The organism is Aquimarina sp. (assembly GCF_977115655.1).
This window is the reverse complement of sequence record NZ_CDSBKO010000048.1, coordinates 1-45015: the sequence shown is the minus strand read 5'-3', so window position 1 is coordinate 45015 and position 45015 is coordinate 1. Positions and strand designations below refer to the sequence as shown.

35 protein-coding genes are annotated in these 45015 nt (G+C 32.5%); 23 read left to right on the top strand and 12 right to left on the bottom strand.

The genetic code is table 11. The annotated features are described in order from the left end of the window. Positions 1 to 531: 531 nt before the first annotated feature. From ACZIYX_RS17745 to ACZIYX_RS17735, 3 genes are all read left to right on the top strand, one after another. Positions 532 to 1629, top strand: coding sequence for a leucine-rich repeat domain-containing protein (locus ACZIYX_RS17745; protein ID WP_462683596.1), 1098 nt, complete (start codon positions 532 to 534; stop codon positions 1627 to 1629). A 238-nt stretch (positions 1630 to 1867) separates the two neighbouring features. Beyond that, a complete protein-coding gene (locus tag ACZIYX_RS17740) occupies positions 1868 to 3007 on the top strand; it encodes a glycoside hydrolase family 10 protein (RefSeq protein WP_462683595.1) in 1140 nt (379 codons plus the stop codon). Positions 3008 to 3016: 9 nt separating this feature from the next. Beyond that, complete coding sequence (locus ACZIYX_RS17735) at positions 3017 to 4189, top strand: heparan-alpha-glucosaminide N-acetyltransferase domain-containing protein (RefSeq protein ID WP_462683594.1); 1173 nt, start codon at positions 3017 to 3019, stop codon at positions 4187 to 4189. Positions 4190 to 4201: 12 nt separating this feature from the next. Here ACZIYX_RS17735 and ACZIYX_RS17730 read toward each other — a convergent pair whose 3' ends face one another. The 5 genes from ACZIYX_RS17730 to tilS all read right to left on the bottom strand — a co-directional run bounded on the left by ACZIYX_RS17730 (position 4202) and on the right by tilS (position 12225). Beyond that, on the bottom strand, positions 4202 to 4948 hold the full coding sequence (locus tag ACZIYX_RS17730; RefSeq protein WP_462683593.1) for a carbohydrate-binding family 9-like protein: 747 nt from the start codon (positions 4946 to 4948) through the stop codon (positions 4202 to 4204). A 133-nt stretch (positions 4949 to 5081) separates the two neighbouring features. Further along, complete coding sequence (locus ACZIYX_RS17725; protein ID WP_462683592.1) at positions 5082 to 6944, bottom strand: DUF885 domain-containing protein; 1863 nt, start codon at positions 6942 to 6944, stop codon at positions 5082 to 5084. 19 nt (positions 6945 to 6963) lie between these two features. Then, positions 6964 to 8817: a CocE/NonD family hydrolase gene (locus tag ACZIYX_RS17720; protein ID WP_462683591.1), complete on the bottom strand. Its 1854-nt coding sequence runs from the start codon at positions 8815 to 8817 to the stop codon at positions 6964 to 6966. 112 nt (positions 8818 to 8929) lie between these two features. Then, the gene (locus tag ACZIYX_RS17715; RefSeq protein WP_462683590.1) at positions 8930 to 10909 is read right to left on the bottom strand and encodes a protein-disulfide reductase DsbD family protein; all 1980 of its coding nucleotides are present in this window, start codon (positions 10907 to 10909) and stop codon (positions 8930 to 8932) included. Then, positions 10909 to 12225: a tRNA lysidine(34) synthetase TilS gene (tilS, locus tag ACZIYX_RS17710; protein ID WP_462683589.1), complete on the bottom strand. Its 1317-nt coding sequence runs from the start codon at positions 12223 to 12225 to the stop codon at positions 10909 to 10911. Before tilS ends, ACZIYX_RS17715 begins: the two co-directional genes overlap by 1 nt. 157 nt (positions 12226 to 12382) lie before the next feature. Here tilS and ACZIYX_RS17705 point away from each other — a divergent pair, with 157 nt between their 5' ends. Then, entirely contained in the window at positions 12383 to 13084 is a 702-nt protein-coding gene (locus tag ACZIYX_RS17705) for a hypothetical protein (RefSeq protein ID WP_462683588.1), read from the top strand. A 232-nt stretch (positions 13085 to 13316) separates the two neighbouring features. Here ACZIYX_RS17705 and ACZIYX_RS17700 read toward each other — a convergent pair whose 3' ends face one another. Beyond that, positions 13317 to 13847 (bottom strand): DUF4494 domain-containing protein, encoded by a 531-nt coding sequence (locus tag ACZIYX_RS17700; protein ID WP_462683587.1) that lies wholly within the window; start codon positions 13845 to 13847, stop codon positions 13317 to 13319. Between the two features lie 479 nt (positions 13848 to 14326). Between ACZIYX_RS17700 and ACZIYX_RS17695 the strand changes: the two genes are divergently transcribed. Continuing rightward, positions 14327 to 17335 (top strand): basic secretory protein-like protein, encoded by a 3009-nt coding sequence (locus tag ACZIYX_RS17695; RefSeq protein ID WP_462683586.1) that lies wholly within the window; start codon positions 14327 to 14329, stop codon positions 17333 to 17335. Between the two features lie 91 nt (positions 17336 to 17426). Here ACZIYX_RS17695 and ACZIYX_RS17690 read toward each other — a convergent pair whose 3' ends face one another. Beyond that, positions 17427 to 17888 (bottom strand): Lrp/AsnC family transcriptional regulator, encoded by a 462-nt coding sequence (locus tag ACZIYX_RS17690; RefSeq protein WP_462683585.1) that lies wholly within the window; start codon positions 17886 to 17888, stop codon positions 17427 to 17429. 490 nt (positions 17889 to 18378) lie between these two features. Here ACZIYX_RS17690 and ACZIYX_RS17685 point away from each other — a divergent pair, with 490 nt between their 5' ends. The 7 genes from ACZIYX_RS17685 (at position 18379) to ACZIYX_RS17655 (ending at position 32441) form a co-directional block, all read left to right on the top strand. After that, positions 18379 to 21531 (top strand): SusC/RagA family TonB-linked outer membrane protein, encoded by a 3153-nt coding sequence (locus ACZIYX_RS17685; RefSeq protein WP_462683584.1) that lies wholly within the window; start codon positions 18379 to 18381, stop codon positions 21529 to 21531. An 80-nt stretch (positions 21532 to 21611) separates the two neighbouring features. Then, positions 21612 to 23285 (top strand): RagB/SusD family nutrient uptake outer membrane protein, encoded by a 1674-nt coding sequence (locus tag ACZIYX_RS17680; protein WP_462683583.1) that lies wholly within the window; start codon positions 21612 to 21614, stop codon positions 23283 to 23285. Between the two features lie 129 nt (positions 23286 to 23414). Beyond that, positions 23415 to 26393 carry a GH92 family glycosyl hydrolase gene (locus ACZIYX_RS17675; protein WP_462683582.1) on the top strand — a complete coding sequence of 993 codons (2979 nt, stop codon included), beginning with the start codon at positions 23415 to 23417 and terminating at the stop codon, positions 26391 to 26393. A gap of 87 nt (positions 26394 to 26480) precedes the next feature. Then, the gene (locus ACZIYX_RS17670) at positions 26481 to 27389 is read left to right on the top strand and encodes an ROK family protein (RefSeq protein WP_462683581.1); all 909 of its coding nucleotides are present in this window, start codon (positions 26481 to 26483) and stop codon (positions 27387 to 27389) included. A 189-nt stretch (positions 27390 to 27578) separates the two neighbouring features. Further along, positions 27579 to 28877, top strand: a complete 1299-nt coding sequence (locus tag ACZIYX_RS17665; protein ID WP_462683580.1) for a sugar MFS transporter — start codon at positions 27579 to 27581, stop codon at positions 28875 to 28877. Between the two features lie 83 nt (positions 28878 to 28960). Beyond that, positions 28961 to 31303, top strand: a complete 2343-nt coding sequence (locus tag ACZIYX_RS17660; protein WP_462683579.1) for a GH92 family glycosyl hydrolase — start codon at positions 28961 to 28963, stop codon at positions 31301 to 31303. 229 nt (positions 31304 to 31532) lie between these two features. Beyond that, positions 31533 to 32441: an ROK family protein gene (locus ACZIYX_RS17655; RefSeq protein WP_462683578.1), complete on the top strand. Its 909-nt coding sequence runs from the start codon at positions 31533 to 31535 to the stop codon at positions 32439 to 32441. A gap of 151 nt (positions 32442 to 32592) precedes the next feature. Here the strand turns inward: ACZIYX_RS17655 and ACZIYX_RS17650 are convergent, their stop codons facing one another. The 4 genes from ACZIYX_RS17650 to ACZIYX_RS17635 all read right to left on the bottom strand — a co-directional run bounded on the left by ACZIYX_RS17650 (position 32593) and on the right by ACZIYX_RS17635 (position 34709). Further along, complete coding sequence (locus tag ACZIYX_RS17650) at positions 32593 to 32988, bottom strand: rhodanese-like domain-containing protein (RefSeq protein WP_462683577.1); 396 nt, start codon at positions 32986 to 32988, stop codon at positions 32593 to 32595. 8 nt (positions 32989 to 32996) lie between these two features. Next, the gene (locus ACZIYX_RS17645; protein WP_462683576.1) at positions 32997 to 33311 is read right to left on the bottom strand and encodes a rhodanese-like domain-containing protein; all 315 of its coding nucleotides are present in this window, start codon (positions 33309 to 33311) and stop codon (positions 32997 to 32999) included. Positions 33312 to 33519: 208 nt separating this feature from the next. Further along, entirely contained in the window at positions 33520 to 34146 is a 627-nt protein-coding gene (locus ACZIYX_RS17640; protein ID WP_462683575.1) for a thioredoxin family protein, read from the bottom strand. 41 nt (positions 34147 to 34187) lie between these two features. Continuing rightward, positions 34188 to 34709 carry a TlpA family protein disulfide reductase gene (locus ACZIYX_RS17635; RefSeq protein WP_462683574.1) on the bottom strand — a complete coding sequence of 174 codons (522 nt, stop codon included), beginning with the start codon at positions 34707 to 34709 and terminating at the stop codon, positions 34188 to 34190. 215 nt (positions 34710 to 34924) lie between these two features. Here ACZIYX_RS17635 and ACZIYX_RS17630 point away from each other — a divergent pair, with 215 nt between their 5' ends. The 11 genes from ACZIYX_RS17630 to trpA all read left to right on the top strand — a co-directional run bounded on the left by ACZIYX_RS17630 (position 34925) and on the right by trpA (position 44567). Next, the gene (locus ACZIYX_RS17630; protein WP_462683573.1) at positions 34925 to 35413 is read left to right on the top strand and encodes a MarR family winged helix-turn-helix transcriptional regulator; all 489 of its coding nucleotides are present in this window, start codon (positions 34925 to 34927) and stop codon (positions 35411 to 35413) included. Between the two features lie 32 nt (positions 35414 to 35445). Next, positions 35446 to 36012 carry a YceI family protein gene (locus ACZIYX_RS17625; RefSeq protein WP_462683572.1) on the top strand — a complete coding sequence of 189 codons (567 nt, stop codon included), beginning with the start codon at positions 35446 to 35448 and terminating at the stop codon, positions 36010 to 36012. A gap of 227 nt (positions 36013 to 36239) precedes the next feature. Beyond that, complete coding sequence (locus ACZIYX_RS17620; protein WP_462683571.1) at positions 36240 to 37637, top strand: anthranilate synthase component I family protein; 1398 nt, start codon at positions 36240 to 36242, stop codon at positions 37635 to 37637. A 7-nt stretch (positions 37638 to 37644) separates the two neighbouring features. After that, positions 37645 to 38217 (top strand): anthranilate synthase component II, encoded by a 573-nt coding sequence (locus ACZIYX_RS17615; RefSeq protein WP_462683570.1) that lies wholly within the window; start codon positions 37645 to 37647, stop codon positions 38215 to 38217. 47 nt (positions 38218 to 38264) lie between these two features. Next, positions 38265 to 39260, top strand: a complete 996-nt coding sequence (gene trpD / locus ACZIYX_RS17610) for an anthranilate phosphoribosyltransferase (RefSeq protein ID WP_462683569.1) — start codon at positions 38265 to 38267, stop codon at positions 39258 to 39260. Between the two features lie 23 nt (positions 39261 to 39283). Further along, entirely contained in the window at positions 39284 to 39805 is a 522-nt protein-coding gene (locus ACZIYX_RS17605) for a hypothetical protein (protein ID WP_462683568.1), read from the top strand. Positions 39806 to 39901: 96 nt separating this feature from the next. Continuing rightward, on the top strand, positions 39902 to 40684 hold the full coding sequence (gene trpC / locus ACZIYX_RS17600; RefSeq protein ID WP_462683567.1) for an indole-3-glycerol phosphate synthase TrpC: 783 nt from the start codon (positions 39902 to 39904) through the stop codon (positions 40682 to 40684). 4 nt (positions 40685 to 40688) lie between these two features. Continuing rightward, positions 40689 to 41822: an SDR family oxidoreductase gene (locus ACZIYX_RS17595; protein WP_462683566.1), complete on the top strand. Its 1134-nt coding sequence runs from the start codon at positions 40689 to 40691 to the stop codon at positions 41820 to 41822. A 40-nt stretch (positions 41823 to 41862) separates the two neighbouring features. After that, the gene (locus ACZIYX_RS17590; protein WP_462683565.1) at positions 41863 to 42528 is read left to right on the top strand and encodes a phosphoribosylanthranilate isomerase; all 666 of its coding nucleotides are present in this window, start codon (positions 41863 to 41865) and stop codon (positions 42526 to 42528) included. A 57-nt stretch (positions 42529 to 42585) separates the two neighbouring features. Further along, complete coding sequence (gene trpB / locus ACZIYX_RS17585) at positions 42586 to 43767, top strand: tryptophan synthase subunit beta (RefSeq protein WP_462683564.1); 1182 nt, start codon at positions 42586 to 42588, stop codon at positions 43765 to 43767. Positions 43768 to 43799: 32 nt separating this feature from the next. Next, positions 43800 to 44567, top strand: coding sequence for a tryptophan synthase subunit alpha (trpA, locus tag ACZIYX_RS17580; protein WP_462683563.1), 768 nt, complete (start codon positions 43800 to 43802; stop codon positions 44565 to 44567). 116 nt (positions 44568 to 44683) lie between these two features. Here the strand turns inward: trpA and ACZIYX_RS17575 are convergent, their stop codons facing one another. Next, positions 44684 to 44854: a hypothetical protein gene (locus tag ACZIYX_RS17575; protein WP_462683562.1), complete on the bottom strand. Its 171-nt coding sequence runs from the start codon at positions 44852 to 44854 to the stop codon at positions 44684 to 44686. Positions 44855 to 45015: the final 161 nt, after the last annotated feature.

Genomic DNA, 45015 nt, shown 5'->3' with positions numbered 1-45015 from the left:
TAAAACGTCTATAGCTGAAATGGGGTTCGATTTTGATAAACTATGGGTAGCATCTACAATAATTGATTTGGATTTATGAAATTAGCAAGACGTAAGATTAAATTTACTCTTAGATAGTTAATTTCTAGCAATCAGGCATTAAGTGGTTACTAGAGTTTTATTAATCAAAATAAGGGCTCAAAAAAGCCTAAGCAATTCGCTGAAGTGGTGCGAAGAGATAATTAATATCAACAGATAAATAATACTTTTTCAAAGATACTCTATTAAAACCCGTTCTGGGTATAATACCAAAATAATAGTTACCTATAAAAACACAAAACATAGATTTTTTTACTTATAAATCATTTTAATTTTATATTTTGGATTTTGTGGTTTTTATGGTAAGTTTTATAAAAATAAATTTGTGATATTAACAGAAAAGATTCTAAATAATATATAGAAGTGATTTAAACTTTTTTCAATTCGCTATAAAAATGCTCTTTTTCGCTAGAATCAAAAAAGTTTAAACCACTTCATAGTGATGCAAATAAAATGAAAAATATATATATCCTTTTTATTTTAACTTTATTCACGCTTCTTCTTAATGCCCAAAATAAAATTTACTATTCTCTTAAAGATGCCTTAAAAGAACCTAATCAAGTTTACACTTTAGTATTATCCAATAAAAATTTTGAAGAAATCCCTAAAGCTATTTTTAAATTTAAAAACTTAACTTCTTTAAATTTAAGTAGTAATAAAATAAAAGAACTCCCAAAAGATATAGATAGATTAGAAAAATTAGAAGTATTAAATCTTACTAGTAATGAATTATCCTACCTCCCTAATTCGATAGGGAATTTAACAAAATTAAACACTCTTATCCTTTATTATAATAACCTTACTAAAATCCCAAGTTCTATTAAAAACCTTACCAATATCACTTATTTAGATCTAAAAAACAATCAGTTAACCAGTTTAACAGATATGATTGGGCATCTTAAACATTTAAAGCACCTGGATATTAGTAAAAATAAATTAGCGAACCTTCCTAATTCTGTAGGCAAACTGGAAAAACTGGAAGAACTTTATCTGTATGAGAATAAAATAGAGAAACTCCCAAATTCAATCGGTGAGTTAAAGAATATAAATAAGCTTTCACTCTCTTCTAATAAGCTAAAAACGATTCCTAAAAGTATTGGAAAACTTTATAAATTAGAATATCTATCTCTTGCTGCTAACCATCTTAATTTTTTACCAGAATCTATAGGGGATTTAGTAAAATTAAAAACCCTTCTTTTAAACGGAAACCAACTTAATAACCTTCCCAAAACTATAGGAGGTTTAGAAAAAATTGAGTTATTGAGTTTATATAAGAATAAGCTTGATTCTTTACCTAGTACAATAGGAGAACTGAAAAATTTAAGAAAACTCTCTGTAGGAGTAAACAATTTAAAATATCTTCCTGAAACTATTAATAAACTATCTGCTCTATATTCCCTGAGTATTGAGGATAACAATCTTACCAAAATTAAGGAGCAAGTATATAATTTACAAAACTTAAGACAACTTGATGTTCAAAATAACCCAATGAGTGAATTAGAACTTAAGAACATTCAGTTAGCATTACCTTATTGTAAAATATCTAAATAGAATCTTCTAATAGTATATTTATGAAAATAATTGAATTGGATTCTATATTAGATATTTCTAAAGTTTCGTCACTCGTATAAAAATATGTCCTCATAAAAGAAGTAATAAAACATCCACACACATAACACCGATATCAAAAAACACGCTGTATTTAGGAAAAAATATGTTGTTTGCAGAAAAAAAATGGAAGTATTATTTTTTTTTAGTATTTCTGATATATTCTATCAAAATTTATAAAATGAAAAAAGCTCTTTCTATTCTTATATTTATTTTTTTAGTAACTGCCTGTAAAAACGAAGTAAAAAACAAAGCAGCCGTTACTTCTTATAAAATTCCTCTTTATGCCTGGGTACAATTGCCAGAAAATGCTACCGATGAAGAACTAAAAAAGGAATACCAAGATTTAAAAAATAAAGGAATAGATGGTTTAATGTATTCTGCTGGTCACGATCCTGTTGTCTATAAAAGGGTAGGCAAAATTGTAAAACAAATAGGAATGGAATTTCATGCTTGGATTCCTACCATGGTACAAAATAACAACCCAAAATTAAAACCAGAGTGGTATGCTGTAAACCGAAAAGGAGAATCTGCCTATGACAAGCCCGCCTATGTACCCCATTATCAGTTTCTGTGCCCTAACAAAGAAGAAGTATATCATTTTCTGGAAGATGTATATGGCAGTATTGCCGGCATAGAAGAAATAGACGGAATCCATTTAGATTATATCCGCTTTCCGGATGTAATATTAGCCAAAGGACTATGGGATAAATACGGATTAGTAATGGATAAAGAATATCCTCAGTTTGATTATTGTTATTGTGATAAATGTACTACCGACTTTAAATCGGCATCTGGTATTGATATTAAAGAAATGGAAGATCCATCGTACGTAGAAGAATGGAAACAATTTCGCTATGATTTAATAACCAATATAGTAAATAAGTTGGCAGATGTAGTACACCATAAAAATAAAGTAATTAATGCTGCTGTTTTTCCCGGACCAAACTCTATAGCAAAAAAATTAGTCCGGCAAGAGTGGAACAAATGGAATTTGGATGCGTTTTACCCTATGAATTATAATGATTTTTACTTAGAAGACACTAAATGGATTGGAGAACTTACTAAAGAAGAAGTATCCTCTGTATCTAATAAGAAACCTGTATACAGTGGATTGTTTATTTGCCCAAAACCAGATACTAAAGCTAAAGAAGCAGATCCGGAAAATCATGGATTGTTACCCGAAGAGTTAGAAAATGCAATTAAAGAATCTATGAAAAATGGTGCTACAGGCATTTGCTTATTTACACCTAACAGGATGACAGATGCTCATTGGAAAGTTTTACAAAACGTAATTCATACTGATTTTACTAAAAACTAAGTTGTATATATGAGAATAGCATCTATAGATATATTTAGAGCCTTAACTATGCTTTTGATGATTTGGGTAAACGATTTTTGGACACTTACAAATATTCCTAAATGGCTTACCCATGCAAAAGCTAATGAAGATTACATGGGGTTTTCAGATATTATATTCCCTTTATTCCTCTTTATTGTTGGGCTTAGCATTCCTTATGCTATCAAAAACAGGGTTTTAAAAAATGAAAAAACAGAACGTATAGCAAAACATATAATTATACGTGCTTTATCCTTGTTGCTTATAGGTTTCTTTATGGTTAATTATGAGTCTATTCATGAAGAAAGTATGCTTATCGGCAAATATACCTGGTGCTTGCTTATGGCTTTTGCTGTTGTATTAATTTGGATGCATTGGAAAAAAACTCCGATTTCTAAAAAATGGCATATCTATTTTCAAATTTTTGGTTTTGCAATACTCCTATTTTTGGCTGTTATATACAAAGGTGGTTCTTTAGGAGAAACCTGGATGAAACCGCATTGGTGGGGGATTTTGGGACTAATTGGTTGGGGATATGGTATAAATGCATTAATGTACCTTTACAGTAAAGGTAGTTTACCTATAATGATTATACTGTGGTTTACTTTTAATATTTTATGTGTTGTTAATTCAATATATGGTATTACTTCTGAAAATGAATTTATTCGTGCCTTTTCTCCTGTTTATACAGGTACCATTCCTGCTTTTACTACTGCGGGTATTATCGTTATACTATTGTTTCAAAAACTATCTAATAGTGCTATAAAATGGCGATATATTACCCTAATAGCTCTAGGTATAGTACAAATCATTTATGGATTAGCTACCAGACCGTATTGGGGTATTTCAAAAATACAGGGAACCCCTTCATGGCTTGCTATATGCACAGGTATAGGTATTTTTTTGTTTGTTGTACTATACTATATTGCAGATGTAAAAAAGCAAGTACACTGGGCAAAAATAATTGCTCCGGCAGGTACTGCAACACTAACTTGTTATATGGTTCCTTATTTTATATATCCTATACGTAATATGATTGATATTAGACTACCTGATTATTTAAACACTTCTATAATAGGGTTGCTCGTATCTTTTGTATTTGCATTACTGGTAGTTATTTTTACTGGTTGGTTACAGCAAAAAAGATTTTCCTTAAAATTGTAGATAGTGTAGTTGTTACTCCAATATCAAATAACCAAAATGCTCCGGGGCATGAAATTGAGGTTTTGCTGTATTTGGGCTGCTCCAACAAGCAAAAGTTGCATTTTCTGCATTAGCACTCCATTCTTTATTTGTATGGTCTATATTAGAAATAATCCTAAACATATTTAACCTAAAAACAGTTTCTGCTTTTTTGTTTGGGTATTGTAACAAAGTAATTGGTAATTTTAAATATCCTTTCCAAATTTTATTTTTAGTATCTTTTTCTACAGTATGTTCTACCCCCGATGCAGGTATATCTATAAGTTCTAGTGCATACGAGTTATCGCTCTTATATTTATTGGTTACCTTACCCAAAAACAAAGCATTATTAGGATTTAACTGAATTTCTAAATAGTTCTCTTTTGCCCTTTCTCCATTACTTATAAAAAGCTCAAATACTTCCTGATGAAAAAGGTATGTATTATCTTGTGTATAATAATTTTGGTCTATCCTTGGGTTATTTCTGCATTCCAATTTTATTTCTAAAAAATCTTTGTCATATTTCATCTCTACCAGAGTTTCTTCTTCTATCGGCTTTCCTCCTACCGAGTGATAAAAATGTAAGCTTGGTAATGCTGTGAAATTCTCTTTATTAATTTTAAAAACAGGAACCTCCATACTTTGGTACTTGGATTCTATTTGTTTTTTATCGCTACTATCTTTTATACAAGATAAAGATATAAGGACTGCAAACACAAGCAATGTTACTATCTTTTTCATGGTATATTCTTTTTTTGCAGAAAATATGTATAACAATATACGATGTATCATTTTGGATACAAAAATATTAAAAACAAAAACCTCACAGGTCTTATATGAACCTGTGAGGTTTTTGTTTTTAATATTTAATAGCCTATTGTTTCATAGCTTTATCTAAGCCTTTACTTGCTACCCACTCTCCTACTAATTCTTCTAAAACAGTAAGTGGTACCGCCCCATTAGTTAATACTACATCATGAAACTCTCTAATATCAAATTTATCTCCAAGTTTTTTCTTTGCATTTTCCCGTAGTTCCAAAATTTTGTTCATCCCTATCTTATATGCAGTTGCCTGACCTGGCATTACAATATGACGTTCTACCATTTTTATAGCGTCACTTTCTGCATTTGGGGTATTATCTTTATAATATTTTATACCTTCTTCTCTTGTCCATTTTTTATAATGGATGCCTGTATCTACTACTAATCGGCAAGCTCTCCATAACTCCATAGCTAGTCTTCCAAAGTCAGAATATGGGTCGCTATACATTCCTATTTCTTTTGGCAATAGTTCTGTGTACAATCCCCATCCTTCTGAGTATGCTGTATATCCTCCAAATTTTCTAAATTTAGGAACATCTTCCAATTCCTGAGCAATGGATATTTGCATGTGGTGTCCTGGTATACCTTCGTGATATGCCAATGCTTCCATCTGGTATTTTGGCATTGCTTTCATATCGTATAAGTTTGCATAATACGTTCCTGGTCTGGAACCATCTGGGGTTCCATTTTGATAAAATGCTTTTCCTGCGCTTTTTTCCCTAAAAGGCTCTACTGCCTTTACAATGATATCTGCTTTGGGTTTTGTAATAAAAAGTGTATTTAATTTGGATTTCATGGTATTAATCAATCCTACTGCTTGTTTAAGATACGCTTGCTTTCCTTCTTCGTCATTTGTAAAATAAAACTTTTCATCTTCTTTCATATAAGCAAAAAAGTCTTGTAACGTACCTTCGTATTTAACTTGTTTCATGATATCACGCATCTCATTATGAATACGTTCTACCTCTTTTAACCCAAGTTCATGTATCTGCTCGGCAGTCATATCTGTGGTAGTGGTTCGCCGTAGTGCTATATTATAAAATGTGTCTCCCTTAGGGAATTTCCATGCACCATCCTCTGTAGTCGCTCTTTTTTGTTGGTCTTCTAACAGAGTAATAAGATTTTCATAGGCTGGCATCACATTTTTCATCAAAGCCTTCTCTGATTTGGAGATCAAATCTTTTCGTTCCTCCTCTGTTAGTTCTATTTTTTCTATTTTACTTTTAAAATCTGCAAATAACGTGCTCTCTTTATTCGATTTATCAAACGGATGTCCTATTATAATATTACGACTATCACTTAAAACCTTTGCAAAAACAAATTTAGGGGGGATAATACCATTCTTTTCTCTCATCTTTATATTCTCTATAGCTTGGGCAAACAAGGCGTTCATTCCGTTTAGCCTAGATATGTACGCCTCTGCATCGCTTTTGTTTTCAATTCTATGCATGTTGATCATAAAAGCAGGAATTTCTGCCTGCATCCCATGCATTTGATTCACGGGATAGTTATAGTATCTATAGTCATAATATTTTATTTCATCTTCCAGTTTCTGTTTCATTAGTTTATAGCTAAGGGATGCTGCTTCATTTAATTTAGAAACATCTACAGAATCTTTTAAGTATGTTAGTCGCTCTTTTGTTCGCTCTAAATCTTCAACTTCTCTTTTAGGTGAAATATCATCCCATTTGCCATAATCTTTGGTTTTTATTCCTAGATACGTTTGCGTTTTAGGAGATCTGGCTACTTCTTCTTCAAATTGAGATTCAAACCAATCATTTAATTTTTTAGAATGTTCTTCTACCCCTTCTGTAACAGAAGCAGGATTATTATTAGGCTCTTTTGCTTCTTTTTTGCAACTAATTAGCATAAGAAGTAATAATATGGGCAATATGTTTGTTTTTAATTTATTCATAATATTGATTTTGTGTTATTTAGTTGTTTAAAACAGAAAACTCTATCGCAGAATCATGATATACTTTATGTGTTTGTTTTGTAAAATCAGACGCATCTGCCTTAAAAATGTTAGGCACATATTTTTGTGGGTTTAAATCTATAAGAGGGAACCATGTACTTTGCACCTGAATCTGGATTTTATGCCCTTTTTGAAAAGTATGATGTATATCCTGCAATTTTATATTTACCTCTGTTTTTTGGTTGGCAATAAAAGGCTCTGGTTTACTAAAATCATTTCTAAAACGACCTCTCATTACTTCGCTACGTACCATCATGTGGTAATTTGCCATTTTTAAATACGCTTGTGTTTCTTCTGTATCCTTGGCATCATTTGGATATACATCTATTAATTTTACCACCCAATCTGCATCTGTACCTGTGGTTGCAACTTTTAACTTTGCCAAAACCTCTCCGGACAGGGTCATATCTTCTTTAAGTATTGGTGTTTCAAAAACTAATACATCCGGGCGACGTGCTGCAAATCTTTGGTCATCTGTCATATATTTTCGAGGGGTAAATACCATTTTAATATCTTCAGAATATGGTACCGGTTTTTTGGGATCGCTTATAAATTCTGAAAAACCTTCGTCGCTTTTGTCTGATAATGCTTCGTTTTGAGAAAGATATACTGTTTTTTTCTGTATATTTTTTGGTGGCCAGGTTTCATAGGAATTCCATTCTTTTTTTCCTGTATCGAAAATTTGAATTTCTGGCAATCCTGTTTTTCCGTTTGCTTCTCCTTTCAAAAAATGATTAAAAAATGGGGTTTCTATGTTTTTTTGATAGTTTAAAGAAATATCGTCTCCAAAGTATACATTGCCTATTGCCTGCCGTTTTTTGGTTCTTGCCCAATCCCCATGACTCCAGGGACCAAATACCATAATATTATAGTTTTTACTTTTGTTTTCGATATTCTCATAGGTTTCAAAAGGGCCATACAAGTCTTCAGCATCAAATAAGCCTCCTACTACCATAACAGCAGGTTTAATATCTTTTAAGTGTTGAATAATCCCTCTTTTTTTCCAGAAATCATCATAGTTTGGGTGTTCTTTTAATTGTGTCCAAAATACATTATCTTCTTTATAATAGGTATCCAGATTGGCTAAAGGGCCTGCATCCAAAAAAAACTGGTATTGATCCTCACTTGGCAATTCTGCAAATTTATACCAAGGCTCTGAAACCGGTTTTGTTTTTTCATGACCAAATAAAGAGGTTATTCTCCAATAACTTAATAGATATGCACCATTGTGATGAAAATCATCAAAAAAGAAATCTCCTATACATGCTTGTGGGGATACTGCTTTTAAAGCAGGGTGTGCATCTAACAAGGAATAAGTTGCATAAAATCCAGGATAAGAAATACCCCATATCCCTACTTTACCATTGTTGTTTGCTACATTTTTTACCAGCCAATCTATAGTATCATAGGTATCGCTAGCCTCGTCAAACTGTTTACCTGTTTTGTTTGGAATATAGGCTCGCATATTATCATATACTCCTTCGCTCATCCAACGCCCGCGAACATCTTGATAAACAATAACGTTTCCTTCTTTCATAAGAAACTCATTTGGTCCTATCTTAGAAGGGAATTGATCTTTACCATAGGGGCTTGAGCTGTACGGGGTTCGCTGCATTAAAATAGGATATTTTTTTGAAGTATCCTTAGGGGAATAAATGGTGGTATGTAATTTAACACCATCTCTCATAACAATATCTACTTCTTGCTTTGTGTACTGCTCTTTTACATTAAAAGTGGTGGTTTCTTGAGAAAATAAAGTGATAGTATAAAGAAGTACTATACTTTTTAAAATAATTAATCTGACCGATCGCATTGGTATAAATTTAGTTTATCGATGAAGATAAAAAAATGGCACCGCGACCAGTATCCCTTTAAGGAGATTTTAACAACTGTATTGATTATAAGTTATCCAAAAGGAAAAAAAATTATTTTTTAATTTTTTTTAGACCTGCCTTTAACCACTTTAAATATTCGTTAGCATCTGGTGTATATGCTGCTGTGTGATTTAGTAAATTAATATTTGTATCTAAAAGTACATAATAGGGTTGGGAATTATTTTTAAAATTAAGTGTTTGAAAAGTTGCCCATTTATCTCCTATAGTTGTAATATCTTTTACTCTACCTTCTGGTTTTAAGTATTTAAACTGTTCTTTTTCAGACAATTCTTTTCTATCATCTACATACAAAGAGATTAAGATATATTCGTTTTTAAGTATATCCATAATTTCCGGATGACTCCACACTTGTTCTTCCATTTTACGGCAATTTACGCATGCCCATCCTGTAAAGTCTAACATAATGGGTTTGTTCTGTACTTTGGCTGCTTTTAATCCCTCTTCAAAATCGGTATATGCATTAAGTCCTAATGGTCCATGGGCTTCTTTTTCATAAATACTATAAAATAAAGGAGGAGGAAAACCGCTTAACAGCTTTAAATTGGCATACACAGTATTGGTTAGCCCGGGAATTAAATACACAACAAATGCTAAAGTTAACACTCCTAATGCTTTTCTGGCAGCACTTAATTTTTGTACAGGGCTATCATGTGGAAAACGTATTTTACCAAAAAGATATAATACCATACCTGTGCCTATTATAATCCAAATTCCTATAAATATTTCTCGTTTTAAAATTCCCCAATGTTCTACAAGATCTGCATTGGATAAAAACTTAAATGCTAATGCCAGCTCTATAAAACCTAATACTACTTTTACAGTATTTAACCATCCTCCACTTTTTGGCAAAGAATTTAACCAATTAGGAAACAAGGCAAATAGCCCAAATGGCAAAGCCAAAGCCAGACCAAAACCACCCATACCAAAACTTAGTTGCATTGCTCCTCCATCACTACTTAAGGATCCACCTAGTAAAGATCCAAGAATTGGTCCTGTACACGAAAAAGAAACCAACGCTAATGTTAGTGCCATAAAAAAGATACCTATAACGCCTCCTATACTATTTGCTTTACTATCTAGTCGATTACTCCAGGATGCTGGTAGTGTTATTTCAAAATATCCAAAAAAGGATATTGCAAATACTATAAATATGATAAAGAATACGATATTAAGAGTAACATTTGTAGATATATTATTTAATATTTCTGGATCTAAGGAGTCTAATAGATGAAATGGTAAGCTTAACAGGATATAAATTATAAATATAAAAAATGCATATAAAATGGCATTGAACACTCCTTTTTTACGATCCTTATTTCCTTTGGTAAAAAAAGAAACTGTAAGCGGTATCATAGGAAAAACACATGGGGTTAGTAATGCTATCAATCCTCCTAAAAAGCCTAAAATAAATATCGTAAAATAGCTTTTTTCTTCGGCATCTTCAGATGGAAAAATATCCCACCCTTTTACATCTATATGTAATGCTTTTGATTTTTCTTGATCCTTTACTGTAATGCTGTCAAGATTCCCTTTATTTTCGATAGTCTTCCCATCCAGATTTACATTAAATCGTACTGTTTCCGGGGCAAGACATCTTTCATCATCACATACCGAAAAAAACACCTCTGCATTTACTTGCTTCACATTTTTGTCTACAAGTTTTATTTTTTGAGAAAATACAGCTTTATTTTCAAAATACTTAACCTCCATCTCGAAGATATTATCGTATTTTTCAATTCCATTTGGTTCATTAGTTTCTCCTACAAGGGTATATGTTTGCGGAGTGTTATCAAAAGTAAACCCGGTAGGTGTTGGTGCTATTTCATCGCCTTCTGCTTCCTTTTGCGAATACAAGTGCCAGCCTTTATCTAATGTAGCTTTAAAATATAATACATAAGTATCTTCTGTTTCTTTTTCAACACTTGCTTCCCATTTAATAGGGTCTAATGTTTGCGAAAAAAGTGTAGTAGAAAATAGTAAAGTAGTTAATAATAATATTAGGTATCGCATTAGATTAAGGTTATTTTAAGTATTTGTTTTGTTTGAGGGCTTATTTTAAATCTATTATCTGCTCTGTAATTTATAATCCATACAATTTCTTTGTCTGAGCATAAAAGCCATACTCTTTCTTTAGCCAGAATAGATAACTTTTCATCTTTAAAGTATTTACTAAGTTTTTTCTTTCCTTTCATTCCTAAAGGATAAAAATAGTCGCCTTCTTGCCATTTTCTTACAATTAAAGGGTACTTTAACTTTTCTTTATCAACAAAAACAATATTCAGGTTTACATCTGATATCTCTTCTGCTTTTTTAAACTTAAGCGTCCCAGAGGGTATCATTAGCATACTTTCTTCTTCGGGGATACTATATTCTCTATCTGATACCTCTTCTGGCAGAGTGCTTAACAATAAGTATTCTCTGTCTTTTACTAATCTATGAGTTTCTGAGAATACTTGTTTGCCAGATTGTGCTGTTAGCATTTGTTCTATATCTGTCCAGGCTTTAAATCCATAATCTTTTAATAAAAAATACAAACTGGTTTTTGGGTTTTTTATTTTTTGTAATTTATCTATGGATATTTTAATTAATTCATTATCAGATTTTTCAAATAATTCTTTTTTAAGATAAAGTACTTGTCCTTTGATAAACTCATTACTTTGCTTAAGATATTCTACAGTTGTATTAAAATTGGATAAAAACTGCGGGGTTACCGACTTCAAATCGGGAATTACCTTATGTCTAAGGTTATTACGAAGATATTTTACACTACTATTGCTACTATCCTCCCTCCAATCCAACTCATTGTCCTTTGCGAATTTTAGAATTTCAGTTCTGGAAAAAGGAAGAAGAGGACGAATAAAAATTTCATTAATTTCTGGTATACCTGTTAAACCTTCCAACCCTGTACCTCTGGATAAATTAATCAAAAAAGTCTCTAAATTGTCATCTGCATGATGTGCCGTTAAAATATAATCAAAACTATGTTCTGTTGCCAATTTTTTAAACCAATCATATCGCAAATCTCTGGCTGCCATCTGTATAGACAACTTATGTTCTTTCGCATATTTTTTGGTATCAAAATCTATTCTAAAAACAGGGAATTGAAATTTTTCTGCTAGCTTTAATATAAATTCCTCATCTTCATCACTTTCTTTTCCTCGTAATTTAAAATTACAATGTGCTACACTAAAATCAATTTCTAACTTATGTAAAAGCATTACCAATACAATACTATCTAATCCACCACTACAGGCAATTAACAGCTTGCTTCTGGTAAGAAACGGAAAATTGGTTATAATATGGTCTTTAAATTTTTGTAATAACAAAATGAATATTATATTTTTTGGTTTTTCAAATATACGATTTTGAATGGCTATCACAATTACAAATAAGACAACAACTAAGTATTGATTGTCAAGTTTTTAACATTAATTCTGATTTGTTTTCCTTATTTTTAGAAAACAACTCTTAAATCAGGGATCTATGAGCGCTACAAATGAATTACAAAAACATGAAGATACTAATGACAAAAGAGAATTTAGTAAAAAACTACTGTCTATCATACCTCATTTACATCCTTACGTAAAACACAGGCTTTATATTGCAGAAAGTGTAGGAGTTCTGCCTCAAAACATGTACTGTTCTAATGGTATCATTGATGATGCAATAGTAAAATTACACCAAGATGATTTGGATATAGAAATGGATACTTTATCTCTGGAACTTAAACTTTTTAAAATAACCGATGAGCTTATAGATGAACTACACCAACGGGAAGGATGGCATCAAAAAAATATTAGTACTAGTTATTTTTTAAAAAAAGAACTAGAAAACCTTGAAGAAAATTATACGGTAGAAGGCGATAATGAACTTATAATGAAAGAAGAATTAGATGATATCTGCTATCACCAAAATCCCGAAGGCAAACAAAATTTTATTTATGATGATGAGGATTCTGCTATTCTTAGGGTTATAGACTCTGAACCTTCCTCAGTTTATAGAAAACAGAAATTATTAGGTAAATTTTATAGCTGGTTACCTATGGAGACTTCTAAAATTATTGACCTTTTTGTTTTTGGTAAATTAAATTTTGAAGAGATAGCAATCATAAAAGATATGACTGCCAAAGAGGTTAAAGAAATTATTATAGATGTTAGAAAAAGCTTTAGAAGAAATCTTATTTAGTAATTGAACAGGCAAGTTTTTGAGTAAGTGAGTATAGAGTGATTAGAAAATAAATCATATACTAAAAGTTGGAGGTCGAGCTAGTCAGAAGTCAGAGGTCGGAGGTAAAATGATAAATTATAAATGTAAATAAGGTTGGAAGTCAGGAGTCAGAGGTTTTTAAGGGATTGTTCTTAAAAAACTCACTGACTCAAAAACTAAATCCAAAGTATAAACGGTATTATTTTATTAATTACTCTTCTTCTTCTAATATTACTTTTTCCAATTGTATTTCTTCTTTGGGAGAAGTTGTGTCTTTTATTGCTTTAAATTTTTCTAATTGCTCTTCTTCTCCTGTAAAATAAGGAAAAACATCCATTATTGGAGATTCAGAAATAGCAGGGATTGTATAATCCCCCATAGTATTTTTCATAGCAACATTAGTATTGTCAAAAGCTTCTTTTACATCATTTGCCTGCACTAATAAATACAAATTAGATTTCCTTTCCTTCCCACTCTCTTCATCATAAGCTATTAGAGAAACTTTAGATTTAAACCAACGATCTGAATTTTCAAAAGGGTGTATCTCTGCAAAATTAGCCACCTTTATATTTGTGATTTTGAATTCTTCACTAATATATGCAGACATTTCCTCATTAATTCTAGACTCTGCTTCTGTATAGGATAAAGCATCTACCAAATAAGGTTCTGTAGCAACTTTTTGCACTCCAGAATCATTTATTTTTCTATACTTTACTTTACATTCATACCAAGTAGTGTTCATATTTTCTTTTTTTAAGCTGACAAATATAAATTTTTAAAAAAAGTATGGATGAGAAAAAACAGAATAGATATTCACAATCTAAAAAACACAAACTAATTAACCTTTTTTTGTGCTATTCAGAAATAATTAAAATAATTATTTCTAAACCAACACTATAGCTCTTTCTTTACAATATTACAGCCAAAGATTGATTAAACAAAAACTTAATCCAATATCCTACCTTCCAAATACTTATAAGGATATATATTTTCCCATTAACTCTATAAAACCATTAGTTTTTTAAACATAAAAAACACTTTATCTTGAACCTATAAAGCTTTTAAAAAGTAAAAAAAAAGTAAAAATATATAAATTAACATAAAAATCACTGAAATTAAGTACAAAATCAAATAATAAAACTTTAAACCATAAATTTATCCTAACTAAACTTTATTGCACAGATCCTTAAAAGATCTTTAATTAAAAACACAAACTTAACTATGAAAAAACTCAAGAAACGCATGCTTTGGATAAGCATGGTAATGACTAGTTTATTTTTTTCTGTCATAAATGCTCAAACTTGTGAATGGGGAAACAGTTTTCTTACTCCTACCGTAAAATTTACGGATCATGATGGACAAACTACAGGATCCAGAATATTTAAACAAGTGATCCCTAATCCACAAAGCTATATGCAACAACGTTGTCTGGATGTAGCTAAAATATTATATCGTAACTCTGCTGATGCGCCTAAGTTTAGATTATTAAACTTCAACCTTAAAGACGAAGATTTTACCGCTCATAAATTTGGAGAAGGAGATCAAATGACTATTGAGGTTAGTACTCGATATTTAACTAAAAAATATGAAGAATCCGGCAATAATTCTCAAGCCATAAAAGACGAGATTGATGGTATATTATACCACGAAGTAACCCATGGGTATAACTACTCCCCTACCACAGGAGGTACTTATGATGGATCCTCTCCCTTTTGGGCATATACTGAGGGTATTGCAGATGGAGTACGAATATATGCAGGGTTTCACAAAACCAAAACACCAGATGTTAACAATTCCAGAAAATGGTTGGGAGGATATATCACAACAGGATTCTTTTTACAGTATGTTACTCAAAAACACGATAAAAACTTTATTTACAAGTTTAACAAAGCCGCCAAAGACCTTGGTAGTTCATGGTCATTCGACAGTGCTTTTAAATCTATTCTTGGTAAAGGTGTAGAAACGGTATGGAATGAATACAAAAACTATATCAATAATGGTAACTCTTTGGATTACGATGGAAATTATCCTTGGACATTAGATTGTGGTCAAGATACTGCCAACGATGATATCACTGATGATGGCGGAACTATCACCAGTCAATATAACGATTCTCCTTCTAACGAGGATATATCAAAAATAATTGACAACAATGCTAATTCCAAATTTTTAACCTTCAACGCATCTGCATGGGTACAATATAAGGCTACCAAATCTTATGTTTTATCCTCTTACACTATTACTTCCGGAAACGATGCTCCTGAAAGAGATCCTAAAAACTGGACGCTAGAAGGATCCACCAATGGTAGTTCCTGGCAAAATATCGATCAAAAATCCAATCAGGATTTTCCTAACAGAAACCAAAAAAGAACTTTTCAAATAAGCACTACTTCTGCGTACCAATACTTTCGCTTATCAATGACAAATAATAGCGGAAGTATCCTACAAGTTTCTGAAATCGAACTGTTTGGAAAAGAAAAACAAGCACAACTCCCTGTAGCTAATTTTAGTGCAAATAAAACTAGTATCAAAGAAGGGGAAAGCATTTCTTTTTCTAATTCTTCTACTGATGCCACTTCATACAACTGGACATTTAATGGAGGAACTCCATCTAGTAGCACACAAACAAATCCAGTAATTAGATATGATACAGCAGGAACCTATTCGGTAACCCTAAAAGCTACAAACAACGATGGATCAGATACAGAAACAAAATCTTCATTTATTACTGTTACCAAAAATGATGGTGGTGGATCAGGAGAAATTGTAGACATAACTAACGATAAAGGAACTGCTTCTAGCCAATATAACGATTCCCCTTCTTTTGAGGATATTTCTAAACTTATTGATGATAATCCTAATACTAAGTTTTTAACGTTTAATGCATCTGCTTGGGTACAATACAAAGCTACCAAGTCTTATATTATATCTTCATATACCATAACTTCAGGAAATGACGCTCCAGAAAGAGACCCTAAAAATTGGACTTTACAAGGATCTTCAAACGGAAGTAACTGGCAAAATATCGATCAAAGATCTAATCAGGATTTCCCTAATAGAAATCAAAAAAGAACTTTTGAAGTAAATACCAGTGCCGCTTATCAATACTATAGGTTATCTATGAGCAACAATAGCGGGAGCATCCTACAAGTATCAGAACTTGAATTATTTGGAAAAGAAAGTTCTGATGGAAGTTCTTGCGATTGGGGAAATGATTTTCTTACTCCTACTGTAAAATTTACGGATCATGATGGACAAACTACAGGATCCAGAATATTTAAACAAGTGATCCCTAATCCACAAAGCTATATGCAACAACGTTGTCTGGATGTAGCTAAAATATTATATCGTAACTCTGCTGATGCGCCTAAGTTTAGATTATTAAACTTCAACCTTAAAGACGAAGATTTTACCGCTCATAAATTTGGAGAAGGAGATCAAATGACTATTGAGGTTAGTACTCGATATTTAACTAAAAAATATGAAGAATCCGGCAATAATTCTCAAGCCATAAAAGACGAGATTGATGGTATATTATACCACGAAGTAACCCATGGGTATAACTACTCCCCTACCACAGGAGGTACTTATGATGGATCCTCTCCCTTTTGGGCATATACTGAGGGTATTGCAGATGGAGTACGAATATATGCAGGGTTTCACAAAACCAAAACACCAGATGTTAACAATTCCAGAAAATGGTTGGGAGGATATATCACAACAGGATTCTTTTTACAGTATGTTACTCAAAAACACGATAAAAACTTTATTTACAAGTTTAACAAAGCCGCCAAAGACCTTGGTAGTTCATGGTCATTCGACAGTGCTTTTAAATCTATTCTTGGTAAAGGTGTAGAAACGGTATGGAATGAATATAAAAACTATATCAATAATGGTAACTCTTTGGATTACGATGGAAATTACCCTTGGACATTAGATTGTGGCGCTTCTAATAGTACATTAACAGATAAAGATATATCTTCAGATACTGATTTTGGTGTTAAAACATATCCAAATCCAGTAGAGAACAATCTTTTTCTGGTTAAATCTGATAATATAAAAAATACAACTCTTTTATATCAAATATATAACTCCCAAGGTGTCTTAATACAACAAGAAAAAACCTTTGGTAATGAACTTAATTTAGCCAACCTTAAAAGTAATATGTACTTCTTAGTAGTTAGACAAAATGGAAAAATAATATCCAGAAGTCGATTCATTAAAAAGTAGTTTATATTACAACACTAATTATCATTTTTTTTTAAGAGGGTGAAACTTTTCACCCTCTTTTTTATGAAAAATCTTAGCTCACAAAAATATTTTACAAATAATATTCTGAGGTATGCTTAATAACCTTTAAAGAGAAAGTTGTGTTCAAAACCCCTATATTATCGATTTTAGACAATTTAGATCGCATAAACTCATGATAATCTTCCAGACTAGGCATATTAATTTTTAACAAAAAATCTACCTGTCCTGCCATATGATAGCACTCCTGTACTTCTTTTAAATTTTTTATCTGGTTTTCAAACTTATCAATAAATGATTCTCCATGAGATTGAAGAGATACCTGACAAAATGCGGTTATTGGCAAATCTATCAGGTTTTTATTAACTATTGCAACATACTTTTCTATATACCCCCTACTCTCCAAACGCTTTATGCGCTCGTATATAGGAGATACCGTTAAGTTTAAAAGATTAGCTATTTCTTTCGCTGTTTTTTTAGAATCTCGTTGTAAAATACGTAAAATAGTTTTATCTGTATTATCTAATGTTTCCATATTATTAAATGTAAATCATACCACTTATTAGAATAAAAAACTTTTTAAATGCCAAAAAAAAGTTTTTTTTAATTATTAATAGCAAAAATCACTAATTATTTTTGTTTTAAAATGAACAATACACAAAACAGTAAGGGTCATATTAAACAATTATTTTGTATAAAATTAACATTTTAAATGCTGAAAAAATATAATTTACAGAAATTAACATAATTATCTCTAAATCTAAGTTAATTTTAATGATAAAAAATCCTTTATTAAGGAATAATCCAAAGAAATAAAACGAATAATCACTTTATAAAATCATTATTACCATAAAATTCACTGATATTATCCTAATATTTAAAAAAATAAACTTCATATCATACATTTGATAACATATTAATCTCATAGAGATAACAAATTGTTAACTTTTTTAGCAACACAGTTATTTTATTAGATCTAATTGAAAATAAATCAGCAGTCAAATTATTAATTAAACAGATTCAATATGAAGAATAAATTAGGATACCTATTTTTTGTGCTTACCTTCATGTCCTTTACCAGTAAAGTAATATCTCAGGAAATTACAGTCACAGGAAAAGTTACAGACAATGATGGGTTATTATTACCCGGAGTGAATGTGATAATAAAAAACACTACAAAAGGAACACAAACAGATTTTGACGGTAACTATACCTTAAATGCTTCATCAGGAAATACACTAACTTTTAGTTATTTAGGAATGGAAACTCAAAGTATAGTGGTTTTAGATTCTGGCACTTATGATGTGGTTATGCAGGAAAGTTCCAACCAACTAGACGAAATTGTAGTAACCGGATATTCAAAACAATCGGTAAGAAATATAACTGGATCTGTTACTGTTGTAAAAGCAGAAGATCTTGCCGCAACGTCTCCTGTAAACATCGAACAATCTTTACAAGGTCTTGCAGCAGGAGTAACAGTAGGGTCTGAGGGAGGGCCTGGTGGAGAAGCTATGGTACGAATTAGAGGTTTTGGAACTATTAACAACAACGACCCGCTATATGTAATCGATGGTACACCAACCACTACAGGAATCAACCAACTAAACCCGGCCGATATAGAATCTATGCAAATCCTAAAAGATGCCTCATCATCTGCTATTTATGGGTTTAGAGCATCTAATGGGGTAATCGTTATTACCACAAAAGGAGGAAAGTATAACAGTAAAACCAAGTTTACTTTTGATTCGTATGCCGGGGTAGATAACGTGCCAGAATCTTCCTTTCCGGATTTATTATCGCCTCAAGAAACAGCCGATGTAGTATGGACTCGTTTTTTAAACGATGGCACCGCTCCTTCTCACCCTCAATACGGTAATGGAGAAAGACCTGTTTTACCTAATTTTTTAACTCCTACAGGTGCAGATACAGTAGATTTATCTACTTATGATGCTGAAAACAATAAAATTACAAGAGCTAATAAAGAAGGGACAAACTGGTTTGATGAATATTTTAACCCTGCTTTTGTGCAAAATTATAATCTGGGAATATCTGGTGGATCTGAAAACGCAAAGTTTCATGTAGGAATTGGAGCCTTGTCCCAAGACGGGGTTGCATTACACACCTCTTTTGACCGATATGTGTTACGAGTAAATTCAGAATTTAGAGTGACTAATAATTTTAGAATAGGAGAATCCTTTAACATCTCTTACTCAGACAGAATAGGATCTACCGGAAGTCAATTTACAGGAGGTGATATTTCTTTCTTATATAGGGCACAACCTATTATTCCTGTATATGATATTGCAGGTAATTATGCCGGACCTCAAAGTAACGGTTTAGGAAACGGTATTAACCCGATAGCAAGTGCAACCAGAAACAAAGATAATTTAACCCGAAGATTCAGAACCATTGGTGGTGTATACGCTGAATTGGATTTTTTACGTGATTTTACCTTCAAAACTAATTTAGGAGTAGATTATGATACAAGTAACAGCTCTTTCTTTTCATTCATCAATCCAGAAGTTGCAGAACCTAACAAAGTTAATCGATTAACCGAAAGTAATAATTATACTATTGCAACTACTTGGTTTAATACCCTTAGTTATTCAAAAATATTAGGAAAAAATACGTTCGATGTTGTATTAGGAACAGAAGTATACAAAAATCAAAGTAAATTTTTAAGTGCTTCAAGAACCAAGTTTCTAATCAACAATATCAATTACAGATATTTAGACAGAGGAGAAGGGTCTCGTGACAATAATGGAATAGGAAATAAAAGTGGATACTTTTCAGTATTTGGAAAAGTAGATTACAATTACGATGACAAATATCTAATTTCTGCTTCCTTACGAAGAGATTCTTCTTCAAAGTTTGCTAAAGAAAATAGAGCAGATTTTTTTCCTGGTTACAGTGCTGCATGGCGAATCTCTAATGAACCATTTATGGAAAATATTACTTTTATCAATGATCTTAAAATAAAAGCAGGATATGGAGAGTTAGGTAACGAAAGTATTCCTCAAGGAAGGATTTACAGTCAATATATCAATAATGACGATAGCAATTATGACCTATCAGGAACCAACTCTAGCGTTCTCCCGGGATACAGCTTGTTTATTATAGGTAATAAAGATTTACAATGGGAGTATACCAGTACAAAAAACTTTGGTATTGATGGTGCTTTATTTAATAACACGTTTCAGTTCAATCTAGAATTATATAATTCTGTTACTAAAAAATTATTGATTCAGGAACAAGCAAATGCAACATTAATAGGAAATGCTGAAGCAAAATATATAAATAGTGGTGTTGTAGAAAACAATGGCTTCGATTTATCTTTAGGGTATAGTAAAAAATTCAGCGAAGATTTAAGATTTAGCACTTCTGTAAATATCTCTGCTTATAAAAATAAAATGAAAGAATTAGGAGAAAATCCAGATTACTTTCTGGAAGGCAACTTGGCAAGAGAAACCAGACCTGCAAGAACACAATCCGGACAGCCTATTTCTTCTTTTCATGGATTTATTATAGATGGAATTATTCAAAATGAAGCAGAGCTTGCTACAGCTCCTAAGTACTCAGGGGCTGGTGTTGGAACATTCAAATACAGAGATCTTAATAATGATGGTGTAATTAATGATGACGACAGAGATTTTATAGGGGATCCTCATCCGGATTTTACGTACGGGATTACGACAGGTATAGATTACAAAAATTTTGATTTCTCTGTATTCTTCCAAGGAAGCCAAGGAAATGACATATACAATTTCACTAAATTTTTCACAGATTTTAATAGCTTCCCAGGAGCAAAAAGCAGAGATTACTTAAATTCATGGAGTCCTACTAATACAAGTAGCTCTTTGCCAAGGCTAACTAATAATCCTGCAGAACATTATTCTAGCGCCAGCACTTACTATATAGAAGACGGATCTTATCTTAGAATAAAAAATATACAATTGGGCTATAGCTTTCCAGAACAAATAACCTCTAGATTAAGAGTAGAAAAGCTACGATTTTATATCCAGGCAAAAAACTTATATACCTGGACAAAGTATTCTGGTTTAGATCCTGAAATCAACCTGCAATACGGAAGTGGTTATGGTAATCTGGATATAGGTATAGACAGAGGAGCATATCCGGTTACAAGATCCTTTTTATTAGGTGTTAATCTTAGTCTATAAGTAATACGTTAGAAAAAACAGTATGTGCTTTATAATAAACATACTATAACTGTAACATAAAATATTCAAAATATAAACAGATGAAAAAAATAATCATTTTTATATCCGCAGTTTTTTGCACTCTTTCTTGTGACAAAGAACTTGATATTGAACCACAAGGAGCTTTGGTTGAAGGTGTAATCGAATACAATGAAAAATGGGTAGGTTTACAACTTACCAGTGCTTATGCTATTTTGGATGGCAATCCGGGTTATTTTTGGGCACCAGCATCTAACTGGGCTCTTGGCGACGTTGCCTCTGATGATTTTCATAAAGGATCCTCTGTAGATGATCAGCCCCCCTTAAATGATGTAGAGCGATATACTACAGGAACTACTAATATATACACTACCAGAAAATGGGAATCTATATTTGAAGGTATTTCAAGAACCAATCAAACACTTGAATCCATAAAAAAAGCTATAGAAGAAGGAATTTCTGAAGAAAAATTAGTGGTAGCAGGTGCAGAAGCTCGTTTCTTAAGAGCCCATTACCACATGGATGCAAAAAAGATATGGAATAAAATACCTTTTGTTTCTGAAGGTCTTACAGAAACCCCATCTAATGAGATAGACGCATGGCCATTAATCGAAGAAGATCTTACTTACGCTATTAATAATTTACCCGAAATCCAAAGACCCGGAGAAGCTACTTCCTGGATAGCAAAAGCATACTTAGCAAAGGCTCACATGTTTCAGAATGATTATGCTGCTGCAAGACCTATTCTAGACGATATTATTAACAATGGGCCATTTAGTTTAGTAGCTAATTATCACGATAATTTTAATGCCGAAAAAGATAATAATTCAGAATCCATATTTGCCGTTCAAAACTCTGTAAATGATGGTGGGGAGGGTTATATTAACGGAAACAGAGGTAACCGTTTAAATCATCCCTATGCTAATGATGCACCGGGTGGTGGATGTTGTGGATTTTTTCAACCTAGCCAAAATCTTGTAAATGCTTTTAAAACCGACGCTAACGGCTTACCATTGTTAGATTCCTTTAATGACACAGATGTAACAAACGATCAAGGAGTTGCGTCTGATGAAAGTTTTACTCCATATACAGGAAATGTAGATCCTAGACTAGACTGGACTGTTGGTCGAAGAGGAATAGAATATCTGGGTTGGGGAGCCATGCCCGGAGCACGATGGGTAAGAGACCAATCCAATGGAGGTCCGTATGTTGCAAAAAAGCATGAAATATTAAAATCTCAGGAAGGTGTTATGTCTGCTGCTGGATTACCTCAATACAATGCTATAAACACACCATTAATCCGATACTCTGATGTGTTGCTTTGGAGAGCAGAAATTTATGCAGAAAACGGACAATTAGGTGAAGCTATGAATTTGGTAAATCAAATAAGAGCCAGAGCTGCAAATCCTAATGGATTTGTAAAAAAAGCCGATGGAACTCCCGCAGCAAACTACGTAATTAACCAATATACATCGTTTCCTGATAAAGAATACGCGATCAAAGCCGTTCGTTTTGAAAGAAGGTTAGAATTAGCATCCGAGGGGCATCGATTTTTTGATCTGGTTCGTTGGGGGATCGCTCCACAAGTATTAAACGAATATGTACAAAAAGAAGCACCTAAACGTGTATATCTTAACGGAGCTAATTTTGTTAATCAAAAAAATGAATATTATCCTATTCCGTTGGATGCCATTAATGCATCAAAAGGTGCTTTAAAACAAAATCCAGGATATTAATATAAATAAGTTTTCATATAATTTGTTATTTGTTATTTGTTATTTTAAAATTAAGACAGAATCATTTTTAGATTCTGTCTTTCTCTTATTACAAAAACACAAATAACATTAGCAAAAAAAAAAGAATTTATGAAATGTTTTATGCTTAAAAAAAAGCTCATCTTTTTTGTACTAGGTAGTTTGGTAATAAGCTGCTCTAATATCCAACCAAAACAACCTGTAGATTATGTTGATGTTTTTATTGGCACAAAATCTCCCGGGCATACATTTCCTGGTTCTATGCTTCCTTTTGGAATGGTACAACTAAGCCCGGATACAAGAAACGACCATACAAGCTGGCCTGCTTGTGCCGGATATGATTATACAGACACATCTATCATTGGATTTACCCACACACATCTTTCGGGTACAGGTGTCCCGGATTTAGGGGATATTTTATTTATGCCTGTTACAGGAAAAATAAAATATAACGCAGGTAGTGCCGAAAATCCAGATTCAGGATATCGTTCAAGATATTCTCATGATCGTGAATTTGCAGAACCCGGATATTATTCTGTAACTCTGGATGATTATAATATTAAAGCAGAATTAACCACAACAAAGAGAGTTGGTGTACACCGATATACATATCCAAAAACAGATAGTACCAGTATCATTATTGATCTTGAACATAGAGATCCTGTAATCGAAGCTAAGTTTGAGATTATTAGCCCTACAGAAATTGCAGGATATCGAAGATCCAAAGCCTGGGCAGGAAACCAACGCCAATATTTTGTTGCACAATTTTCAAAACCAATAACATCTTATCAAATCCTTAATGGAGAAAAAATTGAAAATACCGGCTCAGAATTTAATAGTAAAAAAATAATAGCAGCTCTTAACTTTGATAGCTCAGAGGATGAAATTCTGGCAAAAGTAGCTCTCTCTGCCGTAAGTATAGAAGGAGCAAGAAAAAATCTACATGAAGAACTTACGCATTGGGATTTTGATAAGATTAAAAACGAAGCGAAAGAAATATGGAATACTTCATTAAGCAAAATAAAAATTACAGATAACAATGAAGATAAAAAAGAAATTTTCTATACCTCTTTATATCACAGCTTATTAACCCCAAACCTGTATAATGATGTAGACGGCATGTATCGAGGTATGGACGATAAAATCCATAAAGCAGAAGGATTTAATAATTATACGGTTTTCTCCTTATGGGACACATTCAGAGGTTTGCATCCATTATTAACTATCATAGAGCCACAAGTAACCAGAGATATTGTAGTTACACTGCAAAAAAAGCACGAACAATTTGGAGAAATCCCAATGTGGGAACTGGCAGCAAATGATACCCGGTGCATGATAGGGTACCATGGGGTTTCTGTAATAGCTGACGCATATTTAAAAGGAATAACAAATATAGATACTGAAAAAGCTCTGCAAGCAATGATAGAGAGCTCTAATGTAAAAAAGAGAGGTATTAACTATTATACCCAATTAGGCTTTGTCCCTTCTAATAAAAGCAGCCAATCTGTATCCAAAACGTTAGAGTATGCCTATGATGATTGGTGTATCGCACAAATGGCAAAAGCTTTGAACAAAACAGATATCTATGAGGAATACTCCAAAAGATCCCGGTTTTTTGTTAACTTATTTGACCAAGAAACAGGTTTTATGAGACCCAGATATTCTAATAGAGAATGGTATGAAGATTTTAATCCTACATCGGTAGAAAAAACATACAACTTTAATTTCACAGAAGGAAACTCCTACCAATACAGCCTGTTTGTCCCTCATGATATAGCTAGTGTAATTGATTTGGTTGGCGGTGATCAAAAATTTAATCAATGGTTAGACAATTTGTTTTCCAAAAATTCTGATGAAGAAATTAGCGAAGATTCTGATGTTTCAGGGCTTATAGGTCAATATTCGCATGGTAACGAACCCAGCCATCATCTTGCTTACTTATACAATTATGCCGGAAAACCCTGGAAATCCCAAGCAACGATCCATAAGATATTGAATGAAATGTACACTTCAGAACCTGATGGTTTATGTGGTAACGATGACTGCGGGCAAATGTCTGCATGGTATGTACTTAGCAGTCTTGGTTTTTACTCTGTAACTCCCGGGTCTCCAGAATATGTTATAGGAAGCCCTACCTTTGAAAAAGCTGAAATTCATTTGGATAACGGAAAAACATTTACTATAAAAGCTAATAATGCCAGCAAAAGCAACATCCATTTTTCATCTTTAAAATTAAATGGAAAAGACTATCCTAACACATACCTTAAACACCAAGATATTTTAAATGGAGGGGAACTGGTTTTTGAAATGACAAATATCCCTAATAAAAACTGGGGTACCGATCTATCCAACAGACCGATGTCTGACACAAAAAAAACAGTAAACATTCCTTATTTAAAATCTGATTATACCACATTTCTGGATACTAAAACAGTTTCTTTAGATTGCGACACAAAAGATGCTGAAATATACTATACAACAGATGGCAGTGAGCCTACAAAAAACAGTAAAAAATATGATACCCCTTTTGAAATAAAAGAAACTACATCTTTAAAAATCAAAGCCTTTAAAGATAGTCTGATATCTAGTTACACTACTCCTTTAATTTTAGAAAAACTAGAGAGTATCAATCTTCAGAAATTAAAAAACAAACTTAAAAACGGACTTTCTTATAAATATTATGAAGGTATTTTCAGATCTGTCTATGATTTTTCTGATGACGATCCCATACAAACAGGAAAGGTAAAAAACATACATATCGAATCCAGATTAAGAGACGAATGGATAGGTTTTGAGTTTGATGGTTATATCCATATTCCCGAAAACGGATTATATAACTTTGAGATAGCAGCCAATGATGGTGCACAGCTATTGATAGATGACAAAGAACTGTTTGAAAGTGACGGAAGAAAATCATTTAGTTTCACTCAAAAAAACAATATAATTTTATCCAAAGGATTGCATAAGTTTACTATAAAATACTTTCAATGTTCAGACAATATCGGGTTAAAAGCATATTGGAGCGGCCCCGATTTTGAGAAAAAAGAAATTGATTCTTCCAGTCTGTTCTATATCGATAATAACCAGTAAACACAAGATCCTAAAGGGGCATAAAAACTATTCTTGAAATAACTAACAACTTATAAATATATTAAATAACAAATAGTAAAATAACAAATGATTTTAGGAGTAGATATAGGAGGAAGTCATATTACCGTAGCCGGTATTGAAACCCAAAACCATGAAATACTAGATTCTAATTTAGTCTCTATTAAAGTGGACAGTACCGCAAAGGCAAATAACATTATAGATAATTGGATCTTTGCCTTGCAAAAAAGTATCGCTATTAGCAAAGAAAAACCATTAGAAGGTATATGTATTGCCATACCTGGTCCTTTTGATTATCACAAAGGTATTTTTGCATATACAATGGAGCATAAATTTACTTCATTATATGGTTTAAATATCAAAAAAATTATTGCTCAACGATTATCCTTGTCTGATGATATCCCCCTGCGATTTTATAATGATGCAGCTTGTTTTGGGATTGGAGAAGCATGGAAAGGAAAACTTAAATCCGCAAAAAAATCAATAGCTATAACCTTAGGAACTGGTTTTGGCACCACATTCTTATCTGAAGGGCTTCCTGTGCTTCATGGCAACGGTGTTCCTGAAAATGGAGAACTATATAATATTCCTTTTAAAGATGGTATAGCAGATGAGTATTTCTCTACCCGGTGGTTTGTGAAAAAATATAAGGACTTAACAGGAATTACTATTAACGGGGTAAAAGATTTAACCAATAATCCTGAACCTAATACATATATAACCCAAATATTCGAAGAATTTTCTAGTAATTTAGCTACCTTTCTATTGCCTTGGTTACAGGGGTATGAGGTAGATGCTATTGTTATAGGGGGTAATATATCTAAAGCCTGGGATTTTTTTGCCCAAAATTTTAAACAAAAACTAGAAAAACAAGGGTGTTTTACCAAAATATATCAAAGCGATTTAAAAGAAAAAGCAATACTATTGGGTGGGGCAAGATTGGTAAACGATGCATTTTACAAAAGCCTTTGTTTTTAAATCAAAACAAAAGGTTATTTACTATAACAATATATCATTTGAAAAGCTGTAATCAACAACCTCGTAGCAAGCTCACGAGGTATACTTTTAAAAATATATTTTGTTTTCGAGGCTAGCCTCGGGGAATTAAAAACCCTCAATGAGGGATTAAAAAAACATAATAACCATTTTTAATCTAAAAACTCTATTTTGAAAAATAATAAAACATATAAAAGTGCTTTTATATTTTTAACATCCTTATTCTTTTTATGGGGATTTATAACAGTACTTGTCGACTCTTTAATACCAAGGCTTCGAGAAGTCTTTACTTTAAACTACTTTCAAGCAGGATTAGTGCAGTTTGCATTTTTTGGCGCCTATTTTTTATTGTCCATCCCTTCAGGCTTTATTTTATCCAAAATAGGGTACAAAAAAGGTATTCTATTAGGTTTACTAACCCTTGCAGCAGGATGTTTATTATTTTATCCTGCCGCATCCTATCGGGAATTTAGTATTTTTATGTTAGCCTATTTCGTATTAGCCAGCGGGATTACTATTCTACAAGTTGCTGCCAATCCTTATGTAGCAGTATTAGGACCAGAAGAGAGCGCCTCTAGCAGGCTTAACTTATCTCAGGCATTTAACTCATTAGGAACCACTATAGCACCAGCTATTGGAGCTATGTTTATTTTAAGCGATAAAGTTAAAAACCCAAAAGAAATTGCCGCTTTAAGTAATCTGGACAAAGAAAATTATTATATTTCTGAAGCTGCCGCTGTACAATCCCCTTTTATTGGTATTGCGATATTTGTAGCTTTATTAGCCTTTGCTTTTATATTTATAAAGCTCCCAAAACTAATAAAAAATAGTCCAAAAGGAGGATATATAAAAGTTTTGCAAAATAAATCTTTGGTTATGGGAGCTATCGGGATATTTGTATATGTAGGAGCCGAAGTTGCAATAGGCAGTTATCTAATCAATTACTTTTTGGATATGAACCTTGCTACATTAATTAAAGAAAGTGGGTTTATGAAAAATATTTCTGAAAGCATTCTTGGGGCTGACAGTGAAAAAATGGATAACAACGCAATCGTAGGTGCATTTGTTACTTTTTATTGGAGCGGGGCTATGATAGGCAGATTTATAGGTGCCCATTTAACAAAAATCATAAAACCAGCCAAAGTTTTAAGTTTCTTTGCTATTGGAGCTGTTCTATTAATTTTAGTTTCTATTTCCAGTTCTGGTTTTATAGCTATGTGGAGTATTCTTGCAGTAGGGTTGTTTAATTCTATCATGTTCCCAACAATATTTTCCTTATCTCTGGAAGGCTTAGAAGATCTAAAACCACAAGCATCCGGTGTTTTATGTACAATGATTGTTGGTGGAGCAATAATCCCTCCTCTATTTGGGTTGCTATCAGATCAAACAGGATTCAAAACCGCTTTTATCCTTATTATAATCTGCTATTTATATATTGTTTTTTATGGCAGAAAAAAAGTTAGTTCTTAAAAAAAATAAACCTTTATCCTTTATTGAAAGAAAACATATAAAAATCATCTTTTTATAAAAGTGACAATAAAAATCATATTACAATGAAACATTTAATTCTTTTACTAACCGGAATACTTTGCTTTTCTTCTTGCAAGAAAAACCCTATAGATCCTGCAATTCAAGCTCCGGTATCAAAAACTGCTCAAAAACCAGATTTTACCCAATACGTAAATCCTTTTATTGGCACCAGCAAGATGGGGCATACCTATCCGGGTGCAACAGCTCCTTTTGGAATGGTACAACTAAGTCCGCAAACAAATTTTGAAGTAATGTTTAATGACGACGGCAGCTATAATAAAGAAACTTATGAATACTGTGCGGGATACCAATACAGGGACACTACCATAATTGGTTTTTCTCATACCAATCTTAGTGGTACAGGGCACTCGGATCTGGGAGATTTTTTGGTAATGCCAACTACAGGTGACCTAATTCTTGACCCCATAAAAACCAAAAACGACACAAAAGGGTTCTACTCTGCATTTTCTCATGAAGAAGAGTCTGCATCTCCCGGATATTACAAAGTAAAGCTGAAAGACTATAACATTACCGCAGAACTTACTGCTACAGAACGTGTAGGGTTTCATCAATATACTTTTCCTGAAACAAAAGATGCACATATCATTTTAGATTTGGTATATAATGTATACCATCATGATGATAAAAATGTATGGACTTTCTTACGCGTAGAAAATGATTCTTTAATAACTGGCTACAGACAAACCAAAGGATGGGCAAGAACTAAAAAAGTGTTTTTTGCCATGCAGTTTTCTAAGCCATTCAATAGCTACGGACATCAAAAATATGATTCTGTAAAATATGATGGCTTTTATCGCCGATTTGAACAGCAAAATAATTTTCCTGAAATGGCAGGAAAAGATATCAGAGCTTATTTTAATTTTGAAACTCAAGCCAATGAAAAAATTAATATCAAGTTTGCATTATCGTCTGTTAGTACTGCCGGTGCTTTAAAAAATTTACAGGCAGAATTGCCTGATTGGGACTTTGAAAAAACAAAAACAGAGACGCAACAAAAATGGAATGACGAACTATCAAAAATTGAAGTAAAAACTATTACCGAAGCAGATAAAACTACATTTTATACTGCTCTTTACCATACCATGCTTAGCCCTGTTCTTTATGAAGATGTAGATGGCAGCTATCTTGGATTAGACCAAAACATACATGTTTCTGAAAATTTTACAAATTACTCCGTCTTTTCCCTTTGGGACACATATAGGGCATTGCACCCTTTATTTAACATTACCCAACCCGGTCGTAACAATGATATGATTAAATCTATGCTTGCACACCAAGAGCAAAGTGTACACCACATGTTACCTATCTGGAGTCATTATGCCAATGAAAATTGGTGTATGATAGGATATCATGCAACTTCGGTAATTGCAGATGCTATTGTTAAAAATGTAGGGGATTTTGATCAAAAGAAAGCTCTGGAAGCTTCTGTTAGTACCGCCAATGTTCCTTATTTTGATGGTTTAGGAGATTACATCAAATACCAATATGTCCCGGACGACAAAAGCCACTCTTCTGTTTCTAAAACTTTAGAACTTGCTTATAATGATTGGTGTATAGCTCAAATTGCAAAAAGCAACAATGATAAAGAAACTACAGATACATTTTTAAACCGGTCAGAATACTACAATAACGTATATGATCCAAAAATTGCATATATGCGTCCTAAATTAGCGAATGGAGAATTTAGAAAAGAATTTGACCCTTTAGACACGCACGGACAAGGATTTATTGAAGGAAATGCATGGAATTATGGCTTGTATGTTCCTCACCAACTAGAAAAAATGGTAAAAATGATGGGAGGAAATGAACGTTTTAGCCAACATCTGGACTCTTTATTTACCATGAAACTAGAAGATAAATATATCGAAAAACACGAGGATATAACCCGAGATGGAATTATCGGAAATTATGTACATGGCAATGAACCGGGCCATCATATTCCTTATCTGTACAACTGGACAGGAAAACCACATAAAACCCAAGAACGTGTTCGTATGATTATGAACACTATGTATGGCCCTACTGTTGATGGATTGTGTGGTAATGATGATGCAGGACAGATGAGCGCCTGGTATATATTCAGTAGTTTAGGTTTTTATCCTGTTACCCCGGGATCTCCAAATTATGCAATAGGAAGTCCTCTGATCAAAGAAGCTATACTACATTTGGAAAACGGAAAAGACCTTGTTATAATTGCTAAAAACCAAAGTAAGGACAATATATATGTCCATCAGATTACAGTAAATGGTAAAATTATCAATGATATTACAATTTCTCACAAAGATATAGTTAATGGCGGTGAGATTATTTTTGAAATGAGTAACACTCCAAAAATTACCCCGTAGCATAATTGTGTGCTAGTTTTTATATTAATTAAGAAACCTCAAGAAAAAACCTTGAGGTTTCTTGTGAAATATCATTAATTTGCCAAAAAAAATTCATTATTATCAGAAATATGATATTTTCTTGAGAATAAGAACATTAACCTTGGCTAAAAAACTATTTAAAATGTGGTTTTGCAATTAGCCAAAACTTTAAATAGATGGCACTGAATAAAATATACATAAAACAACTATGATATTAGGGGTAGATATTGGTGGTAATTATATTACTGTAGCTGGAGTAGACAGCAAAACAAACAAGTTATCAGAAACTAACCTGGTTTCTATTTCTGTAGACAACAAGGCAAAAGCCGACGAAATATTAGAGCGATGGCTATTTGCTATACAAAAAGCTATAGATACACTAGAGGAACCCATACAAGGAATTGGTATTGCCGTTCCCGGTCCCTTTGATTATTACAACGGTATTTTTGCATTTAAAATGCAACAAAAATATACTTCGCTCTTTTGTTTAAACATAAAAGAAATACTAAAAAAGAAATTACAATTACCAGACAATCTTCCTGTTCGTTTTTATAATGATGCAGCTTGTTTTGGTATTGGCGAAGTATGGAAAGGAAAACTTAAATCTGTTAGAAGAGGGTTAGGAATAACTTTGGGAGCTGGATTTGGGGCTACTTTTCTTTTTCATGGGCTTCCTTTGCGTTCTGGAGAAGGAATACCTAAAGATGGAGAATTATACCATATTTCTTATAAAGACGGAATTGCAGATGATTTCTTTTCTACTCGATGGTTTACAAAACGTTACAAAGAGCTCACCAACATAACAATTAAAACCATAGATGAGCTAACAGAAGCTTCTTTAAAAAACGACACTGTCGTGCAACAGATTTTTAGTGAGTTTTCTGAAAATTTAGGAGATTTCTTAAGCCCATGGCTGCAATCTTATAATGCAGAAGCTATGGTTATAGGAGGAAGTATTGCTAAAGCATGGCCGTTTTTTGCTGTAAATCTCGAAAAAAAACTTAAATCATTAGGTTGTACCATTAAAATACATAAAAGTGAGCTTAAAGAAAATGCAATCCTTTTGGGTAGTGCCAGATTAGTAAATGATACTTTTTATAAAGGATTGCCTTTTTAAAAAAAGCTGAATTTCTCCTTGTTGTTAAGTTAGAAATTCAGCTTTCTCGATAAAATAGTTTAAACTTTTTTAATTCTGACAAAAAAGAGCATTTTACAGCAAATTGAAAAAAAGTTTAAACTGCTTCGATTTATAACAGTTAACATTATTGTTATTGAACAATATCTTTACCTTTATATTTCCATTCTGTAATCCCTCCGTCAAGGTCATAAATTTTGGTAAAACCTGCTTTTTTCATAAATGCAGAACATTTGCTGCTTCTTCCTCCTTTTGCACAATATACAGCTACAGGTTTGGTTTTGTCTACTTTAAGTATAAGTTCTTCAAAATTTTCATTCCTGAAATCAATATTCAAAGCTCCTTCAATATAACCTTCTCTATATTCTTGGGGAGTTCGTACATCTACAAGTTGTACCTTTCCCATTTGCAAAAGAGAATCCATCTCTTCTACTGTAATCAACTCTACTACAGATGTGTTTTCTATTTTATTACAGCCAAATGCGGATAAAAAAACAAAGATTACTATTATTATTTTTTTTAAGATCATGTTATAAATTATTCGGCGATTTCTCCATCCCAATTCATAAAACCTCCTATCAGGTTATAAGTGTTAGAAAATCCCATTTGATTCATTAATGTACAAGCCTGAGCACTTCTTGCCCCTGAACGACAATACACATAATAATTTTTAGAAGTATCTAATTTTGCTATTTCATCAAGAAACCCCTGTCCCATACGAATATCAATGTTTATCATATTTGGAATATAACCATCCTCTACCTCCTCTTCTGTTCTTACATCCAAAATAACTGCATTACTATCCTTGGCTATTTGTTCTTGCCATTCTTCTTTTGTAATATCTTCTGTCATTATAACTTTATTATGCTTAAAAATTAGACTCTTACTATTTATAATCCTTACAAATATAAAAAGTACTTTATAAATCGTATAAAAACTAAACAATTTGTTTATAAAAATAAGAAAAAGAATTAATACTCCAGAGCAAACCTACAAGTTATGTTTTCAGGAATATATTCATTTTTTTGGGTAAACCTTAATCAAACACGTTTATAAAAAATTATGCTTTAACACTACATCCTATAGCTTTTGTGATTTGTACAGGAACTTTCTCGCCTTTTAACAATGCATGTACCGCATCCTCAACATATTTTTGAGTTGCTGTATTAGCGTCCTTATAATTATTGTCTATAGCTCCAATATATTTAACTACATTACCTTTATCTGTCTTCTCTACAACATAGACATGAGGTGTTTTAGTGGCTCCGTATTGAGGATATATTACTTGCCCGTCATCCAATAAATAAGGAAACGTAAAACCTTTTTCTCTGGCTCTTATTTTCATATTATCAAAACTATCTTCGGGATAAGATTTTGGGTTATTAGGGTTTATAGCAATTACCGGATACCCCAATGGCTTAAATTTTGCATCTAATGCTATAATCCTGTCTTCATAAGCAACAGAATAAGGGCAATGGTTGCAAGTAAAAATTATAATAAAACCTTTGGCATTTTTATAATCTGCCAAAGAAACGTAGTTTTCGTCTATATTTTTTAATTTAAAATCTGTAGCTACATCCCCAATCGTATACCCTTTAACAATTTTATTACCAGATACTTTATCTAAAGCAAAAGCACTTACTGCAATCACAAAAGCTATTCCGACCAAAATCTTTAAAGTTTTCATCTATATTAAATTTATTTAGAGAATTTATATTTGAAAATATATTATAATATCTTTTTTAGTTCTTTTTCCAACTCATTATATGTAAAAGATCTTTCATAAAAATTAACAGTTCCATCCTTGTATATTATGGTTGCCGGGATAGATCCTGACCAATTTTTATGCACTTTGGGTATCCAACTATTAGCATCCGGATCATCTAGCAAAACCACTTTACTTTGTATTTTTTGCTTTTTAATAAACGGAATAAGCTTTGACTCTACCTGACTAGGAAGATCCAGACTCACCAGGATAACCTCTACTTTATCTTCCGGGTATTTGCTGTTTATCAATTCAAAATACGGTAGCTCTGCAACACAAGGTTTGCACCATGTAGCCCAAAAATTAACTACCCTTGTTTTTCCGTCGGCAATTGTTAAAAGAGGTTTAAAACTTTCAAAATCATAAACAGGTATTTCCACACCTTTACTTTCAAAAACATTGGTAGCATCCAAAGCCACAGTTTTCTCTCCTTTGCAATTTGCAAAAGCTATTATCAAAAAACTATATACAATCCATCTTGACATACCACTAATTTATCAAAACCATTACTCAGGCAAAAGAAAATTAACAAGGTTTCTGTATTTTATCTAAATTTTTTCAAAAAATTTTTCATTAATACTCACTTATATAGCAACCCTATTCTGAATGGCAATAATACTATTTAACCTAACTTCTAAATCTAACTTTAACAAAGAATTAATATCAATTTCCGTTTTTTAAGGCAAAAACCATCATACATTTGTATATACAAATTTTGTACATACAATTGAATATAGAAGAAATCATAAAAACAGAAACAGAACTTCCTCTTTCAAAAAAAGTGATAGTAAATCTATTGTATACAGAGAATTGGGTAATGGATAAAATTAACATAGAATTGAAAAGCCATGACATATCTCTTCAACAATTTAATGTACTTCGGATTTTAAAAGGGCAAAAGGACAAGCCTGCCAATCTTTCTACTATACAAGAAAGGATGGTGACCAAGATGAGTAATACTACCCGATTAGTAGATAAACTTATAACCAAAGGATATGTAAAAAGAGTGACTTGCAAATCCAATCGAAGAAAAGTCGAAATTACTATCAGCCAGAAAGGAAAATTGTTTCTGGATAAAGTAAGCCCTGTAATGGCAAAATTCGAAAATGAAATAACTTCAAATCTAACAGAAAAAGATTTAATACAATTAAATGAATTACTTAATAAATTGAGAAACTTAAATAAATAATTAACACTTAACAATAACTTATATTTAAAATTATGAAAACCAGACTTAAATCATTAATCCTAGCCATTGCAGTAATCTCTACAACATTGGCTTTTGCACAAAAAAAAGAAATTAAAGCTTCAGAAAGCACCATAAACTGGACAGGAAAAAAAGTTACCGGATCCCATACCGGTACATTAAATTTATCTGAAGGGTTTCTTGTGTTTGAAGGAGATAAAATTACCGGTGGAGAGTTTGTTGTAGATATGACCACTCTTGCTGTAACGGATCTGGAAGCAGGAAAAGGGAAAGAAAAATTAGAAGGGCACTTAAATTCTGAAGATTTTTTTGGGACAGAAAACCATAAAACCGCAAAACTTGTGATTGCAAAAACATTAAAAACCAAAGACAGCTACAAAATCTCTGGAAACCTTACCATCAAAGGAAAAACAAATCCTATAACATTTGATCTTAGTATAAAAGGAGATACCGCTACTACAACTGTTAGTGTAGACAGAACTAAATACGATATAAAATACGGATCAGGAAGTTTCTTTGACAATTTAGGAGACAAAGCAATTAACGATGAGTTTGAATTAACCGTTAATTTAAAAATGTAATTTTTATTTTCTCTACTTATAAATAATTTATATATTTGGAGCAACAATCATAAAAATGAAAACAATCTTAACAAATAATTGGTGGTGGTTATCTCAAAACGAAAAGGTCGTGAGATAAATCCTGTAATTATGTTAAGTAAACATATCAAAGGCTTGTCAAATTCACGACAAGCCTTTTTTTATTACTTAAAACCAAAGATTTTAATTATAAATCATTAAAGAATAAAATGAACTATAAATTAACCACACATTTCAAACAAATTCTGGCAGACACTTTTACTCCGGTAAGTGTTTATCTAAAAATCAGAGATCGATTTCCTAATAGTTTATTATTAGAAAACAACGATTATAGAGGTAGTGAAAATAGTTTTTCTTATATCTGCTGCAATCCTATCGCCTCTTTTAAAATAGAAAACGAAATTATTTATCAAAACTTTCCGGATAAAACGGTTACAGAAACACCTATAACCAAAGACACTAATATTCCTGCTGTAGTAGAACAGTTTGGAAACCGGTTTGAAACCTCAAAAAGTGATTTTAAGTTTATTAATAACGGGTTATTTGGATATATTTCCTATGATTCAGTTCGCTATTTTGAGGATATATCTATCACCAAAAAACAAGGAAGTCTTGATATTCCCGATATGCAATATACGGTATACCAAAACATTATTGCTATTAGTAATTTTACAAACGAAGCGTATATTTTTGCGCACTGCTATCAATCAGAAAGTAATATTGCAGAAATCGAATCTTTGCTGAAAGTCAAAAATTTTGCTTCCTATAATTTTACTACAATTGGCAATACAACCTCTAATCTTAATGATGAGCAATACAAAGAACATGTTGGTCTGGCTAAAAAACATTGCCACAGAGGAGATGTTTTTCAATTAGTACTATCCAAACGTTTTTCGCAAAAATTTAAAGGAGACGAGTTTAATGTATATCGCGCCTTACGCAGTATTAACCCTTCTCCCTACCTTTTTTACTTTGACTATGGAAATTTCAAAATATTTGGTAGCTCTCCCGAGGCACAATTAGTGGTAAAAGGAGATATTGCCGAAATTCACCCTATCGCAGGAACTTTTAAACGTACAGGAAACGATGAACAAGATGCCGAGCTTGCTAAAAAACTATCGGTAGATGAAAAAGAAAATGCAGAACATGTTATGCTGGTAGATCTGGCAAGAAATGATCTTAGCCGAAACGGAAACAATGTTACTGTTGAAAACTACAGGGAAGTACAATTTTACTCTCATGTAATCCATTTGGTAAGTAAAGTAACTGGTAAAAAACACAAAAATACTTCTACCATGCAAATAGTTGCAGACACTTTTCCTGCCGGTACTTTAAGTGGTGCTCCAAAACACATGGCGATGCAACTTATCGAAAAATATGAAAATGTAAACCGTGATTTTTATGGTGGAGCAATAGGTTTTATGGATTTTTCAGGAAACTTTAATCACGCAATCATGATTCGAACCTTTTTAAGCAAAAACCACCAATTACACTGGCAGGCAGGAGCAGGACTGGTAAACGAATCCAAAGAAGAAAACGAATTACAAGAAGTATATAACAAACTGGGGGCATTAACAAAAGCGCTAAAACTAGCTGAAGAAATATAAAAACAAAATGAGCAAAAAAATATTAGTAATAGATAACTACGATTCGTTTGTTTATAATCTCGTTCATTATTTAGAAGATTTAGGCTGCGAAGTTACCGTAAAACGTAATGATCAATTACAATTAGAAGATATAGAATCATATCAAAAAATCCTATTATCTCCCGGTCCGGGAATACCCGACGAAGCAGGATTATTAAAAGATATTATTCGTAAATATGCAAGTACCAAAAGTATTTTTGGTGTTTGTCTGGGACAACAAGCAATAGGCGAAGTATTTGGCGGCACACTTACCAATCTAAACGATGTATATCATGGTGTTGCAACCAGTGTAACACTATCGGTAACAGATGAGTTCTTGTTTAATGGGCTCAACACTTCGTTTAATGTTGGCAGATATCACTCCTGGGTAGTAGCAAACCAAAACCTGCCAGATTGTTTACAGGTTACCTCTTATGATGAAAACGGTCAAATAATGTCTCTTCGCCATAAAGAATTAGATGTACGTGGGGTTCAATTTCATCCAGAATCTGTCTTAACTCCCGACGGAAAAAAGATGTTAGAAAATTGGGTTAATAACTAATACAATCTTAAGGTTTAAAAACCCTATAAGATGTAAAACATAATAGTATGAAAAACTTACTCAACCGATTAATCAATCACGAAACCATCTCTAAAGAAGAAGCCAATAGTGTTTTGGTCAATATTTCAAAAGGTGAATATAACCAAAGTCAAATAGCATCCTTTCTTACTGTATTTATGATGCGCAGCATTACTGTAGAAGAGTTGGAAGGCTTTAGGGATGCGTTGTTAGAACTTTGTATAGCAATAGATTTAAACGACTATAACCCTGTAGATCTATGTGGTACCGGTGGGGATGGTAAAGATACTTTTAATATCTCCACACTTTCTTCTTTTGTATCTGCAGGCGCAGGAATCAAAGTCACCAAACATGGTAACTATGGTGTTTCTTCTACCTGTGGCAGTTCTAATGTTATGGAGCATCTTGGCATCAAATTTAGTAACGATAAAGATTTTTTAAAACGTAGTATAGACGAGGCAGGAATATGTGTATTACATGCACCACTATTTCATCCCGCTATGAAAAATGTTGCTCCGATTCGAAGAGAATTAGGCGTAAAAACATTTTTTAATATGCTCGGGCCTATGGTAAATCCGGCATTTCCAAAAAACCAGATAGTAGGGGTTTTTAATCTCGAACTTGCCAGAATGTACGGTTATCTTTATCAAAACACCAATAAAAACTTTACTATCCTACACGCTTTGGATGGGTATGACGAAATTTCGCTTACAGGAAGCACCAAAACAATATCCAATACTACCGAAGGAATGCTAACTCCTTTAGATTTTGGAGTACCAACACTGCGCCAGGAAGAAATTGCAGGAGGAGATACTATCGAAGAATCTGCAACTATTTTTATGAATATTTTAAGCGGTAAAGGAACCGAAGCTCAAAACAATGTAGTTTGTGCAAACGCAGGTATGGCCATTGCAACTGTAGAAGGCTTATCCCCAAAACAAGGTTTTGAAAAAGCAAAAGAATCCTTACTATCCAAAAAAGGGCTTACTGCATTAAAAAAAATACAAGAACTTAGCAGGAATTAATTCATCATAAAAACCATTCACACATGAAAGTAGAAACATATAAAATCAAAGATTGGAAAGAAAAAGAAACAGGACTACTTATAGATGAAAATGAAGATTGGATTTTAGTGAAATATATTCCTGTAGACTATGTTATCGACGGATATAAAATTTACAAAAAAAGTGTTGTCGAAAAAAGAAAATCCAAAACGAAAGAAGAAAAAATAGCAAGGGTTCTACAACTTAAAAAAATCGAAACAAAAACTCCGGAGTCTTTATCCCTGGATAGTGTTCTTGAAATATTAAAATGGTCTGAAAAAAAATATGGTTTGTTTGAATTTCAGGATAATGAAGGAGATTTATTCTACGGAAAATTAAATAAAGTAAAAGTAGATATGTTTTATATCGATTTGATAAACTCTAACGGAAATATAGAAAAAGAATACGACTATAATTTTTTAATCTATGAAGTTGCTGCTATTGCTTTTGAATCTGATTATTTTGAATCTATTCGATTACTAATGAACGACGAAATAAAAAAAGCAAACCCATTATATAAAGTATAACGAAGAGTACCAGATAGCAAAAATGACTATTATAAAAATTGAGCACGTTATTTCTGATAAAAAAAACACATCTAATAACTAATGACTACAGATTAAATGAATATCCTAGATAGAATAGTAGCAGATAAACATAAAGAAGTAGAACTTAAAAAAAGTTTGATTCCGATTAAACAATTAGAGCAAGCCGCCTTATTTGATCGCAATACCACTTCATTAGCCCATGCTTTAAGAAACAGTACTACTGGTATTATTGCAGAACACAAACGCAGATCTCCATCCAGAGCGGTGATTAATCAAAAATTGAGTGTACAAGATGTAGCTTTGGGGTATGAAACTGCCGGGGCATGTGGTATGTCTGTATTAACAGATGGCAAATACTTTGGAGGATCTTTGGACGATCTTTTATTATCCAGAGCTGCAGCAACAATACCTTTGCTTCGCAAAGAGTTTATTATCGACCAATATCAATTGTTAGAAGCAAAAGCCTATGGTGCTGATGTAATTTTATTAATTGCTGCTGTTTTATCCCGAGAAGAAATAAAATCTTTGTCTGAATTTGCAAAGACTCTCTCTCTGGATGTTTTATTAGAAGTACACAATCAGGAAGAGTTAGAAAAATCTATCATGCCTTCTATAGATATGTTAGGAGTAAATAATCGAAACCTAAAAACCTTTGACGTTAGTACCGATATAAGCAAACAACTTAGTTCACATATTCCCGATGATTTTGTAAAAGTTTCAGAAAGCGGTATTAGTAGTATCGAAGCTATCAAAGACTTAAAACAATATGGTTATAAAGGTTTTCTTATTGGCGAAAATTTTATGAAAACAGAAAATCCGGGTGCCAGTGCTACAGAATTTATTAAAGAGCTAAAGTAATAAAATGAATACTGCACTAATAACAGGAGTAACAGGTAACATAGGTTCACATGTATTGTATGAGTTATTATTTGATTTATATATAAAAAATGAAGAAGCAACTATTTATGTGCTAATCCGAAAACAACCTAAAAAGTCGGCTAAACAACGTTTATTAGACGAAGTTTTTACAGAACAACTAATACCGCAAAAAATAGCTCCTTTTTACAAAGCGTATATAGAAAAATACGTGCATATTATCGAAGGAGAAATACAGGATTTTGAAATTCCAAAAGAGGCAGGAAATAAAATAACCGTTTACCATCTGGCAGCTTCTGTAAACCTAAGTAATACCGAAAAAGCTAAAAACGAGATTACCAACATAAACTACCATAATACACAAGCTTTTTTTGAAATAATCAAGACCAGAATAAAAAAATTAGTTTTTGTAAGCACTGCCTTTTCCAGAGGCGAAATAGAAGGTGAAATCACAGATGATTACCATTCTGTAACCGATTTTACGTTCAGAAACTTTTACGAAGCCTATAAAATGAAAGTTGAAAAACTAGTCCTGCAAATCGCAAAAGAAAATGATTTTAGCTGTACTATTGTTAGACCAAGTGTAGTGTCTGGAAGACTTCTGGATTTTCCCAAATTTGTGAGCAGTCGATATATCGTTTTCTATTCTATCGGAGAGTTTTTTAAAAAAATGAAAAAACTATACCCCGATTTAGGAAAAATAAGAATGGCACTAAATATGGATGGCGGACTAAATATCGTACCTGTAGATTATGTTGCAAAAGGTATCCTTCGCGCAGCAGAAACTAAAGAAGAGCAAGTAAACATCACACTAACCAAAAATGTTCCTACACATTATATAATCACTAGTATTTTAAGAAAATGTGATGTCGAAATAGAGTTAGTAGATGAAGAACCCAAAGACAAAACTACTATCGAAAAACTGTTCTATAAAACCATTGGTAGTCAACTAGTAAAATATTCGACTTCTAAAAAACATAATTTTGAGTCTAAACTAATACGAAAACTATTAGCAGATATCGAAGAACCAAATATGTTAAACAGTTTTAGCGAAGTATATAATTTTGCACACGATATTAATTTTGATAATACTAATATCCTGATAGAACCAAATATTTGACACATTGAAAAACCGGAAAGTGAAAATAAAAATCTGTGGAATGAAATTTCCTGAAAATATTGAGGAAGTAGCTCTGTTACAACCAGATTATTTAGGGTTTATTTTCTATGAAAAATCCCCAAGAAACTTTGAAGGAAAAATTTCAAAAATGCCAAATACTATTAAAAAAACCGGCGTATTTGTAGATGCTTCTATAGATTTTATTATAGAAAAAGTAAAACAACACGATTTTAAAGCAGTGCAATTACATGGTGCAGAACCTGCTACATATTGTAAAAAAATAAAGGACACTTTAATTTCTATCGATAGACCGCATAAATCTTCAAAACCTGTGAGGTCTCCTGGAGATGATAAAATCGAAATCTGGAAAGTATTTTCTATTAAAGACACATTTGATTTTGATGTACTAAAACCTTACGAAGACATTGTAGATTGTTTTTTATTCGATACCAAAGGAAAAGAAAAAGGAGGTAATGGATACACCTTTGATTGGAGTGTTTTAAAAAATTACTCCTCCTCTACTCCGTTTATCTTAAGTGGCGGTATTGGTGTAGAAGAAATAGATTCTGTTTTATCTTTTTTAAACCTACCTGAATCTAAATATTTATATGCTATAGATATAAACAGCAGGTTTGAAATCCAACCAGGATTAAAAAACATAGAAGAACTAAAAAAATTTAAAAAATTATTGTCAACAGGCTGCTAATTGCTTTCAATAGTAAAGCAATAGTATCCATTTACTAAAAACCAGAAACTAAAACACATGAATTACCAAGTTAACGAAAAAGGATATTATGGGGTTTTTGGAGGAGCATACATCCCGGAAATGCTATATCCTAATGTAGAGGAATTAAGAACAACATATTTGGATATTATGAATGAGCCTTCTTTTAAAGAAGAGTTTAATCAGTTATTAAAAGATTATGTAGGTCGCCCTTCTCCCCTGTTTTATGCCGAGCGTCTTTCTAAAAAATATAACACCAAAGTATATCTAAAACGTGAAGATCTAAACCATACAGGAGCCCACAAAGTAAATAACACTATCGGGCAAATTCTGGTAGCTAAAAAATTAGGTAAAAACAGAATCATTGCAGAAACTGGAGCTGGACAGCATGGGGTAGCAACCGCAACAGTATGTGCCTTAATGGGAATACAGTGTATCGTGTATATGGGAGAAATCGATATTAAACGACAAGCTCCTAATGTGGCTCGTATGAAAATGCTTGGTGCCGAAGTTAGGCCTGCAAAATCTGGTAGTAAAACTTTAAAAGATGCTACTAACGAGGCGATACGGGATTGGATCAATAATCCTGTCGATACTCATTATATTATTGGATCTGCAATAGGACCACACCCATACCCGGATATGGTAACCAGATTTCAATCTATAATTTCTGAAGAAATTAAATGGCAGCTTAAAGAAAAAGAAGGAAGAGAAAATCCGGATTATGTAGTTGCTTGTATAGGAGGCGGCAGCAATGCAGCAGGCACTTATTATCATTTCTTAGAAGAACCAAGTGTTGGTATTATAGCCGTAGAAGCTGCAGGAAAAGGTGTGCATAGCGGGGAGAGTGCCGCTACATCCCAATTAGGAAAAGAAGGTATTATTCATGGTTGTAAAACTTTATTAATGCAAACCCCCGACGGGCAAATAACAGAGCCATACTCTATTTCTGCCGGATTAGATTACCCTGGTGTAGGGCCATTACACTCGCATTTATATAAAACAGGTCGCGGGGAGTTTTATTCGGTTACCGATGATGATGCAATGGCAGCAGGATTAGAATTATCACAATTAGAAGGTATTATACCTGCGATAGAATCCTCGCATGCACTGGCAATTTTTAAGGAGAAAAAATTTAAACCCGATGATGTTATAGTAATAAGTCTTTCTGGTCGGGGAGATAAAGATCTGGACACCTATATCGAATATTTTAAATTGTAAAAATTACCGTCTTCACGGAAATACATATACTCATGAAAAATAGAATAAAAGAAAAATTAAAAGAAGACAAAAAACTACTATCTATATATTTTACTGCCGGGTATCCATCCTTAAATGATACGGTAACAATAATTAAGGATCTTGAAAAAAACGGGGTAGATATGATCGAAATCGGATTACCCTTTAGCGATCCTTTGGCAGATGGCCCAACGATACAAGAAAGTTCTACCATTGCCCTTAAAAACGGTATGACTACAAGTATACTTTTTGAGCAACTTAAAGACATTCGAAAATCTGTACAAATCCCTCTAATTATCATGGGATATTTTAACCCAATGATGCAGTATGGTATAGAAGCTTTTTGTGCTAAATGTCAGGAAATTGGTATCGATGGGTTGATTATCCCTGATCTGCCGGTAGCAGAGTATCATGAGCATTATCAAGATACTTTTGAAAAATATGGTTTGATTAATGTTTTTCTAATTACCCCACAAACCTCTGAAGAGAGAATTCGATTTATCGATAGCGTATCCAACGGGTTTATTTATATGGTTAGTTCTGCCAGTACTACCGGAGCTAAAAATACTTTTGGAGATATACAGGAACAATATTTTGAGCGTATTCAATCCTTAGATTTAGAAAATCCTCAAATTGTTGGTTTTGGAATTAGTAATTCTGAAACGTATACTCAAGCCACAAAAACCGCAAAAGGAGCTATTATAGGATCTGCGTTTATTAAGCATTTAACCAATGAAGGAACCGATACAATTAGTGCCTTTATTAAAAAAATAAGAGATTAACATATATCTGCTAAAGTAGCTTGTCTAAGTTTTAACCAATGGATTATAAATTGGTCTTTGGTAAGCTACTTTGGATCGGATTTTATTATTGGTAATGATAGTACCTGTAGTTTAAGTTAATGCTGTTTATCGGGTTTTGTTATCCGTTCATTAAAAGATTGAATAAATCTCTCCAGTTCTATTTCTGTTTTGGCATCTGCAATTTCTCCTTCCTTGCTCACTTTTCCTTTCACTCCTTGAATTAATAATGTAGTATCCTTCGTAAAATTAGCCTGTATCGTTTTCATTATTAGTTTTAACTCCAAATGTGCTTTTTCTCTACTTGCAGAAATAGTAATACCATTTCTTAATTAAAAATACTGTTATATGCGGTTATTAAGTATTGGTGAGAAGTTATACCATTTCTTAATTAAAAATACTGTTATATGCGGTTATTAAGTATTGGTGA

What these genes read in the sequence shown, in the direction of transcription:
- ACZIYX_RS17720 (WP_462683591.1), bottom strand. Translation starts at nt 8,817, where the DNA reads ATGCGATCGGTCAGATTAATTATTTTAAAAAGTATAGTACTTCTTTAT.
- ACZIYX_RS17690 (WP_462683585.1), bottom strand. Translation starts at nt 17,888, where the DNA reads ATGGAAACATTAGATAATACAGATAAAACTATTTTACGTATTTTACAA.
- ACZIYX_RS17575 (WP_462683562.1), bottom strand. Translation starts at nt 44,854, where the DNA reads ATGAAAACGATACAGGCTAATTTTACGAAGGATACTACATTATTAATT.
- ACZIYX_RS17615 (WP_462683570.1), top strand. Translation starts at nt 37,645, where the DNA reads ATGAGCAAAAAAATATTAGTAATAGATAACTACGATTCGTTTGTTTAT.
- ACZIYX_RS17725 (WP_462683592.1), bottom strand. Translation starts at nt 6,944, where the DNA reads ATGAATAAATTAAAAACAAACATATTGCCCATATTATTACTTCTTATG.
- ACZIYX_RS17700 (WP_462683587.1), bottom strand. Translation starts at nt 13,847, where the DNA reads ATGAACACTACTTGGTATGAATGTAAAGTAAAGTATAGAAAAATAAAT.
- trpC (WP_462683567.1), top strand. Translation starts at nt 39,902, where the DNA reads ATGAATATCCTAGATAGAATAGTAGCAGATAAACATAAAGAAGTAGAA.
- ACZIYX_RS17735 (WP_462683594.1), top strand. Translation starts at nt 3,017, where the DNA reads ATGAGAATAGCATCTATAGATATATTTAGAGCCTTAACTATGCTTTTG.
- ACZIYX_RS17635 (WP_462683574.1), bottom strand. Translation starts at nt 34,709, where the DNA reads ATGTCAAGATGGATTGTATATAGTTTTTTGATAATAGCTTTTGCAAAT.
- ACZIYX_RS17620 (WP_462683571.1), top strand. Translation starts at nt 36,240, where the DNA reads ATGAACTATAAATTAACCACACATTTCAAACAAATTCTGGCAGACACT.
- ACZIYX_RS17655 (WP_462683578.1), top strand. Translation starts at nt 31,533, where the DNA reads ATGATATTAGGGGTAGATATTGGTGGTAATTATATTACTGTAGCTGGA.
- ACZIYX_RS17625 (WP_462683572.1), top strand. Translation starts at nt 35,446, where the DNA reads ATGAAAACCAGACTTAAATCATTAATCCTAGCCATTGCAGTAATCTCT.
- ACZIYX_RS17745 (WP_462683596.1), top strand. Translation starts at nt 532, where the DNA reads ATGAAAAATATATATATCCTTTTTATTTTAACTTTATTCACGCTTCTT.
- trpB (WP_462683564.1), top strand. Translation starts at nt 42,586, where the DNA reads ATGAATTACCAAGTTAACGAAAAAGGATATTATGGGGTTTTTGGAGGA.
- ACZIYX_RS17715 (WP_462683590.1), bottom strand. Translation starts at nt 10,909, where the DNA reads ATGCGATACCTAATATTATTATTAACTACTTTACTATTTTCTACTACA.
- trpD (WP_462683569.1), top strand. Translation starts at nt 38,265, where the DNA reads ATGAAAAACTTACTCAACCGATTAATCAATCACGAAACCATCTCTAAA.
- ACZIYX_RS17650 (WP_462683577.1), bottom strand. Translation starts at nt 32,988, where the DNA reads ATGATCTTAAAAAAAATAATAATAGTAATCTTTGTTTTTTTATCCGCA.
- ACZIYX_RS17605 (WP_462683568.1), top strand. Translation starts at nt 39,284, where the DNA reads ATGAAAGTAGAAACATATAAAATCAAAGATTGGAAAGAAAAAGAAACA.
- trpA (WP_462683563.1), top strand. Translation starts at nt 43,800, where the DNA reads ATGAAAAATAGAATAAAAGAAAAATTAAAAGAAGACAAAAAACTACTA.
- ACZIYX_RS17645 (WP_462683576.1), bottom strand. Translation starts at nt 33,311, where the DNA reads ATGACAGAAGATATTACAAAAGAAGAATGGCAAGAACAAATAGCCAAG.
- ACZIYX_RS17640 (WP_462683575.1), bottom strand. Translation starts at nt 34,146, where the DNA reads ATGAAAACTTTAAAGATTTTGGTCGGAATAGCTTTTGTGATTGCAGTA.
- ACZIYX_RS17680 (WP_462683583.1), top strand. Translation starts at nt 21,612, where the DNA reads ATGAAAAAAATAATCATTTTTATATCCGCAGTTTTTTGCACTCTTTCT.
- ACZIYX_RS17730 (WP_462683593.1), bottom strand. Translation starts at nt 4,948, where the DNA reads ATGAAAAAGATAGTAACATTGCTTGTGTTTGCAGTCCTTATATCTTTA.
- ACZIYX_RS17685 (WP_462683584.1), top strand. Translation starts at nt 18,379, where the DNA reads ATGAAGAATAAATTAGGATACCTATTTTTTGTGCTTACCTTCATGTCC.
- ACZIYX_RS17660 (WP_462683579.1), top strand. Translation starts at nt 28,961, where the DNA reads ATGAAACATTTAATTCTTTTACTAACCGGAATACTTTGCTTTTCTTCT.
- ACZIYX_RS17590 (WP_462683565.1), top strand. Translation starts at nt 41,863, where the DNA reads ATGAAATTTCCTGAAAATATTGAGGAAGTAGCTCTGTTACAACCAGAT.
- ACZIYX_RS17740 (WP_462683595.1), top strand. Translation starts at nt 1,868, where the DNA reads ATGAAAAAAGCTCTTTCTATTCTTATATTTATTTTTTTAGTAACTGCC.
- ACZIYX_RS17705 (WP_462683588.1), top strand. Translation starts at nt 12,383, where the DNA reads ATGAGCGCTACAAATGAATTACAAAAACATGAAGATACTAATGACAAA.
- ACZIYX_RS17675 (WP_462683582.1), top strand. Translation starts at nt 23,415, where the DNA reads ATGAAATGTTTTATGCTTAAAAAAAAGCTCATCTTTTTTGTACTAGGT.
- ACZIYX_RS17695 (WP_462683586.1), top strand. Translation starts at nt 14,327, where the DNA reads ATGAAAAAACTCAAGAAACGCATGCTTTGGATAAGCATGGTAATGACT.
- ACZIYX_RS17670 (WP_462683581.1), top strand. Translation starts at nt 26,481, where the DNA reads ATGATTTTAGGAGTAGATATAGGAGGAAGTCATATTACCGTAGCCGGT.
- ACZIYX_RS17595 (WP_462683566.1), top strand. Translation starts at nt 40,689, where the DNA reads ATGAATACTGCACTAATAACAGGAGTAACAGGTAACATAGGTTCACAT.